This is a genomic window from Flavobacterium sp., from assembly GCF_027531705.1.
Taxonomy (GTDB): Bacteria; Bacteroidota; Bacteroidia; order Flavobacteriales; family Flavobacteriaceae; genus Flavobacterium.
In genome coordinates, this window is sequence record NZ_JAPZSP010000010.1 from 57,672 (window position 1) to 115,342 (window position 57,671).

The window sequence follows — 57,671 nt, forward strand, 5'->3', positions numbered from 1 at the left end:
TTTGTTAATCAATAATTATTCCAATAACAAAGTTTGCTAAAAAAAATCAACAATACAATTATTTTCTAGGATGAAACGTATTCATTATTTGTGTTAAATGCTTTCTGTCAAGATGTACATATATTTCGGTAGTCGTTATAGACTCGTGACCTAGCATTAATTGAATCGAGCGCAAATCAGCCCCATTTTCTAGTAAATGTGTTGCAAATGAATGCCTAAACGTGTGAGGGCTAATACTTTTTTGCAAATTTATCTTTTGAGCTAAGTCTTTTATAATGGTAAAAATCATTGCTCTTGTAAGTTGTTTTCCTCTTCGATTTAAAAATAAAGTATCTTCATGTCCTTTTTGAATAGGCAAATGAACTCTAACAGAATTTTTGTATAATTCAATATATTTTTGAGTCAAATTTCCAACAGGAACAAATCGTTGTTTATTTCCTTTTCCTGTAATTTTGATAAAACCTTCTTCAAAAAATAAATCAGATATTTTAAGATTCACTAATTCAGAAACCCTTAATCCACAACCATAAAGCGTTTCTAACATAGCTCTATTTCGTTCACCTTCGTTTGAAGATAAATCGATGGCAGCAATTAGATTATCAATATCTTGAATAGCTAATGTATCTGGTAATTTTCTACCAATACGTGGTGCTTCTAATAATTCTAGCGGATTATCGTTTCTATAATCTTCAAAAATTAGATAAGAAAAAAAGCTTTTTAAACCTGAAATTATTCGTGCTTGTGATCGTGCATTGACTTCTTTAGAAATATAATAGATGAATTGTTGAACCGTTTCTTCAGAAATATTTATAGGAGAAACTTCAATACCATTTTGATTTAAAAATGAACAAAGTCGTTCTATATCGAAGGAATAATTTTCAATAGTATTTTTAGACAAGCCTCTTTCAAGTTTGAGATACGATTGATAACTTTTTATATAGGACTTCCAATTCATATGACAAAGTAACGTGAAATTTGGGAATAAAAAAACCGTCTGATTAATCAGACGGTTTCTATTAAAAAATCTAAGTTTAGATTAGAATTTATAGTTAACACCAAATGTTACTGCTCTCCAATCTCCACCAAAACCGAAAGAAGAAGATCCTTTGTCTCCTGACACATCAGACTTTGACGAACCAAAACCTAAAACACCAACACCAGCTTCTAAAGAAAAATTACTTGAAACGAAGTAGTTTAAACCAGCTCCAAGATTTACATCCAATCCATTTTGCTTAACTTTTGCTCCTAAATTATTAGTTGAAGAAGTGTAATCAACTTCAAGTCCAGCAAATAAAGAGAATTGAGATGCAGGAGTAAAGTAGTATCTACCTAAAGCACCTAATGTTAATTCAGAAACATCAGAAGTTGTAGTTCCAGCTGTGTCTTCTTTTTTTGAACCATAACCTAATTTTCCTCCAATAGCAATGTTTTCAGTTAAAAAATAACCAACTCTTGGCTCAATTACAAAACCATTTTCTTTTACATCTGCATTTTTATCATTATCAGAGCTAAATCCAACTGCTCCTGATACAAACACATCTCCTTTAGAAAATCCTGCTCCTTCTTGAGCACTAACTACTCCAAATGCAAAAATTGTTGCAACAGTTAAAATAATTTTTTTCATGTTATATTTTGTTTAAAATTAATATGAACAAATATATTGTTAATAAACTATTCAACAAACAAGGAGTTTTTTACAGTTATTAACATAGTTATCAACAATTGTATACCTGATTCTATCACTTCCACTTTCCGCCACCAATGTAAAAACCTAAATTTAATGCTAAAAAGGAATTAGAAACATTAGAAAGTTTAGAACCTGCAATTGTATAAGCTGCTGTTTTAGGCAAAAAATTATATTCTAATCCTAATCGAAATTTTCCTAATTCAAAACCACCTCTTACTAATCCACCAATAACATTAGAATTCGGTATTTTATTTACATTATCTTGATTTCCAATATCAGTTAAAACTACATTGACTATCTGATTATATCCTACACCTCCACCAATATAGGGAACAAAATTATCTCCATTAGGAAAATAATAGTCAAACGTACCAGTATAAGACCCAATACCTTCTAATGAACCCGAAATTGGATTAGAAGAAGTATTGGTGTTTTTTATTATTGCGGTAGATCCCAATCGTAAACCAATATTCATATTCTCTCTAACATTATATTTTGGTTCCAAAATAAATGCTAAACCAAATCCTTTTTTTGCAGGAACTATTCCTAGGTCTAACCCTACTCTAAACTTATTGGCATCTTGTGCATTAGAACTAGTGAAGAAAATAAAAGTAACTACAATTATTGTAATTTTTTTCATGATAAAATTTTGTTTAAAAATTAATGTAAACAAATATATTAATAAGTATTTTATTAAAAATATTGATGTTTTATATTTTTTTAAAAAGATTACAAACAATGTTTAATTACTTTCAATTGAAATTGTAGTCTTTTTACCTTTAGATAGTTTTGTAATCGTTTTAAGTTCATTTTCAGAATCTCTAATTACAACATTTGCAGTATTTGGCGCCATAGTTCCTTCATTAATAGCTTCAACTTCTATCGTTGTAAATTGATTTGTAATAGGTATTTCAATTATTTTAATTTGTTTAACGACAACATAATTATCTAAAATTATTTTTCCGTTTACATAAATATTTATCATATCTCCATCTTCAACACCTTGGTCATTCACTTCAAATTTTATCAATTTATCTTTAGTAAACATTTGCAAATTTTGCTTATCCTTTAAAACATTCATACTCAATGAATCAATGTTTTTTAAAGGATTTACTTTTTCCTTAACGTCTTTATCAATTCTTTTAGATTTTTGAATCTTGTTATTTACTTTAGTGGCAAGTTTAAGTATCTTTTTGGTGCCTACCATTTGTATTGTTCCGCTTATACATTTAGTTTCATTTTTATATAATCCGACAAATTTGTCATCAATTTTTGGGTTAGAAGACTTTAAATTAATTTTCCCTTTAAAATTTACATAACAAAATGAATTTTTTTTAATTGAAGATTTTGTGTAAACAATTTCATCTTCTTTAAAGAAAAGAACATTTTTACTTTTATCGTATTTTCCAATAATCGTGTTCTTTGTCTCATGTTCTCCACCTAAATCAGTTATTGAGTAACCTGTTATTACTCCATTATCTTCTTTTAATGAAATTTTATATGAGATAACTTGCTCATCACTTCCATTTAATTTCAATCCTCCAACAAATTCATAATTATTTTTTGATTGAGAAAATGCTGTTAAACAAATTTGTAAAAAAAGTAATAAAAAAATTTTGATGTTTGCCATGATTCTATATATTTGTGCAAATGTAATATTAATCCTTTAACTATTTTTTTTATGAAAATTAAATTATTTTTCAGCTTAATTGCTTTTTTCATGCTATCATTATCTGCTAGCTACGCATCTTTCCCAGTTGAACAAAGAACAACTACAAACACAACAACTGTTGTTGAACAAAAAGAAGAACTATCATCTCCAGCAGCTGCAAAAGGTGAAAAAAGTCAAATTATTGCTTTAGTTCTTGCTGCTTTAGTGGGTGGAATTGGAATTCACCGTTTTTACTTAGGCTATACTTGGCAAGGAATTGTTCAATTGCTAACTTTAGGTGGTTGTGGCGTTTGGGCATTAATCGACTTGATTAGAATCATCACAGGTGATTTAAAACCAAAAGATGGTAATTACGACAAGACTCTATAATACAATATGTTAAGAAAAATTGTTTTCTATACACGCAATTGGATAACAATAATTGCACCATTTATTCTGTTATTTTTGCCAGCTAATTATTTTGATGAAGGACAAAGCATTTGCCTCTCAAAAATGTTAGCTAACATTGAATGTTATGCTTGTGGTCTTACAAAAGGCGTAATGCATTTTATTCATTTTGAGTTTGAAAAAGCTTGGGAATACAACAAATTAACTTTTATTGTTGTTCCACTTCTTTTTCCATTGTGGTTGAAATCAGTTTACGAAGTTAGAGGAAAACAAATGCCTGGTATTCTGGGCAAATTAACATAAAGTATAAAAACCGTCACAAATTAGTGGCGGTTTTTTTTTTATATTTACAAAAACATTTTACAATGAAAATCATCATTATCAACGGTCCAAATCTTAATTTACTCGGTAAAAGAGAACCAGATGTTTATGGAAACGAAACATTTGAAGATTATTTCAAAAAACTCTTAAATGAATTTCCAGATATAAAATTAGATTACTATCAAAGTAATATTGAAGGTGAACTTATTAATAAACTACAAGAAATTGGTTTTGAATATGATGGAATCATTTTGAATGCCGCAGCTTACACTCATACTTCGATAGGAATTGGTGATGCGGTAAAAGCAATAAAATCTCCTGTTGTTGAAGTTCATATTTCTAATACCTTTTCAAGAGAAACTTTCAGACATCAATCGTATATTTCGCCAAATGCTAAAGGAATAATTATCGGTTTTGGCTTGGAAAGTTACCGACTGGCAATTCAGTCTTTTCTAAAATAAAGTTTTTTGATTTTCTTTTGCAGTAGCATGCAACCTTTTGACAATACTAATCGTCTATAATAAAAATAAAGCCATGAAAAAAATCATTCTGCTCCTATTATTATTGTCAAATCCAATTTATTCTCAAGTAAGAGGAACCGTTACTGATACCAATGGCAATCCAATTTCGTTTGTAAATATCTATCTAAAAGATACCTATACAAGTACAACTTCTAATGATTTAGGGCGTTTTGAAATCAACTTAAAAATTCCTGGAACTTATGTTATTTTATTTCAATATCTTGGTTATAAAACAGAAAAAGTTGTTGTAACTATCGAAAAAATACCTGTAAATATTGATATTCAGCTAAAAGAAGAAGATTTTCAGCTAAATGAAATCGTGGTTTCTAAAAAGGATAATCCTGCAATTGCCATTATGAAAAATGCTATTGCAAGTAGAAAGGAAAATTCAGCTAAAACAGCCAAGTATAAATGTGATTTTTATTCAAGAGGTATTATTAAGGTAAAGGATTTGCCTAAAAAATTTATGGGTCAAGAGATTACCGAATTTGATGATGTGGTTGACTCAACAAGAAGTGGCATTCTTTATTTATCAGAAACTGTTTCTAAAATTATTTTTCAAAAACCCGACAAATTAAACGAAACTATTATTGCTTCAAAAGTTAGTGGTAACAGTCGCGGAGTGAGCTTTAATACAGCTTCTCAAGCCAACTTTGATTTTTATGAAAACTACTTAGATTTTGATACAAAAGTCATTTCACCCATTGCAGACAATGCTTTTAATTATTATAAATTTCAATTTGAAGGCTCTTTTTATGATGAAAATAACCAACAAATCAATAAAATAAAAGTTACTCCAAAACGAGAAAACGAACCAGCCATGGAAGGCTACATCTATATAGTAGAAGATAGTTGGGCTATTTACGCGACTGATTTGACTATAAAAGGTTCCCAAATTCAGAATCCAGTAATCAATACATTGCAGATTAAACAAAATTTCAGTTATAATTCGAATACTAAAATTTGGGTGAAAAACATTCAAACATTAGATTTTAATGCAGGAATTTTTGCCTTCAAATTCAATGGAAGATTTACGCATGGCTATTCTAACTTTGAGTTTCCTGATAAATTTGACAAAAAAACATTTAGCAGAGAAATTCTAAAGTTTGAAGAAAATGCAACTAAAAAAGATGATGCTTTTTGGGCAACCATACGACCAGTTCCTTTGACCGATGAAGAAGCGATTGATTATGTCAAAAAAGAAAAATTACGTATCAAAAAAACTTCACAAGTTTACTTAGATTCTATTGACAAAAAGCATAATAAATTCAAACTATCAAGCCCGATTATGGGTTATAGCTATTCTAATACTTTCAAAAAATGGTCGGCGCAATATGATGGCCCGCTAATGGCAACTTCTTATAATACTGTACAAGGTTTTAATTCAAATGTTGGAATTTACTTTAACAAAAGAGACGAAGAAAAAAACACATTTTCAAGCACTGGCGCACGTTTTACCTATGGATTTGCTGAAGATAAAGTAAGAGTTGTTGCTAGTCATACCCAAAAATTCAACAATACTAACAAAGCAACTTTAACCATTTTTGGAGGAAGTTCAGTTGGTCAATTCAACCAAAATAGACCCATTGCTAACATTGTAAATGCCGTAAGTTCACTTTTCTTCAAAAATAATTTTATGAAATTATATGAGAAAAATTTTGTGACAGCCAATTTTAATAGAGAAGTTCTAAATGGTTTACATATGTCTTTTGGTGCCGAATATGCCGAAAGAAAACCACTTTACAACACAACCGATTATGCTTTTATAAAATCGGATGATTTGTATAGTTCAAACAATCCGTTGTTGCCAAACGATTTTTTAAACCAACCTTTTCAAAAAAATAATTTGGTCAAAACCAATATAAATGCAACTATAAAATTTGGACAGCGTTATTATTCGCGACCAGATGGAAAATATAGTTTTAATAACGGAAAATTTCCAACTATCAATTTAGGTTACGAGAAAACATTTGCGGCAACCAACAAAGACTACGAATATGATCTTGTTACCGCAAAAGTTTCAGATGAATTTTCGATTGGAAATAAAGGAAATTTACAAGTTAATTTAATGGCTGGAAAGTTCTTTAATGCAGAAAATATAGCTTTTACCGATTTTAAACATTTCAACGGAAATCAAACGCATATTAGTCATGGTATGAGTTATTTGAACGAATTTAATCTTTTGCCTTACTATTCATCAAGCACCAATGACAGTTATTTTGAAACACATTTGGAACACAACGACAAAGGTTATTTGATGAATAAACTTCCTTTGCTCAAAAAACTACAATCGCAATTGGTTTTAGGATTTCATAATTTGTCAATTCCAAACAGAACTCCTTACAGAGAATTTACAGTTGGATTAGACAATTTAGGTTTTGGAAAATTTAGATTTTTGAGAATCGATTATATTCGTTCTTATCAAAATGGTTTTCAAGGTGATGGCGTTTTATTTGGAATAAAACTTTTAGAAATGTCTAGAAACTAGTTTTATTTCTTAACATGTTCGAACAACCAATTATATAAAGCATCCGTGTGAAATAATGATTCAACGCTACCATGAGTTCCGCCTGGTATTGTTGTAAAAGTAACATCGGCGTTTTTATCACATTTTTTGATGGCTTTTACAATTTTTTGAGATTCCGAAATAGGAACTGCTTTGTCATTATCACCATGTTGAATCCATAAAGGCAATTTGGCTAGATTACAAGCATCTTTTTCGTTTCCACCACCACAAATAGCAACTGCAGCTGTTATCTTATCTGGATGCTTGCCTGCGATTTCTAGCGTGCCATAACCGCCAAGGCTCATACCGCAAACATAAACACGAGAAGTATCGGTTGTGTATTCTTTTTGAATATATTCTATCAATTCTAAAATTTTGTCAGCATTCCATGGACCACTTGCTAATTGTGGCGCAACGACTATTGCTTTGATTTTTCTACCTTTTTCAATAGCTTTAATAACACCATATCGTTTTACCTTATTGATATCAGTTCCCGAAAGACTTTTACCGTGAAGAAATACTAAAATTGGAAGTTTCTCAGTTTTATCTTCAACTACAGGAACATTTATCCAAAAAGGATAAGCTGTTTTTCCAACAATTGTTTTTAGTTGGGCGTTGGAAACAGATATTACTTGTAAGAATAATAAAATGTATATTTTTTTCATTTTTTAAAATTTGAAGTTATAAAAAAAACCCAATCACATAGTAATTGGGTTTTGTAGCGAGAGGGAGATTTGAACTCCCGACCTCAGGGTTATGAATCCTGCGCTCTAACCGACTGAGCTACCTCGCCATTTTCGGTCAGAAATGTTATTTCATTGCGGGTGCAAATATAAAACTTAAATCAGATGTTGCAAATATAAATCACTAAAAAAAAATTATTTTTGAAAATGCTTTTTTTTTGAATTTTAATTCTATACTTTTCGGGAAATATTTTGCACATAATGGAATCAAAAATACGTTACGAATTAGAATTTCCTATAAATTCATCCCCTCAATTGTTATATCAATATATATCAACACCTTCTGGACTTTCAGAGTGGTTTGCTGACAACGTAAATTCACGTGGTGAATTCTTTACTTTTATTTGGGATGATTCCGAAGAAAACGCCCGATTGGCGTCAAAGAAGACAGGCGAAAAAGTTAAATTCAAATGGGTTGATGAAGATAATAAAGATACCGAATACTTTTTTGAATTAAGAATTTTAGAAGACGAAATAACCAAAGATGTTTCTTTAATGATTGTGGATTTTGCCATTGAAGAAGAAGTTGAAGAAGCTTCTCTGTTATGGGAAAATCAAGTTTCTGAACTAAAACATGTTATTGGCTCTGTGTAAAACACATTATTAAACTTATATTTGTCCCGTCAATTTCTAATAAACTTGACGGGATTTTTTTATGGTAAATTTGAACGGCGAAATTGTTTCCTCAACTACAACATTATCAAACACTAACAGAAGTTTTCTATATGGCGACGGTGTTTTTGAAACAATAAAAATTGTAAACGATAAGGTTTTATTTCTTGAAGAACACTACTTCAGATTGGTTTCTTCTATGCGAATTGTACGAATGGAAATTCCAATGAATTTTACAATGGAATATTTTGAAGAACAAATACTAAATCTCGCAAAAGCAACTAACTGTTCACAATCTTGCAAAGCTAGAATTACTGTTTTTAGAAATGACGGCGGTTTATATTCGCCTGAAACCAATACTGTTTCTTTCATCATTCAAACCAATCCGATTGAAAATCCAAGTTATCAATTGAATCAATCTAGCTACGAAGTTGAATTGTATAAAGATTTTCTTGTAACGAAACAATTGCTTTCGACAATCAAAACAACTAATAAAATAATTAATGTAACTGGTAGCATTTTTGCAAAAGAAAATGATTTTCAAAATTGTCTTTTACTAAATACCGATAAGAATGTTATTGAAGCATTAAATGGAAATATTTTTATGTTAATAGGAGACAAACTTATAACTCCAGCCCTATCTGAAGGTTGTTTGAACGGAATTATGCGTAAGCAAATCCTAAAAATTGCAAAAAAAATTGAAAATATCGAAGTAATTGAAGGTGTAATTTCCCCATTCGATTTACAAAAAGCAGATGAATTATTTATCACAAATGTTATCGTAGGAATACAACCAATAACAAAATACCGCAAAAAAGAGTTTACTTCTACTCTTGCAATTAAATTGAACGAAAAGTTAAATGAATTAATTCAATAAAGGATTTTCAGGTGCATTAGACCAAATAATGTATTCACCACCTAATTCTAGAATTTTTTCTTTCCAAAAATCAGTGGTTGGTTTTCCAATTATTTTATTTTTATACAGATTTTCAACAACAATCCAAGAGTTTGCTTGCATTTCAGATTCTAGTTGTTGAGCATCCCAACCAGTATAACCTAGAAAAAATCTAATATTGTCTTTTTTTACAGAACCATCATTGATTAAATCTCGTGTCAGTTCAAAATCGCCACCCCAATAAATTCCATTAGAGATTTCTACGCTATTAGTAATTAACTCAGGAACATTATGTATAAAATACAAATTGTCTTGCTCGACTGGTCCACCATTATAAATTTTAAAATTAGCTTCAATTTCGGGAACTAAATCTTTGATAGTATATTTTAGAGGCTTATTTATTATAAAACCAACAGAACCTTCATCGCTATGTTCTGCCAATAAAATTACAGACCTATTGAATGATAAATCTCCAATTATCGAGGGTTCAGCAATGAGCAAATGTCCTTTCTGTAGTTTTTCAGATGTCATAAACTTGCAAATTTTTAATAAATATAAGAAAAAAAGGTAAAATTCCAAATTTTTATTAAAAAAAACGCTTCGATAATATCGAAGCGTTTAATTTATATCAAAGTAAAACTAGATTAGTTTACAGAACCTTCTAAGTCCGCTCCAGCTTTAAATTTCACTACATTTTTAGCAGCAATTTTGATAGTTTTTCCTGTTTGAGGATTTCTTCCGTCTCTAGCAGCTCTTTTAGAAACTGACCAAGATCCGAAACCTACTAAAGATACTCTTCCACCTTTTTTCAAAGTACCACCTACGTTTCCTAAAAATGATTCTAAAGCTAATTTAGCTGCAGCTTTTGTAATTCCAGCATCGGCAGCAATAGCGTCGATTAATTCTGATTTGTTCATAATAATAGTTATTAATTGTTGGTTAAACATTTTTTTGTTAATCATAACAAATTTAATAGAAAATATACACCTCGCAAGTGATAAGCCTCATTTTTACTGATTTTGTTAATAAATCATGGCTTTTGTTGATAAATCCAGCTTTTTAAAGTTGCATTTTTCCCATTATCAACAAAATCATGGTCTCACGAAGCTTTAATTGTATTCGAAAATGTCATTCCGTTTAACAATTCAACCGTTTTCATCTTCTTTTTACCAGGAAATTGAAGGCTTAAAACCTCAATAAAGCCATCTTGAACAGCAATTTTCAATTCTTTTTTGGTAGAAATGATTGTTCCAATAGCAAATGAATGATTTTCTGAACTCAATTTTGCTTCATAAATTTTCACGCTCCATTCTTCATCACCATCTTTAAACAAGCACCAAGCAGCAGGATAAGGAGACAAACCACGAATTAAATCATGAATTTGTTTTCCTGAAATATTCCAATCTATTTTGCAATTTTCACGATTGAGTTTATAAGCCGTTTTTATGTCATTTGAATCTTTTTGAATGGTTGTAGTAACATTGCCACTTTCAATTAATGCTAACGTATCTACAACAGCTTCACTTCCTATTTGCATCAATCTATCATGTAATTCGCCAGCATTTTCAGTCTCTGAAATAGGCGTTTCTTTACTCAAAATCATGGCGCCTGTATCAATTTTATCATCAATAAAGAAAGTAGTAACGCCAGTTTTGGTTTCTCCATTAATAATAGCCCAGTTTATTGGGGCAGCTCCACGATAATTGGGTAACAACGATGCGTGAAGATTAAAAGTTCCTAGTTTTGGCATTTTCCAAACAACTTCTGGCAACATTCTGAAAGCTACTACAACTTGTAAATTTGCATCCAAGCTTTTTAATTCAGCTAAAAAAGTTTCGTCTTTTAAATTGGTTGGTTGCAAAAGGTTTAAGTTGTTTTCTAGAGCATATTCTTTGACAGCCGAATATTTTATTTTCTGACCGCGACCTGCTGGCTTATCGGCAGCCGTTATTACTCCAACAACTTCATACTTATTTTTGATTATGGTATCTAAAATGCCAACGGCGAATTCGGGTGTTCCCATAAAAACGATTCTTAGTTTTTCCATTCAGGCTGAATTTAGTTCAGTTTTATTTAAGTGAATATAGATTGTTAGGTTTAACGATGACAATATCTTTTTCCAACAAATCTTGAAGGGCAAAGATAACATCGTCTTTGGGTAATTTGGTCATTTTTTGAATATCTCTCGAATTTAATTCTTGTATTTTCAACAAACCAATAATTTTTTCTGAAATTGACTTTGTGCTTTTCTTTGGGACAGCTTTGGAAATACAATACGAGCAAACACCACAATCTTCTTCTTTAATTTCACCAAAGTAGCGCAACAACAATTTGCTCTTGCAAGTATTTTTCTCCTTTATATAATACAAAACCGATTTTAACTGATGTGTTTTCAATTGATTTTGTGCTTCCAAGTATTTGGAAACACGATTTATGGTTTTTTCGTCTTCGCGAACTTCATTAAAAACAATTGTAGCGTCATTATTTTTGGCAATATATTCGATTATATCTTTTTCTTTCAACTTTTTTAAAACAGCCAAAACTTGATTTTCTGCTGAATTAGATTTTTTGGCAATCAATTGAAGATTGAAAGCTGTCAAGGTTTCATAAATTCCGGGATAAGTTCTTAAAATGGCTAAAATAATTTCTTCATCTTGCGGATTCAAACTCATATATCTAATGACTTCTTTACTTTCGATGATGAATTGCAATGAAATTTTTTCTGAAAACTCTTGCGACAATGAAATAATACCTTGTCTATCCAAAAACTGCATAGCATTATAGACTTTTAAAGTCGGAAAATTATATTTGGTGCAAAATTGGTTCAGGTTAAAACTAAATTGCTCATCAATTCCTTCTCCATATGCGATTTGGAAGAAATTGCACAGTTTTACAAAAACCAAATTCAAGAAAACTTTATCAGGTAAACTTCCTAAAAATTGTTCTTCGGCGTGAATTAAGTCGGATGAATTGGCTAATAAAACACCATAAGCTTTTTCACCATTTCGACCAGCACGACCAGCTTCTTGGTAATAATTTTCTAGATTTTGCGGAAAATGAAGATGTATGACCGTTTTTACATTGGCTTTGTCAATTCCCATTCCGAAAGCGTTTGTTGCCACCATAACTTGCACTTTTTCGTCCATCCAAAGTTGCATATGGTTGTTTTTTTCTTTAGCTGATAAGCCGCCATGATAAAAAGTTGCTGTAAATCCTAACGTTTCAAGTTGCGAAACGGTATCAGAGCAAGCTTTTCTATTGGTAACATATATGATGGATGGTTGTGGATTTTTACGAAGAATTTGCTCAATCATGTAGAGTTTATCTTCGACTTCAAAAACCATGTAGGCTAAATTATCTCGTGCAAATGATTTGGTAAATATTGCAGGATTATTGAGTTGAAGTTGCACAAAAATATCTTCTTGAACGCGTTTGGTCGCCGATGCTGTCAAAGCCAAAAAAGGCACTTTTGGAAAATATTCTTTAAGCTTTACAATTTTGAGATAAGCTGGTCTAAAATCGTGTCCCCATTGTGAAACGCAATGTGCTTCATCAATAGTGATAAGGTTTATTGGTAAGTTTTTAATTCGTTCGACTATCCAATCGTTTTGTAATCTTTCTGGAGAAAGGTAAAGGAATTTGTAATTTCCGTATTGGCAATTGTCGAGCAAATCGATTATTTCATCTTGACGAATTCCGCCTGTTAGTGCGATTGCTTTTATCCCTTTGCTTTGAAGGTTTTGCACTTGGTCTTTCATAAGTGCGACCAAAGGCGAAATGACCAAACAAATTCCGTCCATCATCATGGCTGGAACATGAAAACAAATTGATTTTCCGCCACCAGTTGGCATTAATCCGAATGTGTCTTTTCCGCTTAAGACTGATGAAATTATTTCCTCTTGCGGAGCTCTAAACGCATCGTGTTTCCAGTATTGTTGTAGGATTTCTAATGGTTTAGACATTTTTATTTAGGATTTACGAATTATGGATTTTGGATTTTTTTTCGTAAAAATAATAAAAGTACACTATTATAGTGAATTTAGTATAAAAAGAATGCGTTCTTCTACTGTTCCTTTTGGAACTTCTATCAGATTGTAACCGTAAGTTTGATAGGTTTCTTTGAGATGTTCAAAGATAAGTTTGGCTTGTTCGTAGTTTTCGTAGCGAGCTTCGTCACTTATATAAATTTCTTGCCAAGGTGGCAAAACAAAGACTTTGGTATAAGCATGATCTTTACAAGCTTGGTCAAAAAAAGAAGGATAACTATCGCCGATATAATGCATGTAAGCCAAAATATCTGGAATTCCGCGGTCTAGGAAAACAAAATCGGCTGCGTCTTGTTTGGCGCTTTCAAATTGTTTTTTTCTGCCTTCGAGAAGCAATTCGCTAAAAAGTAATGGTTTTTCGAGAAAAAGTTGTTCGATTCCTTGTTTTTTGGCTTCGAGAGTTATTTGGCGTGAAATCTCAGGAAAACACGAGTAACCTTGTTCGATAAGTCCATCGATTATGGTGGTTTTTCCAGTTCCTGGACCGCCTGTTATAACTACAAGTTCTTTTCTCAATTTTTTTGAAATAAGGCGCAAATTTATTGAAATGTTTTAGATAAAAGAATACGTTTTTGAAATTTTATTTTTTATTCAATGCAAAAACTCACTAGCCCCGATTGCAGCGGCACAAAGTAGAGCGGAAAGCGGGAAAATGGAAACCTAAAATGCCCGAACCATTCGCTCCTAAAATTCCTAAATCATAAAATCGTAAATCCTAAATCTAAAATTGTATATTTGCTTTTATTTTCAAATTTAAGAATGGATAAGAAGACCGAAGAATTTTATGTTAGGTTAAAGGAAGAGCTAAGCTCTACATCTGAATGGCCAAGTGAATATTTGTACAAATTTATTGTGCCAACTGACCCGAAAAAAGTGGAAGAAGTTGAAAATGCTTTTGATAATATGGGTGCGGTTATCAATACGCACCAGTCTAAAACTGGAAAATATACCAGTCTTTCTATAAATGTAACTATGCAAAGTCCTGCTGATGTTGTAGAAAAATACATTGAAGTTTCTAACATTGAAGGGATAATCTCATTATAATGGTACCAAAATATATAAAAGAAAATGCCAACGATACGGTTCAGTATTTAGAATACAATGCCGAGCGTCCGCATTTAATCATTCCGGAATATGGTCGTCATTTGCAAAAATTGATTGATCAAGCTACCGCAATTGAAGACAGAGAATTGCGTAACAAAACGGCAAAATACATTATTTATGTAATGGGTGGATTGAATCCGCATTTGAGAGATGTACCCGATTTTCAGCATAAATTATGGGATCAGTTGTTTATCATGTCTAATTTTAAGATTGATGTAGATTCGCCTTATCCTATTCCGTCAAGAGAAGTTTTGCAATTGAAACCTGAAGTTCTTCAGTATCCGCAGAATTTCCCTAAATACCGTTATTATGGAAACAATATCAAGTATATGATAGATGTTGCCAACAAATGGGAAGAAGGCGAAATGAAAGGCGCATTAATAAAAGTGATTGCCAATCATATGAAAAAATCGTATTTGAGTTGGAATAAAGACACGGTAACAGATGCCGTAATATTTGAACATCTTTACGAATTATCAGGCGGAACAATAAACTTGATTCAAAGTGATGAAGAGTTGTTGAATACCACCGACTTGATGCGAACCAATAAGCGAGTTTCTAACAAAATAATGCCAGCTGGACAGCCAAAAATTCAAAGCAACAAGAAAAAACCATTTGTTAAGAAAAATAATAATCAAAATAAAATTCAATAAGTGTTTTACATAACATTTAATCATAACCAATAATCTATGAGCGTTTTTAAAATAGAAGGTGGAAAATCATTAAAAGGAGAAATTACACCACAAGGAGCCAAAAACGAAGCTTTACAAATTTTATGTGCAGTGCTTTTAACTCCAGAAAAAGTAACCATCAATAACATTCCTGATATTATTGATGTCAATAAACTGATAACCCTTTTGGGAAATTTGGGTGTTAAAATCCAAAAAAACGGAAAAGGATCTATCACTTTTCAGGCAGACGAAGTAAATGTTGGTTATCTTGAAACGGAAGCTTTCAAAAAAGAAGGTGGTTCGCTCAGAGGTTCTATCATGATTGTTGGTCCATTATTAGCACGATTTGGAAAAGGATATATTCCTAAACCAGGTGGTGATAAAATTGGAAGACGACGTTTGGACACACACTTTGAAGGATTTATAAATCTTGGTGCAAAATTTAGATACGAAAGAGAAGACCATTTTTATGGTGTAGAAATGGACGGGCGTTTGAAAGGTGCTTATATGCTACTTGACGAAGCATCAGTTACTGGAACAGCTAATATCGTTATGGCAGCTGTTTTAGCTGAAGGTACAACTTCTATTTATAATGCCGCTTGCGAACCTTACTTACAACAATTATGCAAGATGTTGAACTCAATGGGTGCTAAAATCACTGGTGTTGGTTCTAATTTGTTGGTAATTGAAGGTGTAGAATCACTTGGTGGTTGTGAGCACAGAATTCTTCCAGATATGATTGAAATTGGAAGTTGGATCGGTCTTGCAGCTATGACAAGAAGTGAAATTACAATTAAAAATGTTAGTTGGGATAATTTAGGTGTTATACCAAGTACATTTAGAAAACTAGGAATTACATTAGAACGTCGTGGTGATGATATTTACATTCCAGCTCACAAAGATGGTTATGAAATAAAAACAGATATTGACGGTTCTATCTTGACTGTTGCTGATGCACCTTGGCCAGGATTTACTCCAGATTTATTGAGTATTGTTTTGGTAGTAGCAACACAAGCACGTGGAGATGTTTTGATACACCAAAAAATGTTTGAAAGTCGTTTATTCTTTGTAGATAAATTGATTGATATGGGTGCCAAAATTATGTTGTGTGATCCGCACAGAGCTGTTGTTATGGGACATGATTTCAAATCGCAACTGAAAGCAACCGTAATGAGTTCGCCAGATATTAGAGCGGGAATTTCGTTATTGATAGCCGCACTTTCTGCAAAAGGAACAAGTACGATTCAAAATATTGAACAAATCGATAGAGGTTACGAAAATATTGACGAACGTTTGAGAGCTATTGGTGCTAATATTGTGAGAGCTTAAAACTTAAAATTCCAATAATATAAATTCCAAATTCCAACTGATGTACTACTTGGAATTTGGATTTTTTTTTGAGTTTAAAAACTATTTATGGAAACATATATAATTGTAATTCTTTGTATCGCTTCTTTTTTCGCAGGCTTTGTTGATGCAATTGTTGGCGGTGGCGGATTGATACAAACTCCAGTTGCTTTGATTTTGTTGCCAAATTATGCGGTTTCTTCTATTATTGGATCTTTAAAAATTCCGGCTTTTAGTGGTACTAGTTTTGCTGCCAATCAATATTTGAAAAAAGTAGACATGAATTGGAAACTACTTTTGATAATGGCTATTATTGCTTTTTGCGCTGCTTTTTTGGGTTCCAATTTGCTGACTATGGTTAGTAATGATTTTATGAAGCCTTTATTGCTAGTTGTACTTACTTTAATTGCCATTTATACTTTTACCAAAAAGAATTTTGGACAACATCAAGCCAAAGATTTTTCTACCAACAAACAACTTTTATATGCTATATTAATGAGTGTTTGTATCGGCTTTTATGACGGATTTATTGGTCCAGGAACGGGAAGTTTTCTGGTTTTGGGATTTGTAGCCATTCTTGGGTTTGATTTTCTTCACGCTTCTGCCAATGCTAAAATGGTGAATTTAGCGACCAATTTTGGTTCGATTTGTCTTTTTGTTATTAAAGGAAAAATCATTTGGGCAATAGCAATTCCAATGGCTATTTGCAATGCTCTTGGTGGCTGGATTGGAGCCAAAGTTGCTATAAAAAAAGGAAATGGATTTATTAGAGTTTTCTTTTTGATTATTGTAATCGGAACACTAATTCGATTTGGTTATGATGTGTTTTTTAAATAAAAAAATCCCACTTGCTTAACAAATGGGATTCTATAATTTAATATTAAAACAGTAACTAGTCGTTCATCGAAATCAAAAACTCGTCGTTATTTCTTGTTTTCTTAATTTTATCACTAATAGTATCCATCGCCTCCACTGGATTCATATCGGCTAGATATTTTCTTAAAATCCACATCAACTGTAATGTTTTTGGATCTAACAATAAATCATCACGCCTTGTACTTGACGAAGTTAAATCGATAGCAGGGAAAATTCTACGATTTGCAATTTTTCTATCCAATTGTAACTCCATATTTCCAGTTCCTTTGAATTCCTCAAAGATAACCTCATCCATTTTAGAACCTGTTTCAGTCAATGCTGTTGCGATGATACTTAACGAACCACCGTTTTCAACATTACGAGCTGCACCAAAGAAACGTTTAGGTTTCTGTAACGCATTAGCATCAACACCACCACTCAATACTTTTCCAGAAGCTGGTTGAACCGTATTATATGCTCGCGCTAATCTGGTAATTGAATCTAACAAAATCACAACATCGTGACCACATTCTACCAAACGTTTTGCTTTTTCTAAAACAATGTTCGCAATTTTTACGTGTTCTTGTGGTTCTTTATCAAAAGTCGAAGCGATCACTTCACCACGAACACTACGTTGCATATCGGTAACCTCTTCAGGACGTTCATCTATCAAAAGCACAATCAAATAAACTTCTGGATGATTAGCAGCAATGGCATTGGCAATGTCTTTTAACAACATTGTTTTACCAGTTTTAGGTTGTGCCACAATCATACCACGTTGACCTTTTCCTATTGGAGAAAACAAATCGATAATTCTTGTTGAAACTGAACTTCCTCTTTCGGCAATTTTGAATTTTTCTGTTGGAAAAACGGGCGTTAAATGTTCAAATGAAACTCTATCTCTTACGACTTGTGGATCATGTCCATTTATTTTTAAAACTCTTACTAATGGAAAAAACTTCTCGCCTTCTTTTGGCGGACGAACCACACCTTTGACAGTATCTCCCGTTTTTAAACCAAATAATCTAATTTGAGAAGTTGACAAATAAATATCATCTGGCGAAGCTAAATAATTATAATCGGAAGAACGCAAGAAACCGTAACCATCAGGCATCATTTCTAGAACACCTTCACTTTCTATAATTCCGTCAAACTCAAAATCGGAATCTCTAAAATTATTTTTCTTGTTTTTAAAATTCGGATTTTGGTTCCCGTTTCCGTTGCCATTTTGGTTTACTTCATCAGTTCGCTTTCGCTCGTGTGGATTACCATTACCATTTCCGTTTTGATTCGGGTTTTGGTTCGGATTTTTGTTTTTGTTTTGATTCGGATTGAATTTCTTTTCTTTAGGTTGATTTTCTTCTCCTTCTTTACTTTCTACTGGTGAAGCTACTTCGTCGTTTACTGTTTCGGCAGTTTCAGCTACTACTTGTTCTTCTGTATTTTGATTTGTTTTTTTAGCAATTTTTTTCTCGTAATCCGCTTTTTTGAATTTTGCCACCTTCTTTTCAAAAGGTTTTGGAGCGACTTCTTTTTCTTCTACAATAACTTCTTTTTCAACTAAAATTTCTGGCTCAGAAAATAACGTTACCGATGCTTCTTTCGGTTGAATGTCTTTTTTATCCGAAATAATTCTAGCGCGTTTTTGCTTATTTTCAACGGATTTTTCAGATGATTTTGGAGCTTCTGTCGGTTCATCCAAAGAGTTTTGAGCGGTAAGAATCATATCGATTAATGCTTCTTTTTTTACGCCAGCATATTTTATGGTTTTAGCTAATTTAGCAATGTCTTGAAGCTCAGTAAGCTTCATTACTTTTAATGCAGAAATGTCAAACATAAATGTTTATATAAATTTAAATTTTTCTTGAGAAATTGAATAAGTAGTAAAGTTTGTGGTTTTGGAATCGTCGTAAAATGAAGTATTTACCGATTTATACTGCAATACTACAAATAAAATTTCAATTTGCAATAGTATTTCTAAAAAAGAAAATATATTTTTGCGAAACAAAATTTCACAAATGATTCAAAGGATACAAACTATTTACTTAATTCTGGCACTTGTAGTAACTGGTGTGTTGCCATTTGTTTTTAGTTTATGGACATTAGACACCAAAGTAGCGTATTATTTTATGCAAAATCAAGTGTATTTGGTACTTTTTGCTTTGAGCACCGTTTTATCGGCTGTAAGTATTGTGAGTTATAAAAAGAGACAAAATCAATTTGTAATGGGCAGATTGAATATCATATTAAATTTAATTTTATTAGGATTATTTGTATATCGTTCGCTAAATTTATCTGGAGAAACTCCTGTAGTTTCGGAGAAAGGTATTGGGATGTTTCTACCTATTGTTGCTATCGTGTTATTGGTTTTGGCCAATAAAGCCATCAAGAAGGATGAAGAGCTCGTAAAATCTGTTGATCGATTGAGGTAAACCTATAAACTTAGTTTATTAGTGCGAAGAAAAGTCCGAAATGTATGTTTCGGATTTTTTTTTGTTTTAGGGTTTTTAAGTTGTGATTATTTTTGAAAAAAAATAAAATTTGTACAAAAGTTTGTGATAATTTTCTATTTAAATTATTAAAAAAAAATAGATTTAATTCAATAATTATTTCATTACTATTTGACAAAATTATATCATTATATCTATTTGCTAACCCCTAATTTTACGCTTACAAAATTCGCTTTTATGAAATATTTGTTTCTTTTAATTTCAACAACTCTACTTACTTTTTGCAATGCTCAAAAAACCGAAATAGATTCAACAAAATATTTGTATTCAGGTAGAATTGAAAAACTTGAAAATAATAAATGTATTTTAATAAGTTCCGCTTCTTCAATTTCATTTAATTTTAAAGGAAATAAATGCGATATTTATTTAAAAAGTCTCGATTCTTATGAGCATCATAACTATGTTTCATTAGAATTAGATGGAAACTATATAGGAAGAATAAAAGTAGAAAAAGGTGAAACAAAATCTTATCCAATTTCAATTACAGAAGATTTAAAAGAACATAATCTAACCATCTACAAAGCTACGGAAGCATCAAATGGAGGGGTTTTATTTGAAAGTACTACAGCAAATCTAACAGAAATAAAACATCAGAAAAAAAAGAAAATAGAGTTCATCGGTAATTCTATAACTTGCGGAATGGGAAATGACACCAAAGAAATTCCGTGTGGAACTGGCGAATGGTTTGACCAACACAATGCGTATTGGGCTTATGGTCCTATCATATCAAGAACTTTAAAAGCTGATTTTTTATTGAGCTCGGTTTCTGGTATTGGAATGTATCGCAATTGGAATGATGAACATATTGACGAAGCTATTATGCCAGATGTCTATGAAAATTTGTACTTAAATAAAGACAAATCTAAACCTTATAGCTTTAATTTTCAGCCTGATATAGTTAGCATTTGTCTTGGAACAAACGACTTATCTGATGGAGATGGAAAAAAACTAAGATTGCCATTTAATGAAAAAAAATATATTTCAAATTATATTAATTTCATCAAGACGGTATACAGTCATTCCCCAAATACAAGAATTGTTCTACTAAACAGCCCTATGGTTTCAGGTGATAAAAACACTGTCTTTGTTAACTGTCTAAAAAAAGTAATTGCAGCTTTTAAAAAAGACAAAATGCATAAAAAAATTCAACTTTTTGAATACCAGCCAATGAATCCAAAAGGATGCGGATATCATCCTGACATAGATGACCACAAAAAAATGGCACAACAACTCGAATCTTTTTTTAAAAAACTATTAGATGAAGAATAAGTTATACTTTTTAATCATTATTGTTTCAAATTCAATGATGGCAAACATCACACTTCCTAGTATATTTTCGGATGATATGGTGTTGCAACGCAATTCGGAAATAAAAATTTGGGGTTGGGCAAATCCAAAAGAAGAAGTAAAAATTACCCCGAGTTGGAATAATCAAGAATATAAAATTGTTGCCGATAGCAATGCAAATTGGAGCATTACAATTCCAACTCCAAAAGAAGGAGGACCATATATAATTTCATTAAATGGTTATAACTCAATCATTCTGAAAAATATTATGATTGGTGAAGTATGGCTTTGCTCAGGTCAATCTAATATGGAGATGAATGCAAATTGGGGAATTAAAAATGGTGATGAAGAAGCAACAAAAGCAACAAACACAAACATTCGTTTTTTCTCAGTTGAAAAAGCCTCAGCAGAGACACCTCAAAACAATCTATCAGGAAATTGGACAGAATGTTCTCCTCAAATAATGAAAAAAAATAGCGCTGTTGCTTACTTCTTTGCAAACAGAATTACTGAAGATTTAAGGGATGTTCCTATAGGAATGATTGTTTCTGCATGGGGAGCAACATCAGCCGAAGTTTGGATACCCAAAAAAGAAATTGAAAGTAATCAAGATTTGTTAGAAGCTTCAAAAAAAATAAATCCAAATGAGTATTGTCCAGTTGGGGCTGGTAAAACTTTTAATGCAATGATTAATCCTTTAATTGGATACAAAATTGCGGGAGTTTTGTGGTATCAAGGCGAATCAAATGTTGGATCAACTATTTATGACAAAACATTTTCGGCTTTAATTACTTCATGGCGATCGCTTTGGAAACAAGATTTCCCTTTTTATTTTGTGCAAATTGCTCCGTATAAAAATGGTGACGATCGTTACAGTAGTGTTCTAATAAGGGATTTCCAACGACGCACCTTGCAACTTCCCAATACCGCAATGGTGGTAACGAGTGACATTTCAACAACTGACGATATTCATCCAAAAGATAAAAAATCGGTGGGTGTTCGATTGGCAAATTTAGCTTTATCAAATATTTACAAAACTAATTCTAATGTAGTAAATGGACCGCTTTATAAAGAACAAAAAATAACTAAAAATAAAATTACTGTTTTATTTGATTATGCAGACGGATTATATTTTAAAGACAAAAAAAACAATCAATTTGAAATTGCTGGTTCGGATACTATATTTTATAATGCTAAAGCAGAAATAAAAAACAATGAAATTATATTAACTTCCGATAAAGTAAAAAAACCAACGAAAGTTCGCTTTGCATGGGAAAATGCAGTGCAATCGCAACTTTTTAACAAAGCTAATTTACCAGCATCTTCATTCATCTCTGAATAAAAAAAATATGAAAACAAGAATAACAATAATCTTCTTAACTGCAATCACAATTATGAACGCCCAAAAAAAACCTCATTTAGATAAAACAAAACCTATTGAAGAACGCATTGATTTATTAATGGGTCAAATGACTTTGGAAGAAAAAGTGGGGCAAATGAACCAATACAATGGTTTTTGGGAAGTAACTGGTCCAGCTCCAAAAGGCGGTTATGCTGAAACTAAATATGAACATTTACGTAAGGGTTGGGTAGGCTCTATGTTATCGGTTCGTGGGGTTAAAAATGTAAAAGCCGTTCAAAAAATTGCAGTTGAGAAAACTCGATTAGGAATCCCTTTAATTATTGGTTTTGATGTAATTCATGGATACAAAACTCTAAGTCCAATTCCGTTAGCAGAAGCAGCAAGCTGGGATTTGGAAGCCATAAAAAAATCAGCACAAGTAGCCGCTGACGAAGCATCTGCATCTGGTATAAACTGGACTTTTGGACCAATGATGGATATTGCACGTGATGCACGTTGGGGAAGAGTTATGGAAGGTTCAGGTGAAGATCCATTTTTAGGAAGCAAAATTGCCTATGCCAGAGTAAAAGGTTTTCAAGGTGAAACAATTCAAGATTTATTAAAAGTAAATACAATTGCAGCTTGCGCAAAACATTTTGCAGCCTATGGATTTGCAGAAGCAGGTCGCGATTACAACACAGTTGACATAAGTAATTCAACACTTTATAATATAGTTTTACCACCGTTTAAAGCGGCCAATGATGCAGGTGTTCGCACGTATATGAATTCGTTTAATATTCTAAATGGAGTTCCTGCCACTGGGAGTTCTTTTTTACAAAGAGACATTTTAAAAGGGAAATGGAATTTTAATGGATTTGTGGTTTCTGATTGGGCATCAGTTCGCGAAATGGTAAACCATGGTTTTGCAAAAGATGCCGCTGATGCAACTGCAAAAGCCGTTATTGCTGGTTCTGACATGGATATGGAAGCGCATTATTATGTAGCCGAATTAGTGAATTTAGTAAAATCAGGAAAGGTAAATGAAAGTTTGATAGATGATGCTGTTCGAAGAATACTTCGAGTAAAATTTGAGTTGGGATTATTTGATGATCCATACAAATATTGTGATGAAGTAAGGGAAAAAGCTGCCATTGGTAGCAAAGCCAATAATGATGCAGTTTTAGATATGGCAAAAAAATCGATTGTACTTCTAAAAAATGACAATAACTTACTTCCTTTAAAAAAAACAGGGCAAAAAATTGCCTTGATTGGTTCACTAGCAAATGATAAAACTAGTCCATTAGGAAGTTGGCGAATTGCCTCTGATGATGAAACCGCAGTTTCGGTTTTAGAGGGTATGCAACAATATAAAGGCAATCAACTATCTTATGAAAAAGGAGCTGATTTAACTATTGGCAAAACCACTTTTGTTGACGAGTTAGTCTTTAATACAACCGACAAAAGCGGATTTGAAGCTGCAAAAAAAATTGCCAAAAATGCGAATGTTGTCATAATGGTTTTAGGCGAACATGGCTTTCAAAGTGGTGAAGGCAGAAGCAGAACTGATTTGAATTTGCCTGGAGTTCAACAAGAATTACTGGAGGAAATTTATAAAGTAAATCCAAATATTGTATTGGTTTTAAACAATGGAAGACCTTTGTCAATTCCTTGGGCAGCAGAACATATTCCGGCAATTGTAGAAGCGTGGCAACTTGGAACACAAACTGGAAATGCTGTAGCTCAAGTGCTTTATGGTGATTATAACCCAAGCGGAAAATTGCCTATAAGCTTTCCAAGAAATGTAGGTCAATGTCCTATTTACTATAATAACTATAACACCGGAAGACCTATCAATACTGATAACAATGTTTTTTGGTCACACTATACCGATGTTGAAAAAACGCCTCTATTTCCATTCGGATTCGGATTGAGTTATACTTCATTTGAATACAAAAATCTAAATATTAACCAACCCGAATTCGCTAAAGGTGAAACTGTAAAAATTACTGTTGATGTAACCAATTCTGGAAATTATGACGGAAAAGAAGTTGTTCAATTGTACCTTCATGATGTAGCGGCAAGTTTGGCTCGACCAATAAAAGAGTTGAAAGGATTTGAATTAGTGACTTTAAAAAAAGGAGAAACCAAAACTGTAAATTTCACATTAACAGATGCTGAATTAGGATTTTTTGATAATGACGGGAATTATTTAGTTGAACCTGGCACATTTAAAATTACCGTTGGAGGAAGTTCTGACAAAGGATTGGAAAGTAGTTTTGAAGTAAAATAAATATTGTTTGGTTTAAGTATAGAGGATTGAATTCAATTTCAATCCTTTTTCATTCAAATTATTAAATACATGAAATACAATAGATGTGGTAAGAGTGGCTTATTATTACCACAAATTTCATTAGGATTATGGCATAATTTCGGTTCGGTTGATGATTTCAAAAATGGAGAAGAAATTGTAAAAGTTGCTTTTGATAAAGGAATCACGCATTTTGATTTAGCAAATAATTATGGTCCAATTCCGGGTTCAGCAGAAAGTAATTTTGGTCAAATTCTTAAGAATAATTTTCAAGGAAATTTACGAGATGAACTAGTTATTTCAACAAAAGCTGGTTATAAAATGTGGGATGGTCCCTATGGTGATTGGGGTTCGAGAAAGTATTTACTGTCAAGTTTGGATCAAAGTTTAAAACGAATGAATTTGGATTATGTCGACATTTTTTATTCACATCGATTTGATCCCGAAACTCCTCTTGAAGAAACAATGATGGCATTGGATTATGCTGTTAAAAGCGGAAAAGCCTTGTACATTGGAATATCAAATTATAATGCAGAACAAACTGCGAAAGCAACCGATATTTTAAAACAATTAGGAACACCATGTTTGATCAATCAAACAAAACATTCGATGTTTGTTCGAGATCCTGAGAATGGTTTGTTAGATGTTTTAGAAGAAAAAGGAATTGGTTGTATTGCCTTTTCTCCATTGGCACAAGGACTTTTAACAGATAAATATTTGAACGGAATTCCTGAAAACTCAAGAGCTTTCAATCCGAATGGGCATTTACAGACAAATGCAATTACCGATGTTCTTCAAAATAAAATCTACCACCTTAATGAATTGGCTAAAGAGCGAAGTCAATCTTTAGCCCAGATGGCATTAGCTTGGTTGTTAAAAGACAATAGAGTAACTTCTGTTTTGGTCGGAGCCAGTTCGGTAGCACAATTGATGGACAGTTTACAAAGTTTGAAGAAATGCAGTTTCTCAACCTATGAATTGATAGAAATTGAAAAGATATTAGACTGCTAAAAAAATAATTTTATTTACTATTGACTTCAATTATTTTTAAATTATACTTTCTAATCAAATCTAGAGTACTTATTTCATCAGAAAAAACGGAGTTCAATCCTTGAGGTTCTTGTGGTGGATCGGTTGTAAAATCTACACCAATTTTCCATTTGCCATCTTTTGGATTATTTTTTGCAATTCCGGCATAACCCCAGAAGTTCAATGCTACAAATGGTTCGTTATTTGAGATTGCCTTTTCTAAACGTTCAAAAATAGCTTTGTAAAATTGATTTCTATATTCAACGGAAGCATTTCTATCTAAACTTTCTTGACTTCTTGGATAACCGAACTCTTCTAAAACTATAGGTTTTTGCAATATTTTGGCAACTTTAATATGCTCATCGATGTAGGCAATTGTCTTTTCTATAGCTACTGGTGTTGAACCTTTTTCATCTTCTATTTTATACCAACCCCAATTTTTTGGCCAAATATGCATAGTTAAATAATCGATATTTTTATTGGAGTGTGTTCTTTCAAAAGTATCAATATCATCATTTGAACCTGCTTTTCCTTCAGAGCCAGTTGTTATCAAATGATTACTATCCAAACGATTAATTTCGTCAACCGTTTCATTCAACCATTTTGTAAAAGCTGCTTCATTTTCTTTAGTAAAAACACGAGGTTCATTGGCAACTTCCCAAGCCATAATAGCTGTATCCTCAATATATTTTTTTCCTGTAATCGAATTTGTTCTACCAATAATAAATTGCATATGCTTTTTAAAATCGTCTTTACAAGGTTCACAAGAATGAAATTGAGAAGTAAAATTCATAAATTGAGGCCAAGTATTCGGGGCAATATTAGGGTTTGGAACTTTTCCGTAACCATTCCATTCCAAATATTTAGCCATACCTCCACTCCATTCCCAATTATTGTTAAGATATAAAATAGCATTTAAATTACGTTTTCCCATTTCGGCTAAAACAAAATCCAAACCTTCCAATAATTCTTGATTGTATTTTCCTTTTTCTGTTTGTAAAGCTGGTGTAACCGTAAAATCTTGATCACCACCTTCGGCGCCAACTAAAATTCGTAGGTTAGTAATTCTATTGGCTTTTAATTCATCTAATTCTTTTAAAAGTCGAGTTCTATCTCCGTTTTTTGCGCCAATCATTGCACCATACCAATAGTTTGTTCCAATAAAATTATATGGCTTTCCATCTTTTATGAATTCAGAATCTTTGACAGATATGAATTTTTTGGAACTGCATGATGCTAATAAAACTAAAGTTAATAGTGAAAGAATTGAGTTTTTCATTTTAAAAAAATTAATTTGGTAGAACGTACATATTTGGTAATGTATTTTGCAAAACTGATTTTGGTTTACTAGCAAAACTATTAAAATCAGAGGCATTAGAAGCGGTTGGTGTTGGAACATAATAGCCGCCGTTTCCGTTATTCCAAAACATAACAAATGCGAGTTGCACATTGTTTTTGGTCATTGCGTCATACAAATAAGTTGAAAACCAATTTGGAATAGCAGGAGTTGTACTAGTTACATGATAGCCCGTTTCAGTTAGTGCTGCAATTTTCTTTTTTTCAATTGCTAAGTCCGATAAGTATTTCAATTTGCTGTTTGCAGTATTGGAACCATTAACACCTTGATTATTGAAATCGCCATAATTATCCATACCCAAAACATCTACATAACCATCACCAGGATAACGAGATAAATAAGCACTAGTTGTTGTATAGGTATTATCTGGTGAAAACGAGTATAAAATATTATGAACGTTTTTAGTGTTTTTCAAATAATCAACTGTAAACTGAAAGACAGTTTTGTATTCTTGAGGTGAACAATAATTAGCACCCCACCAAAACCAATTTCCATCAAATTCATGAAAAGGTCTAAAAATCACTGGAATTAATTTATTATTGTTATCTTTTAAATTAGAAATTACCGAAGCAACTTTGTCCAATTTCAATTTGTACCAATCATGTTTTGATCCGCCAGGCAAAATACTTCTAAAAGCAGTGTTTTTTTGTTCAGGCGTCATATCCGAAGCATAAAAACTGTCTTCGTTGTTTGGTTCGCGCAAATGCCAGCAAAAAACATTAATCATCCCTTTAGAATAGGCTTCTTTTACATCATCTGTAATTATTATCTCTTGTTGATAAAACCAATTATTTGACAATCCGTTGTTGCTTTTATCGGTAATAAACATAAAATCAGAACCTAAAAGTGCTGGATCATTTCCTGTGGTTTTTCTTATATCAGAATTGCCACTTACACCATAAAAAGCATTGAAAGCATCTTGCTGACCGATAGCAAATTTAGATTGAGAGAGCTTTCTTAGATTATAAAATAAAGCAACCGTTTCATCAGTTGCATAAGGATCGATCATAAAAGTCCTGACATTTTGAGGCGTTACAGGATCTGGAATTGTAACTACTGGAGGTGATGGAGTTGGAACAACATCATTTTCTTTACTACACGATATCAGTATAGTTGTAACTACTATTAAAAAAGAAATCATTTCTTTCATTTTACTAATTTCTATAATCTTTTAAATAACTCTAAACAGGCTCTAACGTTATGATAAGGACATTTCCAAAACCCAGCTTTATCTTTCTCTATTTTGGAATAGTCTTCATAAATTCCCCATATCCATTCTCCTTTATTCCCATCAACAATAAATTTTTGAACGAAATAAAAATTAGCTTTCGCAATCTTTATAAACTCTTCATCACCTGTCAATTGCCAAGCGTTTACCATTCCAATCCATAATTCTGCTTGTGGCCACCAATGTTTTTCAGTAATCATTTCATTTTTTCGTGGATCATATTCATACCATAATCCGCCATCAATGTCTATCCCCTCTTTTGTAGCTTTAGCAAGTTCAACAGCATATTTTTGGTACTTGTTTATCAATTCTTTATCTTCAATAACTTCTGCACACCATTGCAACAACCAAGACGCCTCAATATCATGACCATATGAAATTACATCTGGTTTTTCTATCCAATTCTCATCAAAAAATAATTTTAGGTGCCACGTTTTTTTATCGATAAAATAGACACTTATCACATTAAGAAGTTTTTTTATTTTGGCTTTCAAATCGAAATCAGGCCATACTTGATATAAATTTGCATAAGCTTCAACTATGTGCAAATGTGTGTTCATGGTCTTTTTTTCATTGGCATCTTTATCACTTAATCGCAAATCTTCAATTGGAAGCCAGTCGCGAGTAAACGCTTCAAAATAACCTTCTTTATCTTTATCATAACTATATTTTTCAATCTTGTTATATAAATTAATTGCTAATTGAAGGGCTTCGTCTTTTTGAGAAATTTTATAATATTCTGATAAACCATATATCGTAAATGCTAGAGAATATATTTGATTTTTTGTATCTTTTGGAGTTCCATCATAATTTAGTGACCAAAAAATTCCTCCAAATTCAGTATCATAAAAATAGTTATCAATATAATTGAAAGCTCTTTCTGCAATAGACAAATGATTTTTATTTTTTGTTACTTGATAAGCTGCTGAAAATGTCCATAGAATTCTTGCATTTAACACTGATCCTTTGTCTGCAAATTCATTTTTAGTATTGTCAAAATCAATTTGTCCCCAAAAACCTCCATTCTTATTATCGAGAGCATTCTTTTCCCAAAAACTCAAAATTGACTCGAACTCATTTACAACATCTAAAAAAAACTGACTTATAGTATCATTTGATGTATTTGTATTTAATATCATTTTAATAATTAATTTTCTGTATTATCAATTCTCCTTTTTCATCATACTGTTTAAGATATTCTCTTGCTTGCTTTCCAGAGTCTTTCAAATCGTTTTCCTTCCAATTTCCAGATGTCGAAGCTGATTTTTTTAATACTGAACAAGTTTCATCTTTATCAGAAACCGACCAAGTAACCCAACTTAGTTTTCTGTCATTCATCCAATCAATATAAAGTTGCCATTCTTTATAATCAATTGCACTATCTCCCGTTGCTTCCATACCTGCACATTCTGACACAAAAACTGCAATACCTTTTTTTATTGCTGCATCTGTCCTGTCTCTTAACCATTGTTTGTGAGTTCCTGCATAAAAATGCATTGTGTACATAATATTTGTAAAATCTTTAATTGGGTTTTCAGCAGGTAGATTAATATCTTGATCCCAATGTGGGCAACCAACTAGAATGATGTTATCTGGATCATTTTTTCTAATTGTTGCAATAATTTCCTCCGAATAATTTTTTACATCTTGCCAAGATTCTTCATCGGGTTCATTCACTATTTCATAAATGACATTAGGATGTTTTCCATACTTTTTTGACATTTTATCAAAAAAAGCATTTGCTTCTTTAAGTTGTAAATTATGACTATGCCAATCTATAATTACATAAATATTGTTCTTAATTGCAGCATCTACAACAGAGGTAACTAATTTTTCTGATTCTCTAGGATTCTGTAAATATCCATTTTCAGGTTCAATTCCCATTGCTGCTCTTAATACAGTACAATTCCAATCTTCTTTGAGCCATTTCACCACTTTTTTAGTATAAAATTTTGGATGATAACAACTCCATCCAAAACTCATTCCGTGAAGAGCAATAGGGTTACCTTTTTGATTACATAATTGAGTTCCTATAACTTGAAGACTTCCATTATTTGAAACCACTTGAGCACTTGCAAATGAGCTTATAAAAAAGAAAATGAATAGTCTTTTCATGAATAACATTTAATAAGAACTTTTATTTTTCTCTATTAGATTGATTATTGTGTTTACAGAACCTGCAGATGTAAAAGTATCTTCAGGAGTATTTGTAACATAATCAACCAATTTTTCTATTGTTGTAGCAGCTACATGCATCAAAGTATCTGACGAAGCATAATAAATAAAAACTTTACCGTCGTTATCTGCAATCCAACCATTAGAAAATAATACATTTGAAACATCACCCACACGTTCTTCATTTTCTGGAGCCATGAAATAACCAGCAGGCACATGTGTTACTTTGGTAATATCTTCTAATGAAGTCATAAACATGTATAATGTATATCTTAGCCCTGCAGCTGTATTTCTAACGCCATGTGCTAAATGCAACCAGCCTTTATCTGTTTTTATAGGCGCTGGTCCAAGTCCATTTTTAAGCTCATAAATAGTATGATAAACTTTACCAAAAATGATTGTTTCGTTTTTAACTTCAGGATTTGACATATCATCTATAAATCCCAATCCGATTCCGCCACCATTACCAACATCTATAAATCCATCTTGAGGTCTGGTATAAATTACATATTTATTATTTACAAATTCAGGATGAATGACAACATTTCTTTGCTGACCAGAGTTTGATATTAAATCTGGAAGTCTTTCCCAGTTTACAAGATCTTTTGTTCGAACAATTCCTGCATTTGCTATTGCTGAACTTGTATCACCTTTTGGAGCATTTGAATCTTTTCTTTCTGTACAAAATATACCATAAATCCATCCATCTTCATGCTCTACTAAACGCATATCATATGCATTTGTATCTGGATTTCCTTTCAATTGTGGAATTACACATGGTTTTTCCCAAAAAACAAAATTGTCTATTCCATTTGGACTTTCTGCTATTGCAAAAAATGATTTTCTATCATTTCCTTCAACACGAACACAAATGATATATTTATTGTTAAACTTAATTGCTCCAGCATTAAAAGTTGCATTGAAACCAATCCTTTCTTGTAAAAATGGATTTGCATCTTCATTAAAATCATATCGCCAATTCAAAGGAATATGTGCCGGCGTAACTATAGGATTTATAAAACGATCGTATATACCATTTCCTGCACTATCTTTTGGTTTATTTATTTTTACTACTAATGTATTATATTCTTTTTCAAGTATAACTTTTCTTTGTTCAAAAATGGAAGATATTGATATTGTATTCATAAATTTAAAATATTCTATTAAAAAAATTTAATTATTATTCCTTTTGTATTCAAGGTCTTTTTCAATTATCTCTAACTTTTTTTCACTTAATGGGTAAAATACTATAAAAGCGACTGAAATAACTGCTGCAATTGCAGGTAGAATACTTAACATAAGCTGTATTCCATTTTGAGTTAGAGCGGATTGTTCTACATTAGCCTGAAAACCATAATACCCTAAAAGCCAACCAGTAGCGGCTCCACCTATAGTCCAGCCAAATTTTTGAGACATTGATGATGCAGAAAAGACAAGACCAGTGGCCCTTCTACCTTGTTTCCATTCTGAATAATCTGCGCTATCAGCATACATTGACCATATCAAAGGAAAAATAGATCCTGCACAGATACTTATTAAAACTTGGAAAAGCATAATTAGTATGCTGTCATTCTTACCAAAGAAATAGAAAACAACACTCAATATTGCAGCCAATGCCATAGCTCCAAAAAAAGTATTCTTTTTGCCAATTCTATTAGCAATAGGAGTTGCAATTATAACTCCAATGATGTTTGCTGCTTGGCCGAGAACTAGATACAGTGAAGTTGGTGTCATTGCAAAATCTTCACCAAAAATTGCTATCGTATAATTCACAGACGAGGTCATGTAATATTTAAAATAATATATAGCGGCTCCATCTCTAATCGAATTAAAAATTAATGCACCTACTCCAGCTCCAAGTAGTATCCACCATGGTTTATTTTTTAAAAGATCTTTTAAATCTTCTTTTAAAACTGTTTTTTCATCTGAAATTGGTTTTACTCTTTCTTTAGTAAAAAAGAAACATCCCCAGAAAAAAATGGTTGTTATAATTCCAAATATTCCAATTGTAAGCAACCACCCTTTTTCAGAATTCAAATTTCCTCCAAAATAAAGAACTAAAGGTTCTATAAGCCACAATGCAAGCAAGCTCCCACCAAAAGCGAAAACCATTCTATAAGAAGAAAGAGTAGTTCTTTCTTTTCTATCAGATGAAATAACTCCTAAAAGTGAAGCATATGGAACATTAATTAAGGAATAAACCATCATCATTAAAGAATAAGTAACATAGGCGTAAATAATTTTTCCTTTTTCATCAAAATTGGGCGTGTAAAATGTAAGAATTCCAACTACTGCAAAGGGAATCGCTACCCATAATAAGTAAGGTCTAAATTTCCCCCATTTACTGACTGTTCTATCGGCTAAAACACCAACTATTGGATCAAAACATGAATCCCAAATCCTTGTTATAAGAAACATAGTACCAACCACAGCAGGAGCAAGACCAAAAACATCTGTATAAAAAAACATCAAATACATACTGAAAATCTTCCAAAACATTGATGATGCAGCATCTCCTAAACCATAACCGACTTTTTCCTTGAGACTAATTTTATCTTGCATGTTATTTTTTATTTTTATAAACATTTCTTTTTACTACTTCTTTTTCAAAAAATGTATTTTTAAGATTATAATAATCTACAAAATCTTTTTCATTTGAATGCCCCTTAAACGGAACGTAATAATGCATTTTCTTTTCATTTTCCTGCCAACCATGATTTCTCCACGCTAAAACATATGAGACTTTATATTTCCCCATTGACTCTACAAGTGTTTTAGTCCAGAATTTGTCATACGGAATCGTTTCATATCCTGTCTCTGCAAAGGCAATTAATTTATTTTGCTCTTTAGCTATTTCATCCATGATCCCGAATAACTTCAAATTGTTTTCTACAAAAGAGTTGTCTTTAGTTGGATTGTTGTATTCGTAATTATCAAAACTCAAAATATCGACATAAGCTTCACCAGGATAATATTCAAGAAATTCTTCACGCGATTTTACCATTGAAGTATTATAAACATAAATTAGATTATGAACTCCTTTAGACTTATAATAATCGACTGTAAATTTCCAAACCTCTACAAATTGCTCAGGTGTGGCATTATTTTTACACCACCAAAACCAATTTCCTGTAAGTTCATGAAAAGGCCTATATAGAATTGGAATTGATTTTCCATCACTCCCTTTTAAGGATAAGAAAAATGCACATGAGTTATCAAGCCATGATTTATAAAGTTCATGTTTACTTCCATTTGGCAATATAGATGCAAATGAATTGGGAGTAGTATCCCATGAATCTCCACCTGTATATGGATTGTCCATATGCCAACTTATAGTATTTATCCCTCCACGATCATAGATTTCTCTAATCCACTGTTTCATCTTAGCAAAAGGAACTCCATCAATATCGTTTTCCAACTTATACTCTGTATTTCCAATATCCCAACCATACAATCCTGGATAGTCACCGCAAACCTCTTTTACATCACTCCTTCCCTCTTCATACTTCCAATTTACTCCATAAGCAAGATCATGCTGATGCCCAAAAATAACACCGTCTTCTTTGAGCAAATTCAAATTATACAAAAGATTTACAGTTTCACCGGTGGCGTTTTTATCTGAAACTTGAGAATAACCTAACTTGACTAAACTACAAGAGGTTACAAATAATAAAAATAATAAATATTTTTTTGAAAGCATTTTTTTATTTATTGGCATGTTTATTAAATTTTTTTGAACATTCTCAATTATCGGCAATATTTTTATGTTTTTAATCAAAAAATGTCTTTAAATTTTCATAAACGTCAAAGATACTTTTCAATATTTACATTAGATAATATTATTTTATCATTTTTATATCATATAATTGCAAAAAAAATAAACAATATGTCTGAAATAAATAAATTTCATCGTGAAATCACTCCTTTATCTAAGGACGATAGCTTTCTTGTTTTCGATAGAGTTAAAGATAATTTTGATTTCCCAATCCACTATCATCCTGAATATGAAATAAATTTCATAAAAAATGGTAAGGGTGTAAAAAGAGTGGTTGGTGATCATATTGAAGAAATTGATGAAATAGAATTAGTCTTGGTAGGACCTAACTTATATCACGGATGGGAGTTACATAATTGCAAAAGCAAGAAAATTCATGAAATAACAATTCAATTCCACAACAATCTATTTGACAACTCGCTCTTATCTAAGAGAATAATGGGCTCAATAAAGGAAATGTTTAATCGATCCATTCATGGGATTTTGTTTTCAAAAAAAACAGCAAATGAGCTAACAAACAGAATTTGCCAGTTATCAAAATTAGACGGAATGGATTATTTTTTAGAAATAATATCAATTCTTCAAGATATGGCCAACTCAAGAAATCAAAAACTTCTATCAACTTACACTGTTGATTATGATGTATTTGAAGACGATGACAAAATGAAATTGGTTTATGAATATGTGCAAAAATATTTTTCAGACAAAATTACTTTAGACGATGCATCTGAAATAGCAATGATGAGTCCAGCATCTTTTAATAGGTTTATTAAAAAGAGAACAGGAAAGACTTTTGTTAATTATTTAAATGACATAAGAGTTGGATATGCTGCAAGATGGCTTGTAGAAAAAGACTTAAGCATTTCTGAAATCGCATTCAAATCTGGATTCAATAACATGGCAAATTTTAATAGAATTTTTAAAAGCATAAAAAACAATACCCCAAGCCAATACAGAGAAGAATTTCATGGCATAAAACGATTCCTATAGCATAAAAAGAATATAATATTATATCGTCAAAAAATTGAATAATATTTACGAAATCGATAGAGGAAATAATAGAATGAAATGATAAAATAATATTAACGTTAGATTCATAAGTCTCATAAATTTGTTTTTTAATAATAAACCGCTTAAATAATTGTTTATAACATATTTTTATTAAGCCTTTATTTATATATTATTAATATTAACTAACTAACAAAATTATGAGGGATTATTTATTTTACTTCAAACGATGTTTCAATATGAAGAACAAAATTCTGTTCTTTTTACTATTTGGAACATTTAATTTATTAAACGCACAAACAAAAGTATCTGGAACTGTTACAGATTCAAACGGGGTAACGCTTCCTGGTGTCAACATCTCTTCAAAAAATTCAACGATAAACGTATCTACAGATATCAATGGAAAATATCTAATAAGCGTTTCCGAAAATTCAACACTTGTTTTTTCTTTCATTGGATTTAGCACTCAAGAAATTAAAGTTTCTGGAAAAACAGTTATCAATGTTAAACTAGTTGAAAGTTCTCAAAAACTCGATGAAATTGTAGTAATTGGTTATGGTACACAAAAGAAAAAAGACGTTAACTCATCTGTGTCCTCTATAGGTTCAAAAGACATAGCCAACCTAAAGCAAGTCTCAGTAGATCAAATGCTTCAAGGAAAGCTTGCCGGAGTAAGCGTTACTAACTCAAGTGGGCAACCAGGTGCAGCAGCTTCAGTAAAAGTTAGGGGAGCGACTTCTATTAATGGTACTAATGAACCTCTTTACATTATAGATGGTGTACCTATTTCAGGAGATGCAACTGGAAGTTCTACAAGCGGACGACCTATTGCAGGTAATGACTTCTCTTCAACAGGTGGTTCTGGGAGTGTAGCAGTTTCAGCAATATCTTTTCTAAACCCAAATGATATCGAAACTATAGATGTATTAAAAGATGCTTCAGCTACAGCTATTTATGGTTCGAGAGGTGCAAATGGTGTTATCATTATCACAACAAAATCAGGAAAAAAAGGAACTGGAAAAATTTCTTATGAAGGAACAACTTCTGTTTCAAGTATATATAAATATTTGGACGTTTTAGATTTACAACAGTATGCAGTATATCAAAACAACTTATCAGCATTATTTGGTGCACAACCAAGAGCAGAATTTGCACATCCTGAATTACTTGGAAAAGGGACTGACTGGCAAAAAGAAGTATATCAAACAGCTTTATCTCACTCTCACCAAATTTCATTCTCAGGAAGTAATGACAATACAAACTACTATTTATCAACAAATTTTCTAAATCAAGAAGGTATAATCTTGAATACAGGATTAAAAAGATACACATTAAGAGTGAATCTTGATAGTAAAATTAAATCTTGGTTAAAGGTTGGTACAAACATTACAAGTGGTATTTCAAATGAAAAATACACTGTAAATCAAAGTTTTCAAGGACTTATTGGTAATACATTGTTACAGTCTCCTGATATGCCAGTAAGAAATTTAGATGGTAGCTTTGCCGCACCACCTTCTTCTGATCAAAATGTTAATTACTTCAATCCGGTTGCTGAAGCATTAACAAAAAAACATAACCTAGTAAGAAAAAACTTTTTAGGAAATGTTTTTGCTGAAGTTGATCTTTTCAAAGGTCTTAAATATAGAGTTGAAATTGCAGCAAATACAGAGTTTTCTGAAAATACAGAATTCAACCCACAATATGATAGAGGTACACAAAGCAATGCTACAGCTGATCTTTTTGAAAGAAGACAGAATTGGTACTCTATTAATGCAAAAAACTTGTTGACTTACGACTTTGGCTTTAGCAAACATAAGTTTACTATCTTATTAGGACAAGAAGCTTTAGACTCACATTGGGAAGGTATATTAGGAGAAGGACATGGATTTAAAACCAATGATACTTTTGGACTTAACTTAGCAGATGATACAAGTGTTACAAGTTACAAAGGTAGTAGCTCTATCAATTCTTACTTTGGTCGTTTATTATATGATTTTGATGGAAGATATAGTTTGTCAGCTTCGATAAGAAGAGATCAATCATCAAAATTTGATCCTAAAGGAAATTCTCAAACAGGGTATTTTCCTTCAATAGCTGCTTCTTGGAAAGTTAGCAATGAAAAATTTATGGATTGGCTACCTGAGAGCATTAGCAACTTAAAATTCCGAGCTGGTTATGGAGAAACTGGAAATCAACAAATTCCTAATAACAGATATTCATCACTTTTAACAGTTTATAATTTACCTGCTAACATGAATAACCCAGAATTAAAATGGGAAGCAATGCAACAAACAAACTTTGGAGTAGATTTAACCTTATTTAATAAATTCAATCTAGCTTTTGATTGGTATAATAAAAAATCTAAAGACTTCTTGTTCAAAAAACCCTTATCAACAATATTAACCGGTCAACACGGAAATGATGATGCTTCTCAATACGGTGGTATTGATTCTCCTTGGTCTAATCTAGGATCTATGCAAAATAGAGGATTTGATATTGCTGTATCTTACGATAGTAAAACAGAAATTGTAAACTGGACTTCTAATTTAGTTTTCTCACATTACGCAAATGAACTATTAAGTTTGGCTGATGGTCTATCAAACATTACAAGAGACGCTAACTTAAATGGCTATCAGCCATTTACAGTAACCAACACAGTAATTGGACAACCAATAGGTGCATTTTATGGTTATAAAACAAATGGTTTATATAGAACACCTCAAGATTTAGTTGGTGCTCCGACATTTAACGGTGATGTTGTTCAATTAGGTGATGTTAGATATATAGATATGAATGGTGATGGTAACATTACTGATGCAGATAGAACTTCTATTGGAAACGCCAACCCTAAATTTACATATGGTTTTACAAACACCTTTAAATATAAAAATGTTGATCTTTCTATCTTTATCCAAGGTTCAGTTGGAAATGACATTCTTAATCTTACTCGAAGAAATGGTGTTGAAAACGCATCTTTATACAAAAATGCTCTTGTAGAAGCTATGGATTATTGGACACCATCTAATCCGGATGCAGTAAATCCACGCCCAATATTTGGAACCAGTAATTATAACATTGAAATTTCAGATAGATTTGTTGAAAAAGGTGATTATGCAAGATTACAAAATATTACTATTGGCTATTCAATTCCTTCAAGTCTTGCTTCAAAAATGAAACTTTCTAGATTTAGAGTCTATTTGAGCGCTCAAAATATTTACACATTAACTGATTACTCTGGTTATGACCCAGAAATTGGCTCTTTTAATCAAGATGTTTTACTTTCTGGTATTGATAATGGTAGATATCCTACCCCAAAAGTATTTTCCTTTGGTGTTAATTTAGATTTTTAAAAATGAAAAAAATGAAAAATACAAAAAATTTAAAAACAAGTGGGTTGTTAGTATGCTTACTAATAGCTTTCAATAGTATATTATCATGTAGTAATGATTTTACCGATAGGCCGTCAGAGGACAGCATCGGAGTTGATAACTATTACAAAAATGATGATCAAGTAATCTCTGCAACAAATGCAATGTATTACAAAACATGGTTTCAATTTGGTAATAAATTTTTCTATGCTATTGGTGAAGTTGGCTCAGGAAATATGTATTCTGGTTCTGCTGATGTTGCCGCTATGAGAAATTTTTCAATAACATCTTCTGATCCAGAGCTATACAGTGCATGGTCTTCTTTATGGGCAAATATAGCTCAATCCAATTTTTTAATTAACAATCTTCAAACTAGAGCTGGTGAAGCAGTTAGCCAAAGTGTTATAGATAATGCTATCGGTGAAGCCTATTTCATGAGAGCTACATCCTATTTTTATCTTGTTAGATTGTGGGGACCAGTCCCAATTATTGAAAACAGTTTAAACTATATTAACAGTCCAAATATATACACTAACAGAACTGAGGATGTATATGAACTTATCACAAGAGATTATACAAAAGCTATTGATTTATTAAATTCAAAAGTCAGAACAGCTAATTATTCTAATAATAGTAAAGTTTCAAAAGGTTCGGCTAAAGCAATGTTAGCAAAAGTTTATCTTTATAATAAAAACTATGTAAAAGCAAAAGAACTAGCTGAAGATGTTATAAATAGTGGAGAATTTAAACTACTTGGTGGAAACTCTCAATTTTCACTTTCTTCAAAATCATTTGCAGATTTGTTTACTTATCAAAATAATAACAACGAAGAATCAATTTTCGCTATTCAATGGAAAGGAGATATAAACTACGGTTCTGCGAATAATGCAAATACACAATTTGGAATTAGTAATGGTAACCTTTCTACTTCGAATGCTTCATATGGAGGTGTTTTTGCTCCTTCTCAAGATATTTTATCTCTATACGAGTCGAATGATTTAAGAAAAAATGAAACCATAATGTTTCCTGGCAACACCTACCCAACAATGAAAGTTAAGGTTGGTACCGCATACCAAACAGGATTTACAGTTCCTGCCGCTGATCAAATCGGTGGACAAAATGCAGGAGCCGCAATAAAAAAATATTGTGTGGGTATTGTAAATGGACCTGTTACAGGACCAATAGATGGTTGGGCTATGATGGACAACAATACTTACATAATGAGATATGCAGAATTGTTATTAATTCATGCTGAAGCAATTTTGGCTGGTGCAAGCTCAACTTCAGATGCCTCAGCACTAAACTCATATAACGCTGTAAGAAATAGAGCGGGATTAGCTTCTGTAAGTTCTTTCACATTTGATGACCTTTTTACTGAAAGAAGAAAAGAACTTGCTTTTGAGGGGGACTATTGGTACGATTTAGGAAGAATCCCTAGATCAAAAGCAATAACAATAATATCAGCTCAAAATAGAGGAAATCGTATTACTGCAGAAACATATACTCCTCAAGAAAAAGATTTTATTTTACCATATCCAGCAAGCGATGTGGCTAAAAACCCAAAATTATTAGAAGATCCAATACCTTATAACTTTAACTAGTAAAACATGAAAAATATGAAAAAAATCATTAATCTTTTAGGATGTTTATCTTTTCTATTAGCCACTTTCGTTGCCACATCATGTAGTAATGATGACAATGCTAATAGTAGCTCTAATCCTCCTACAATTACATCTGTTAGTGCTTCTGCAGATGAAGAAGGTCAACCTTTAGCGCTAACACCAACTTCGGTAGGTTATGCTAACAATGTTTACATTATCAATGGTAGTGGATTCTCTTCTTTACAACATGTGTATTTTAACGATTTTGAATCTTACTTCAATCCAAATTTCGTTACTGATAATACCATTTTTGTTACAATTAACACTAATACACCATATGCTAATGGTAGTAACAAACTAAAAGTAGTTACCAAAAATGGGACTGCCGAATTTGATTTTGTTATCGCACCTCCTTCTCCTATAGTAACAGGTTACAACTCTATTAATGCTGCCAATGGAGATCAAATTAAAATTAAAGGAAATTACTTTGTAAACCCTGTAGTTAAAATTGGTAACAATCAAGCAACAATAGTAAGTAGTACATTAACTGAAATTATTGCTACTTTACCTAATAATTCTCAAGGAAATACTGTTTCTGTTTCTACTCTATCTGGAACCGCAACTTACTACACTCAAATAGGAACAGCTTTTTATGACGATATTCTTTACGGTTCTACAGTCAACTCTGGTTGGGGAGAAACTCACGACACGGGATATTCTGAAGATGCTAGCAATGTTAAACAAGGTGATAAATCTATAAAATTAGACATAAGTGCATGGTCGGGATTTCAGTTTGATAATGCTCCTGCATTTGCTTCTACTGCAAATGGTATTAGATTTTTTGCAAAAGCAAAAACTTCAGGCACTCAGAATATGCAAGTTATGATAAATTACAATTGGAATGATAGAGCAACTATTGATATTACTAATGAATTTAAAGAATTTAGAATTCCTTGGTCAACTTTTGGATTATCATCTGCTCCAACTGGTTCATCAAGCAACATCATCTTCTTTAACCAAGGTACAGCAAATATTTATTATATAGATGATTTGGGATATTATAACTAATATGAATAAGTAATATACTTATTTTATACTAAATAATTAAGTTGAATTGGTTTTGTTTTAGTTTTTAACCCTGATAAACATTGTTTGTCAGGGTTTTGCATTTCTATACAAAAACCTACCATAGAAAAACATTTCATAAAAAATCATCTCTTAAAATACTGAAAAAATTATCATATATTTTTTCTAGTAATCTAAAAACCTATCTCTTCCCCAACTCAATAACCTCCAAATCTTTTATTTTATCAGCTTCTATTACAAATCGCAACATGGTTCGCACTTCATGAAAACCACTTTTGCCACAAGCACCGGGATTCATGTGTAGCAAATTATTTTTCTTATCAAAAATCACTTTCAAAATATGGGAATGTCCGCAAATGAACAACTTTGGTGGATTTCTCTGTAATTCTTCTCTTACCGACGGATTGTATTTTCCAGGATAACCGCCAATATGTGTAATCCAAACATCGACACCTTCACACCAAAAACGATTGTGCAACGGAAACTCCATTCGCGCCTTGTCACCATCAATATTTCCATAAACAGCTCGCAAAGGCTTTACTTTTTTCAGTGTATCGGTTACAACCAAATCTCCAATATCACCCGCATGCCAAACCTCATCAGCTTGTTGTACGTATTTCAAAATCACATCATCCATATGACCATGCGTATCCGATAAAAGTAAAATTTTCTTCATGTTTTTTTTAGAAGCTAATCCAGCTATCCACTCTATCTTTCCTTGTCTAAAGAAGACAAGCAAAGGATGCCGTTGCTATCTGGGCTAGGGCATTCGGTAAAAATAGACATTCTTCTCTAAATTAAAAATTCACAAACACACATTCTACCAAAATATATATTAAGTATCTTTGCACCTGCAAACTGCGACTGAACACTGATTACTTTAAAATGCGCTATTTCATTCAAATTTCTTACAACGGAACAAACTATCACGGTTGGCAACAACAACCTAACGCTAGTTCTGTACAAGAAACACTAAACAAATCCTTGTCAACTGTTTTGAATTGCAAAATCGATTGCATGGGCGCAGGTCGCACCGATACAGGTGTACACGCAACACAAATGTACGCTCACTTTGATTGTGACGAATTGCAAAATACAACTTCAATCATTCACAAACTCAATTCTTTTTTGCCTCAAGATATTGTTGTGCATGATTTAATTCAAGTTCACGAAGATGCTCATGCGCGCTTTGATGCAACTAAAAGAACTTACGAATACCATATTCATTCGTTCAAAAATGCTTTTTTTCAAAACAAAAGCTGGTATTTTCATCAAAAACTAAATGTTGACTTAATGAATCAAGCTTGCAAAATCCTTTTCAATCATACCGATTTTCAATGTTTTTCTAAAGTTCATACCGATGTTAACACTTTTGATTGCAAAATTTATGAAGCTTTTTGGAAACAAGAAAATGCAAATCTTATCTTTACCATTTCGGCAGATAGATTCTTGCGGAATATGGTAAGAGCCATTGTCGGCACAATGGTAAACGTAGGTTTAGAAAAAATAACATTAGAAGAATTTCAAACTATTATAGAAAGCAAAGACCGCAACAAAGCAGGTTTTTCAGTTCCAGCACACGGATTATATTTAACTGAAATAAAGTACGATTATTTAAAATAGAGAATAAATCTAATATTAATGAAAGCGAAAGCATTCGACACTAACATATTCAAACGAATTCTTAAATACACCAAACCCTTTCAATGGCGTTTTAATGGTGTGATTATTTTTGCCGTGTCGTTGTCTATTTTTGCAGCACTTCGCCCCTATTTACTCAAGCAAACTGTTGATGGTTATATCAAAACGCACGATCAGCAAGGATTACTTTTCTATATAATCCTGATGATACTTGTTCTTATGGCAGAAGTTTTTTCTCAATTTTATTTTGTTTATTGGGCCAACTGGTTAGGGCAAGATATTGTAAAAGACATTCGCATAAAACTTTTCAAACACATGTTGAGTTTTAGAATGAAATATTATGACAATGCGCCTGTTGGTCAACTAGTAACCCGTTCGGTTTCTGATATTGAAGCGATTGCAAAAATATTCAGTCAAGGCCTTTTTATGATTATAAGTGACTTGATGAAAATGTTGGTTGTTCTCCTTTTTATGTTCTACATGAACTGGCGATTAACTTGGATTGTTATTGTTGCCATGCCGATTTTGGTTTATTTCACCCGAATATTTCAAAAGAAAATGCAAGTAGCTTTTGAAGAAGTACGTACCCAAATTGCCAACCTCAACACGTTTGTACAAGAACGCGTAACAGGTATGAAAATCGTTCAACTTTTTAACCGTGAAACTATTGAAGCCGAAAAGTTTAGCGAAATCAATCAAAAGCACAACAAAGCATGGATAAAAACAATTTTATATAACTCTATATTTTTTCCAATTGCCGATATTATTTCGTCGCTAACATTAGGTTTTGTAGTGCTTTATGGCGGCATTAAGATTTTGAATGGCGATCACTTTACCACTTTTGGCGATTTGTTTTCCTATACTATGTTTATCGGAATGTTGTTTAATCCATTGCGACAAATTGCAGATAAATTCAACGAGATGCAAATGGGAATGATTGCTGCTAACAGAGTTTTTGATATTCTAGATACCGACGACCAAATTCAAGATACAGGAACGGTTGAAGCACCAGTTTTTAAAGGTTCAATTGAATTTAAAGATGTTCATTTTGGTTATTTGGCCAATGAAGAAGTGATAAAAGGAATAAGTTTCAAAGTAAATCCTGGCGAAACAATTGCAATTGTAGGTGCTACTGGCGCAGGAAAATCAACCATTATCAATCTTTTGAATCGTTTTTACGAAATTAATAGTGGCTCGATTTTCATTGATAATCACAATGTTAAAGAGTACTCTCTGAGTTCTATTAGAAAACAAATTGCGGTGGTTTTGCAAGACGTTTTTCTTTTTGCTGATACTATTTTGAATAACATAACACTCAATCATCCCGAAATTTCACGTGAGCAAGTTGTTGAAGCTGCTAAGAAAATTGGTGTTCACGATTTCATTATGAGTTTGCCAGACAACTACGATTATAACGTGAAAGAACGCGGAATTATGCTATCATCAGGACAACGACAATTAATTGCTTTTTTGAGAGCTTATGTCAGCAATCCGAGTATTTTAATTTTGGATGAAGCCACATCTTCTATCGATACTTACAGCGAAGAATTGATTCAGAGAGCAACCGAAACCATCACTAAAGACAGAACTTCAATAGTAATTGCACACCGATTGGCAACTATTATGAATGCAGACACTATTATTGTTATGGACAAAGGTTTAATTGTTGAACAAGGAACGCATCAAGAACTAATTACTAGAACCGACGGCTATTATAAAAAACTATACGATTCACAGTTTTCTGTAGCAATCGCTAACTAAATTCAAAATAAAATATGGCATTTACAATTGCAATTTCAGAGGAAAGAATTCCACTAAAGAAAAATAATTGGCTTAAATTATTCATCGTTGTTTTTCTAATCAATTGGGCAAATTCCTATATCGGAAATACTGATACTGCCAACTGGATTCTCGAAAACACTTTGGTTTTTCTTTTCTTAGGATTTTTGGGTTTTAGCTACAAAAAATTTCAATTTAGCGACTTGAGTTATTTGCTAGTTTGCGTTTATTTGTGTCTTCATGTTTATGGTTCCAAATATACTTATGCCGAAAATCCGTTTGGCTATTGGTTGAAAGATGCTTTGGATTTATCCCGAAATCATTATGATAGAATTGTACATTTCAGTTTTGGCTTTTTATTAGCTTATCCAATGCGCGAAATGTTCTTGAAATGGTTAAAATTCCCAAGTTGGGTTGCATGGACATTGCCTATTGAAATCACATTATCGGTTAGTGGATTTTATGAATTGATAGAATGGGCAGTTGCCGATGTTTTCTTCAAAGCGCAAGGCGATGCCTATTTAGGAACGCAAGGCGATATTTGGGATGCCCAAAAAGATATTTTTTTAGCATTTATAGGTTCAATCATTGCTACTACAATAGTTTCTGTAGTAAAAAAGTTAGCTCGTAAGTAGGAATTTTATGGAATTCAAAAAAATAAAAAATAAAATAGACATCTTTCATTCTGAAGGAAGAACGATAGATGCAACTTTATGGCTTTTGAAGAAATTCAATTTAGAAACTCCCAATCTCAAAAGAATTGAATTACGAGAAGTTGCCAAACCCGATTTTATTTTGATGACTACCGAAGGAAATTTTGGAGAACCTCAAATTTTGAGAGTACCCGAAAACACCTTTGAATTTCCTTTACCCTTAATGCTATGCTTACTAACACACGAAATGGTTCATGTACGTCAAAAAACGGTTAAACCTTATGTTGAAGATAAAAATGAAAGAGAATGGCAAGCCTATTACGAAATGAATTTTCACAAAGAATTTCCTGAAACACTTGAAATCTCGACTTTTCACAAACTATTTTTTGCCAAAAAAGGATTAGAATATTATGCTCGAATGGGAGAAGATTCAGAATTGCAACTCAAATATGCCGAACAAAAAAAAGAAGTGGAATTGTTGATTGATGAGTTGGAAGTTAGACGCTTTTAAACTCATAAACTTTTAAACCTTTAAACTCTTAAACTTTTAAACTTTTTTACTAATTTTGCAATCTCAATTAATTTAGAAAATCATACAAGAAATGAAATACGATATTATAGTTTTAGGAAGTGGACCAGGCGGATATGTTACTGCTATTCGTGCCTCACAATTAGGCTTTAAAGTAGCTGTTGTAGAAAAAGAAAATCTTGGTGGCGTTTGTTTAAATTGGGGTTGTATCCCAACAAAAGCGTTGTTAAAATCTGCTCAAGTTTTTGACTATTTAAAACATGCTTCCGATTATGGATTAACTGTTTCTTCGTATGATAAAGATTTTGGAGCTGTTGTTGGAAGAAGCCGAAGTGTTGCAGATGGAATGAGTAAAGGTGTTCAATTTTTGATGAAAAAAAATAAAATTGACGTTATCGAAGGTTTCGGAAAACTAAAACCTGGAAAAAAAGTTGATGTAACTGCTGCTGACGGAAAAGTAACTGAATATTCAGCTGACCACATTATCATTGCAACTGGTGCTCGCTCAAGAGAATTGCCTAACTTGCCTCAAGATGGTGTAAAAGTTATTGGTTACAGACAAGCAATGACGTTGCCAACTCAACCAAAATCGATGATTATTGTTGGTTCTGGAGCTATTGGTGTTGAGTTTGCTCATTTTTATAACTCAATGGGAACAAATGTTACTATTGTAGAATTTATGCCAAATATCGTTCCTGTTGAAGATGAAGATATTTCTAAACAAATGGAACGTTCAATGAAAAAAGCGGGTGTTTCAATCATGACAAGTTCGTCTGTTGAACGCATTGATACTTCTGGTGCTGGTGTAAAAGCTTATGTAAAAACAGCAAAAGGTGAAGAAGTTTTAGAAGCAGATATTTTACTTTCGGCAGTTGGAATTAAAACAAACATAGAAAACATTGGTCTTGAAGAAGTTGGAATTGCAACTGATAAAGATAAAATTTTGGTAAATGCTTATAACCAAACTAATGTTCCTGGTTATTATGCGATTGGTGATGTAACTCCTGGGCAAGCATTGGCTCACGTTGCTTCTGCTGAAGGAATTAACTGTGTTGAAAAAATCGCAGGCTTACACGTAGAACCAATTGATTACGGAAACGTTCCTGGTTGTACTTATGCAACTCCAGAAATTGCTTCAGTAGGTTTGACCGAAAAACAAGCTAAAGAAAAAGGATACGAATTGAAAATTGGAAAATTCCCATTCTCAGCATCTGGAAAAGCAAAAGCAGCAGGTGCTTCTGATGGTTTTGTAAAAGTAATTTTTGATGCCAAATACGGCGAATGGTTAGGTTGTCACATGATTGGTGCTGGTGTTACCGACATGATTGCAGAAGCAGTTGTAGCAAGAAAACTAGAAACAACTGGACACGAAATCCTAAAAGCAATACATCCACACCCAACTATGAGTGAAGCGGTTATGGAAGCTGTTGCTGATGCTTATGGAGAAGTAATTCACTTGTAGAAATACTAAGTTTAAATAGCAAAAATCCGTTTAGGTTTCTAAACGGATTTTTTTTGTGGCAACAATAAATAAAAAAGCCTTTCCAAAAATGAAAAGGCTTTTCCAAAATATATAGTTTGTTTTAGTTTATTACTTTTTTATTAATCACAACATCATCTATTGTAGTTATTTGTACGATCACAACTTGATTAGTTGCTTTTGTAGACACTTTAGTAGTTGAAGCATTTATATTTTTTTCTTCCAACAAAAGTCTTCCATTAATGTCGTATACTCTAACTTTATTCATTTTCACTTTTCCAGTGTTTATAACAATGTACTGATCTTGTTTGTAAACTATCACATTATTTGCATCTAAAACCTGTGTTTGTGTTGCTAAAGTAGATTGGTAAATAATTTCAAATCTTGTATTAAAAACACCTACTTCTGAAGCAAATGAATAAGAACCATTTGAGAAATTATGAATAGTATTTGTTAAATTATCTTTTAGGAAAATCTCTTGTCCTTCGGCAAACAAACCATCTATATTATCAATGCTTATTGTAAACTCACCTGCTGTTTGTGCTTTAAATCCTAATAAGACTACATCAGAAGCATTAAAAGTTGGTCTTCCTTGCACAGAGAATTCTTCACCATTTATAATTGAAGTCAAAGCTGTTTGGCTATCATTAAAATAATGACCATCAATAGCAGTGTCAATTCCTAAAGTGGCAGTTGGCATATAAGCAATCATTGTTTGGCTAAACAATCCAGCAGCATTTGTAAGGTTTAACCAAATTCTACTTTTATTGTTAGCGGCTGTTCTAAAAAATTGATTACCATTATCAGCCACTCTCATATTGTTAGTAAATGAAATTGTTGAAGATGTTGCTTTTACAATAAACCCTTGCCCTACTTGTAGTGTTCCATTTGGCACTAAACCTAGTGGATCACCAGCATTTGATTTTGTTCTAGTTCCACCCGCTAAAGTATAAGTTGCATAAGATGTATTAGCATCATTATTGGTTTTTCTCCATAAATAAATTGCTTCTGTTATATTATTTTGGACTATAAAAGTATCAGTATCTATTGTTGAAGGATATGGATTTCCAATTGCATTATAAGTTCCGCTAGTTACAGGAATTGTTACAGTACCATTATTTGGAACACCAGTAAAAGTACCTTGCCAAATCGTTGGTGTTGTAGGATGCCAATTAGACATTCTTATTAAATATCCTTTTCCAGTAGTAAAATTGGTTGCAGATGGTGAAGCAACAACTTCATATAAATTTGTTGATGGGCTATAAGTGTAAAATCTGTTAGCAACAGTACCAGTTGAAAAAGATTGCAATTGTTGTCCCACAACAGGTGCTGACCACAAAACATAATCTAAACGCATTAACGGTTCTGTTTTTCTTTTAATACTGATAGCTCCGGTATTTTGAGCATTTGTTGTTTGAACAAGATTTGCATTGCTCTCAAAAGTCAATGTTCCTCCGTTTACGGCAACACTTCCACCTACTGTCATGTTATGACCTGAGTTGATGACTACGTTTCCGCTATTGACAGTACAACTACAACCTGAAATAGATGCTGTTGAATTAAAATTGTCATTAAAAACCAAACTTGAATATCCAGTTGGTTCTACATTCCAGCTTGTTCCATTCCAAACTGAGGTTCCTCCAACAGTGATTGTTACATAACTTGAAATTGCATTAGAACAACTTCCACTTTGGATAACAGCTCTAAAATAAGTTGTTACATTAAGAAACCCTATACTTTCACCTGATAAAACTGTAGTATTATTTCCAATATCAACTGGTAAAGTAAATGAACTATTAGTAGCTTTTTGCCATTTTACAACAGCTCCAACATTTCCCGACAGTACCAAATCATCTGGTAATTTATTAGAACAAATTGTTTGATTATTTGAAACCGTTCCTCCTATAGCTGTTGGAGTAACCGTGATTCTTACAACATTTGAATTTAACGATGTACATCCGCCAGTTACTACCGCTCTAAAATATTTTGTAACAGAAAGATTTCCAATTGTTGCTGCTGCTAATGTTGCAGTTGTAGCTCCAGTAATGTTGGAGAAAGTGGCATTATCAAGCGATGATTGCCATTGGATTGTTCCTGTATTACCAGACAATGTAATGGATGCTGGCAGAGCACCTGCGCAAATTGTTTGATTAGCCGAAACAGTTCCTACTGTAGGTAAAGTTGTTACAGTAACCGCTAGAGTTCTAGTTCCACTTGTACCACAACCATTAATTGCTCTAACCGTTATATTTCCGTTTTGTCCTATTGTTCCTGCTGTAACAGTTATTGTGTTAGTTGTATTTCCTGAAGTAATTGTCCATCCTGTTGGCACTGTCCATGCATAAGAAGTTGCATTCGTCACATTTGCAACACTGTATGTCTGATTTGTTGCAGACGGACATTGAATAGTTACTCCTGAAATAACACTTGGTGTTGCAGGATTTCCGGTTGGACTTGTTATTATTGTAATTACGTTACTTGTAGAAAAACAACTATTTGCATTTGTTCCAACTGCACTAACAATTCTTCTGTAATATCTCACTGCATTTGTACCAGTCGCCGTAATAGCTATTGGTGTATAATCTTCAGTAGTTGCTCCAGAAATATTTGTAAAAGTGCTATTATTAGTTGAAATTTGCCATTGAAAAGAGATTGATGGATTGGTTGTATTTCCATTATAAACATACGAAGTTCCATTAATCAAGCCTGGCGAATTACCTGAACAAACAGCAGTATTTGTTGCTACAAGTGTATTCGAATCTATAACAAAAGGCGTCAAACTAAAGTTGACAATATTATTTCCTCCATTTTCATAATAATCAAAAACGATATCACTATTTCCATTTAAATAAAGTAAAACGTTACCATAAGAAGTTGGTGCTTGTTCTTTCCATTCATCAAATACTTTTACACCATTAACATATACTCTAACACCATCATCTCCGCTAAAGTTAGCCATATAGCATCCAGTTTTAGTTGAATGCATTCTATATCTAACGGCATATTGTTGTGTATAAATACTTGTTCTTACAGCTCCATTTGAATATATTGGGAAACAAACGAAGTCGCCTGTAAAATTTTCGGTAATAGTTTCGGTTGGAATAGTATAATATCCAGCATAATTTGCATCTATAAATGGCGTTACAGAAGCTGGTGTAGTTGGATTTGTAGCAGCTGGAGAAGTTCCTGTCCAATTATAAACATGCCCAACCCAATTATCATTTCCAAAAGCCAATTGCGAATCCTGTGTGTTCCCAATACTATTTAAAACTAACGTAATCATTCCTCCAGCAGAGTTATTATTTACGCATCCACCTTTGCTTAGAAGCAACTTTATTTGTCCTGAAAATATTGCTGTCCAGGTTAAAGATGTCCCATTTAATCCATACGAAAATGCCGTAGAACCAATATTTAAGTTTGTTGCAGCATCTATAACTGTCAAAGTTTCTACATCAGAAGGAAAGACATTACCAACTGAAAAAGTATAAGTAAAACCTTTTACAATATCGATTAGTAAATATTGTCCAGCATTAACCGTTGGTGAATAAATTGTATTTGAACTATCTATACAAAAAGTATTTAATGCTCCTACTTGTGTCATTGTGTTTGAATAAGAACATGGCTCAAATGCAATTGTATTTATAACAACAACATTGCTTATATAAACACATGATTGTGAAGCAGCAGAAGCAGTTACTAATCGTCTGTAACTAGTGGCAACAGTAGTTGAATTTGTTATTGCAAGTGGTGTATAATCTTTGGAAGTTGCACCACTAATATTTGTAAAGGTAACACCATTTGTAGAAGATTGCCATTGATAGGAGATTGTTGGATTTACGACAGTACCAGAATAAACATAATTTGTTCCTGTGATTATTCCAGGTGCAGAACCGCTATTTACAGAAGTTACTGTAGATGATATAGAATTAGAACTTGGATCGAAAGGAGCAAGACTAAAATTTACCACATTTCCTCCTCCATTTTCATAATAATCAAAAACAATTTCACTGTTTCCAGTTAAATATAGCATAACATTTCCATAAGCCGATACACCTTGTTCTTTCCATTCATCAAATATTCTTACTCCATCCACATAAACACGAATTCCGTCGTCTCCGCTGAAAGTAGCCATATAGCAACCAACTTTGGTAGACCTCATTCTGTATCTAACGGCAAATTGTTCGGTATAAATATTTGTTACATTATTTCCATTTGAATTTAGAGGAAAACAAGCTCCATTACCTCCAAAAGTTTCTGCAATTGTTTCAGAATTGATTGCATAATTTCCGGCATAGTTAGCACCAACAAAAGGAGTTGTAGCTGATATAGTTGTTGGTGAAGTTCCTCCCGGCGGTGCATTTCCTGTCCAGTTGTAAACATGTCCAATCCATTGATTAACACCAAAAGCTGCTTGCGAATCTTGTGTGTTTCCAATTGAATTTAACTTCAAGGTTAGAGCGCCACCAGCAGAATTGTCATTAACACAATTCCCTTTTGACACTAAAATTTTAATTGAGCCTGATAAACTTGCTGTCCAAGTTATTGACGCTCCTGAGAAAGAAGAGGCAAAAGCGCCAAGACTAGCATTAGTCGAAGCATTAAGAATTGTCAAATTCTCATTTTCAAAAAAGAAAGCATTTCCAATAGAAAAGGTATAATTAAATCCTTTTACAACATTAACAACAACATATTGTCCTGCGCGAACACTAGACGTTGTAATTGTGGTTGTATTATCAATGCAAAATATATTTGTTGTACCAACTTGAGTTAAGGGTGTTCCAGTATAATTACATTGTGAAAAACCTACTAAACCCAACATAAAAAAACCTAAACTTGCAAAAAACTTCATTTTCAAAATAAATTTTTTAAAATTAACAACTTCTTATGCCAGTTGTGCTTGCAAAAAAGTGGCAAAATTATTCCAAAAATATTTCAATTGAATAAAAAATCGATGAAATGCATTTTTTTGATTTAAAAATAAGAATATACGTGCGAACAAAAAATAAGTAAACACAGATTTAAAAAAATATTCCAATTTTTTGGATGAAAATAAGCAAAAAATAAAGCCTCTTTATTGCTAAAGAGGCTTTTATAAAAAATTTAGTAAATTTTTAGAACAATACTTTCTTAGTAACTACTGAAGAATCTTTAGCTGTTACTTTAACAATCAATACTTGATTAGTTGAACTAATAGCCAATTTAGCTGTTGCAGCATTAACGTCTTTTTGTTCTACTAACAATCTTCCTTGTATGTCGTAAACTTTTACGTCTTTCATTTGAATAGCACCTGTGTTTACTACTAAATTTTGGTTTTGTTTGTAAACAGCAACCATGTTTTCATTTAAAACAGGGTTTTGAGTTGCCAATGTAGATTGGTAAACAATTTCAAATCTTGTATTTGCTGTACCAGCAGGAGCAGTAAAGTTATACGGTTCATTAGTTAAATTATGAACTGCATTAGTTACATTATCTTTTAAGAAAACTTCTTGTCCATTAGCAAACAATCCATCTACATGGTCAATTGCTATTGTGTAGTTGCCTTCCGTTTGTGTTTTGAATCCTAAAGCAACTACATCTGAAGCTGTAAATACTGGTTTTCCTTGTACTGCAAATTCTTCTCCGTTGATTAATGAGCTCAATTGAGTTGGAATATTATTTTCTAAGAAACGACCGTCTATTGCAGCATCGATTCCTGTTGTAGCAGATGGCATATAAGCAACTAGTGCTTGGTTAACAAAACCATTATTATCAGACAAGTTTAACCACACTCTACTTCTTTCTATCGAACTAGTTCTAAAGAATTGTGTGCTCAATTCACCATTTCTCATTGCATTTGTAAAATTCAATGATGTTGAAGTAGCTTTAGCAATAAATCCTTGTCCAACTTGTATAATTCCATTTGGAACTACAGAAGATCCTCCTGCAGTATTAGCAGCTGTACCAACTCCACCAGCTAAAGTATAGGTAGCATAAGATGGACTAGTAGAACTATTTTTCTTTCTCCAGAAATATAAAGCCTCCGTTAAATTATTAGCTGTAATAAATTCATCCGCATTTATTGTTGATGGGTAAGGATTTCCAACTGCATTATACGTACCACTAGCAACAGATAAGCTCACATTCCCATTATTTGGTACACCTGTAAAAGTTCCCATCCAATTAACTTCTGGAGCTGGTGCATTAGCGAACCAATTAGAAGCACGAATTAAATATCCATTCCCTTCAGCAAATGGTGTACTTAATGGTGTAGGAACTACTTGAAAAGCTCCTTGACCTGCACTACCTCCAATAGGAGTTGATGTAGGGTTGAAGAAATAAAAACGATCTGAAACTGTACCTGGTGAAAATGCTTTTAGCATTTGTCCATCAACTGGAGAAGACCATAATGTATAATCTAATCTATTAATTGGTGCACTTTCGCGTTTAACAATAATACTTCCTGAGTTATTTACATCAGCATTTTGAATAAGGTTTGCGTTATTTTCTAGGGTAAAAGTTCCTGAACTTACAGTCAAAGCACCCTCTAAACTAACATTTCTTAAAGATGGAATTGACACGATAGCATTATTATTTACCGTTAAGTTACATGCATTTACATCAGCAACTTCAGAATAATTTGCAGCAATAACAGCTGTATCTATACTTGTTGGAGTGCCATTATCCCAAAAATTAGGAGAACCTGCCGTCCAAGTTGTTACTTTACCAACTACAACCGAAACAGTTTTACCACTAAAAGTTGTTGTACAACCAGTCGCAGTAACAGTACCGCTGGTAATAGTGATAATAGCTCCGTTGGCAACAGCTGGAAGGTTTGGAGTAACAAAACTAAAATTACCACTAGCATCAGAAGTTCCTGAAACAACAGTAACTAAAGGTCCAGTCATAGAATTAGTATAAGTAAATGAACCTGCAGTATTTGGTAACAATCCTGTCATTGTAACAGTTGATGGAGTGTTTATACAAGCAGCAGTAGCTGTAATTGAATCTAAAGTTGGAAGAGGATTAACAGTAACTACTGCATTTCCTGTCATTGTTAAATTAATACTACATGCAACATTTGTTGCTTCTACTGTATATGTTCCAGCTACTGTTTGATTTCCGAATGCAAGAGCTGTTCCAGTTCCTGCTACTAAACTACCTACATTAGAACCATCTCTTTTTAACTGATAGCTAACTCCTAATTGAGAATTAGATAGCCCAACAGCAACTCCTGCACCACCAGCACATAAAGACCCAGTACCTGTAACAGTGTAAGCAACTGGATCAACACAAACGATAGTACCATTAAAAGCTAGACCATTTGTTCCTGATGATGGAGAATTAAATCCCCAACCTCCTGTTGTTGTTTGACCTGATGCGTAATATCTAAAAGTAACTGTTGTTCCTGAAGGAAGATTTTGTAATGCTGTAACTCCTGATAAATCAATTGCTAAAGTAGCTGGAGTTCCAATCGTTACTGTTGGCGAACCAATTAATGTAAAAGTTGTACCATCTAAACTATAAGCAAATTGACTCGAAACTCCAGGAGAATTAGCAAATGATGCAGTACCCGAAAAATTAGCTCCAATGTTTGATAAATTTAATGAATATCCTAAATCTGTTTTTAAAGTGGTTTGGAAATAATCAGTATTTGCGGTTGAAATTCCATTATTTTGAAAACCTTGTGTTCTGAAACTATTACCTGCTGTACTCCAAGCAGCCCCAGCACCTCTTGTAACATTACTTAAAGTTGTCGAATTGTCTAAATTGTTATTGAAAGTTGTTGCAGCTAATGATGCAATTGTTGTAGTACCAACACCTGTAAAATCCCATCCCGCAATTACAGGATAAGTTACAACTAAGTTTTGATTAACGACAGTTGCTGGATTATAGTTGGTATCACCTGCTTGAGAAGCTGTTATAGTAGTAGTTCCTGGAGCTACAATTGTAACTGTATTTCCAGAAATTGTTGCTACAGCTGTATTTGAACTTGCATAAGTTACTGTTAATCCAGACGATGCTGTTCCAGTTAATGCAAAAGGAGCTGTTGCCGTTGTAGCCGAAGCTAGTGCACCAAAAGTTATTGTTTGATTTGCTTTTGCAATTGTAAATGAAAGAGTTGCAGGTAAACTAGTTCCTCCACCATTTGTAGCAGTTACATCTACAGAAAAAGAACCAGCGGCTGTTGGTGTACCAGTAATTTCACCAGTAGTAGTATTAAGTGATAAACCAGTTGGCAATGTTCCTGAACTTATTGCATATGATGTTGGAGCATTAGTAGCAACAATATTGTAACTAAACACAACATTGTATGTACCTGATGGCGTAGCTGTAGTAACTACAGGAATAGCTTGATTAACAGTTAAAGTACCATTATCGTTATTCCAAACACCAGCTGTTCCTCCATAAACATATTGAGAACTTCCCGTTTTTTGAAATCTTGAAGCATAATAATATACCCCAGGTGTTAAACTTGAACCAATATTTGCAACATATTCATCATCATTTCCTTGATCAGCATTAAAAGTTGCTGGTACCCATGTCCAAGAGCCTGAGTTAGGGTTAATATTAGATGAGCTATATCCAATCCAAGCTGTGATTCCAGAACCAGGACTTCCTGTGTTTGTAACACCTGGCTCATATACTTTGGCATAAACATTAAAATTATCACCTTGTGTTATTGTACCCGAAGTTGGGAATTGCACATTGGCAAAATCAACCACGTTAGAAGTAACAGTCATTACTGCTGAATCAGCTGTTGATGACCATATATTGTTATTTACACCACCGTAAACAAATGTCCCTCCATTAATACTGAATCTTGAAACAACATAATAAGTTCCAGGTGTTAATCCTGAACCTATTGTAGTTGAATATTCATCATTATTAGAACCATCATCTCCAAAATAAGGAGCAGCTACCCAAGTCCATGTATTATCAGGTGTTCCGTTAGTTGGGCTGTATCCTATCCAAGCATCAATTGCAGTTCCTTCACCAGCAGCATTAGTAATACCTCCTTCATAAACTCTTGCATAAACAAGTGTACTTCCTCCTTCAGGGAAAGTATTAGTAACTAAAGGTTGGATATTACACCAATCAACCGTTTGAACGGCTAAAGTAGTTCCAGAAGCTGTTGCTCCAAAAGCCGTTTCAGCATTTGCACCATTACGAGCTTTAGTTTGAAATGTATAAGTTGTATTTCCCGTTAAACCTATTACAGTTTTAGTTGCCCATGTTGCAGCAGTTTGCCAAACAGCAGAAGCACCAAGACTACCGTTAGCTTGAACATATAATGAACCTGTTGTTTCTTGAATAGCATATTCAGTTGAAGTAGGATTTCCATCGGTAGTAGCTATTGTAACATCTAATGTTGAAGTTTGCGGATTTGCAACAGTTACAGCATTTGGAGTATTAGCAGATGTGTAAAAACTTGATTCTGTTCCATAAGCTGTATTTACACTATTTGTTGCATAAGCACGATAAAAATATTGTGTGTTTGGCGATAAGCTAGTCAATGAACTTGTAAATGTTCCTGTACCGCTTCCATTTGAAGTTCCTGTTGTTGGATTGGCTGAAGTTCCAAAAGCAACTCCTCTCGCTGAAACAGTAGCACCACCGTCAGCAGTAACATCTCCTCCTGAAGAAGCTGAAGTTGTGGTTATTGCAGAAACTGAAGTTGTAGTTACAGTTGGAGCACTTATAGAAGCATTTGCAGTAATACTAATATCATCAACCCCTAAAGCTTGAGCGTTACTTGTAGTTGCACCTGATGTCACAGAATACCTCCATGCAAAATACACAACTCCATTTTGAGCAATTGCAACTGATGGAGTATATGTTTTAGAAGTTACTGCAACTGTAGAACCTGGAGATGTTGCAAAACCATTATTATTAGCATCAGCAGCAAAACTTGTTGTAAAATCTGCTCCACAAGATGTCCAAAAAGTACCATTTGTTGAATAAAATAACTCTATAGAAAAACCTGCAGCATTTGAACCATTTCTGAATTTTTCCACATTATATGAAATTGTAAAATTTCCAATAGCAGTTGCCGCATTATTTCTTAAACGCGTATATAATGTAACTGTTTTATTGGCACTACCAGAAGACAAGCCTCCAATTGCAGACTCCGATGTAACATTATTAGCATTGTATCTATATATACCCGC

At 32.7% G+C, this 57,671-nt stretch carries 45 protein-coding genes and 1 tRNA gene (1 of these 46 only partly in view); 24 read left to right on the forward strand and 22 right to left on the reverse strand.

Annotated features, from left to right (window positions below; genetic code table 11):
* Positions 1–58 precede the first annotated feature (58 nt).
* The 4 genes from xerD to O9267_RS04745 all read right to left on the reverse strand — a co-directional run bounded on the left by xerD (position 59) and on the right by O9267_RS04745 (position 3,317).
* Positions 59–955: a site-specific tyrosine recombinase XerD gene (gene xerD / locus O9267_RS04730; RefSeq protein ID WP_298176621.1), complete on the reverse strand. Its 897-nt coding sequence runs from the start codon at positions 953–955 to the stop codon at positions 59–61.
* Between the two features lie 81 nt (positions 956–1,036).
* The gene (locus O9267_RS04735; RefSeq protein ID WP_298176623.1) at positions 1,037–1,624 is read right to left on the reverse strand and encodes an outer membrane beta-barrel protein; all 588 of its coding nucleotides are present in this window, start codon (positions 1,622–1,624) and stop codon (positions 1,037–1,039) included.
* A gap of 115 nt (positions 1,625–1,739) precedes the next feature.
* Positions 1,740–2,327: a hypothetical protein gene (locus O9267_RS04740; RefSeq protein ID WP_298176625.1), complete on the reverse strand. Its 588-nt coding sequence runs from the start codon at positions 2,325–2,327 to the stop codon at positions 1,740–1,742.
* Positions 2,328–2,429: 102 nt separating this feature from the next.
* Positions 2,430–3,317, reverse strand: a complete 888-nt coding sequence (locus tag O9267_RS04745; RefSeq protein ID WP_298176628.1) for a hypothetical protein — start codon at positions 3,315–3,317, stop codon at positions 2,430–2,432.
* A 51-nt stretch (positions 3,318–3,368) separates the two neighbouring features.
* Here O9267_RS04745 and O9267_RS04750 point away from each other — a divergent pair, with 51 nt between their 5' ends.
* The 4 genes from O9267_RS04750 (at position 3,369) to O9267_RS04765 (ending at position 7,076) form a co-directional block, all read left to right on the forward strand.
* Positions 3,369–3,728 carry a TM2 domain-containing protein gene (locus tag O9267_RS04750; protein WP_298176631.1) on the forward strand — a complete coding sequence of 120 codons (360 nt, stop codon included), beginning with the start codon at positions 3,369–3,371 and terminating at the stop codon, positions 3,726–3,728.
* A 6-nt stretch (positions 3,729–3,734) separates the two neighbouring features.
* On the forward strand, positions 3,735–4,049 hold the full coding sequence (locus O9267_RS04755) for a DUF2752 domain-containing protein (RefSeq protein ID WP_298176634.1): 315 nt from the start codon (positions 3,735–3,737) through the stop codon (positions 4,047–4,049).
* 62 nt (positions 4,050–4,111) lie between these two features.
* Complete coding sequence (gene aroQ / locus O9267_RS04760) at positions 4,112–4,528, forward strand: type II 3-dehydroquinate dehydratase (protein ID WP_298176636.1); 417 nt, start codon at positions 4,112–4,114, stop codon at positions 4,526–4,528.
* Positions 4,529–4,601: 73 nt separating this feature from the next.
* On the forward strand, positions 4,602–7,076 hold the full coding sequence (locus tag O9267_RS04765; RefSeq protein WP_298176639.1) for a DUF5686 and carboxypeptidase regulatory-like domain-containing protein: 2,475 nt from the start codon (positions 4,602–4,604) through the stop codon (positions 7,074–7,076).
* A 2-nt stretch (positions 7,077–7,078) separates the two neighbouring features.
* Here the strand turns inward: O9267_RS04765 and O9267_RS04770 are convergent, their stop codons facing one another.
* Positions 7,079–7,759, reverse strand: a complete 681-nt coding sequence (locus O9267_RS04770; RefSeq protein ID WP_298176641.1) for a prolyl oligopeptidase family serine peptidase — start codon at positions 7,757–7,759, stop codon at positions 7,079–7,081.
* Between the two features lie 54 nt (positions 7,760–7,813).
* Positions 7,814–7,887: transfer RNA gene (locus tag O9267_RS04775), tRNA-Met, on the reverse strand.
* 151 nt (positions 7,888–8,038) lie between these two features.
* On the opposite strand from O9267_RS04775, the gene O9267_RS04780 reads away from it, so the two are divergent.
* Positions 8,039–8,431, forward strand: a complete 393-nt coding sequence (locus O9267_RS04780; RefSeq protein WP_298176643.1) for an START-like domain-containing protein — start codon at positions 8,039–8,041, stop codon at positions 8,429–8,431.
* Between the two features lie 61 nt (positions 8,432–8,492).
* Positions 8,493–9,326, forward strand: a complete 834-nt coding sequence (locus tag O9267_RS04785) for an aminotransferase class IV (protein WP_298176645.1) — start codon at positions 8,493–8,495, stop codon at positions 9,324–9,326.
* On the opposite strand, the gene O9267_RS04790 is transcribed toward O9267_RS04785, so the two are convergent.
* The 5 genes from O9267_RS04790 to O9267_RS04810 all read right to left on the reverse strand — a co-directional run bounded on the left by O9267_RS04790 (position 9,315) and on the right by O9267_RS04810 (position 13,906).
* Positions 9,315–9,875 carry a YqgE/AlgH family protein gene (locus O9267_RS04790; RefSeq protein ID WP_298176648.1) on the reverse strand — a complete coding sequence of 187 codons (561 nt, stop codon included), beginning with the start codon at positions 9,873–9,875 and terminating at the stop codon, positions 9,315–9,317. The genes O9267_RS04785 and O9267_RS04790 overlap by 12 nt on opposite strands.
* 113 nt (positions 9,876–9,988) lie before the next feature.
* Positions 9,989–10,261 (reverse strand): HU family DNA-binding protein, encoded by a 273-nt coding sequence (locus O9267_RS04795; RefSeq protein ID WP_298176651.1) that lies wholly within the window; start codon positions 10,259–10,261, stop codon positions 9,989–9,991.
* Positions 10,262–10,443: 182 nt separating this feature from the next.
* On the reverse strand, positions 10,444–11,391 hold the full coding sequence (gene fmt, locus O9267_RS04800) for a methionyl-tRNA formyltransferase (RefSeq protein WP_298176653.1): 948 nt from the start codon (positions 11,389–11,391) through the stop codon (positions 10,444–10,446).
* Positions 11,392–11,413: 22 nt separating this feature from the next.
* The gene (locus O9267_RS04805) at positions 11,414–13,306 is read right to left on the reverse strand and encodes an ATP-dependent DNA helicase RecQ (protein ID WP_298176655.1); all 1,893 of its coding nucleotides are present in this window, start codon (positions 13,304–13,306) and stop codon (positions 11,414–11,416) included.
* Positions 13,307–13,372: 66 nt separating this feature from the next.
* Positions 13,373–13,906 (reverse strand): ATP-binding protein, encoded by a 534-nt coding sequence (locus O9267_RS04810; RefSeq protein ID WP_298176657.1) that lies wholly within the window; start codon positions 13,904–13,906, stop codon positions 13,373–13,375.
* Positions 13,907–14,149: 243 nt separating this feature from the next.
* On the opposite strand from O9267_RS04810, the gene O9267_RS04815 reads away from it, so the two are divergent.
* The 4 genes from O9267_RS04815 (at position 14,150) to O9267_RS04830 (ending at position 17,349) form a co-directional block, all read left to right on the forward strand.
* Positions 14,150–14,434 (forward strand): DUF493 family protein, encoded by a 285-nt coding sequence (locus O9267_RS04815; RefSeq protein WP_298176659.1) that lies wholly within the window; start codon positions 14,150–14,152, stop codon positions 14,432–14,434.
* Positions 14,434–15,147, forward strand: coding sequence for a DUF4290 domain-containing protein (locus O9267_RS04820; protein WP_298176661.1), 714 nt, complete (start codon positions 14,434–14,436; stop codon positions 15,145–15,147). Before O9267_RS04815 ends, O9267_RS04820 begins: the two co-directional genes overlap by 1 nt.
* 36 nt (positions 15,148–15,183) lie before the next feature.
* A complete protein-coding gene (gene murA, locus O9267_RS04825; protein WP_298176663.1) occupies positions 15,184–16,494 on the forward strand; it encodes a UDP-N-acetylglucosamine 1-carboxyvinyltransferase in 1,311 nt (436 codons plus the stop codon).
* 87 nt (positions 16,495–16,581) lie between these two features.
* The gene (locus O9267_RS04830; RefSeq protein ID WP_298176666.1) at positions 16,582–17,349 is read left to right on the forward strand and encodes a TSUP family transporter; all 768 of its coding nucleotides are present in this window, start codon (positions 16,582–16,584) and stop codon (positions 17,347–17,349) included.
* 55 nt (positions 17,350–17,404) lie between these two features.
* Here the strand turns inward: O9267_RS04830 and rho are convergent, their stop codons facing one another.
* On the reverse strand, positions 17,405–19,204 hold the full coding sequence (gene rho / locus O9267_RS04835) for a transcription termination factor Rho (RefSeq protein WP_298176668.1): 1,800 nt from the start codon (positions 19,202–19,204) through the stop codon (positions 17,405–17,407).
* 181 nt (positions 19,205–19,385) lie between these two features.
* Between rho and O9267_RS04840 the strand changes: the two genes are divergently transcribed.
* The 5 genes from O9267_RS04840 (at position 19,386) to O9267_RS04860 (ending at position 25,825) form a co-directional block, all read left to right on the forward strand.
* The gene (locus tag O9267_RS04840) at positions 19,386–19,799 is read left to right on the forward strand and encodes a DUF4293 domain-containing protein (protein WP_298176671.1); all 414 of its coding nucleotides are present in this window, start codon (positions 19,386–19,388) and stop codon (positions 19,797–19,799) included.
* Positions 19,800–20,054: 255 nt separating this feature from the next.
* Positions 20,055–21,146 (forward strand): SGNH/GDSL hydrolase family protein, encoded by a 1,092-nt coding sequence (locus tag O9267_RS04845; protein WP_298176673.1) that lies wholly within the window; start codon positions 20,055–20,057, stop codon positions 21,144–21,146.
* Positions 21,136–22,506, forward strand: coding sequence for a sialate O-acetylesterase (locus tag O9267_RS04850; protein ID WP_298176675.1), 1,371 nt, complete (start codon positions 21,136–21,138; stop codon positions 22,504–22,506). Before O9267_RS04845 ends, O9267_RS04850 begins: the two co-directional genes overlap by 11 nt.
* 7 nt (positions 22,507–22,513) lie before the next feature.
* Positions 22,514–24,796, forward strand: a complete 2,283-nt coding sequence (bglX, locus tag O9267_RS04855) for a beta-glucosidase BglX (protein WP_298176678.1) — start codon at positions 22,514–22,516, stop codon at positions 24,794–24,796.
* 69 nt (positions 24,797–24,865) lie between these two features.
* A complete protein-coding gene (locus O9267_RS04860; RefSeq protein ID WP_298176681.1) occupies positions 24,866–25,825 on the forward strand; it encodes an aldo/keto reductase in 960 nt (319 codons plus the stop codon).
* 10 nt (positions 25,826–25,835) lie between these two features.
* Here the strand turns inward: O9267_RS04860 and O9267_RS04865 are convergent, their stop codons facing one another.
* From O9267_RS04865 to O9267_RS04895, 7 genes are read right to left on the reverse strand one after another with little or no spacing between them, the layout of a single operon-like run.
* Positions 25,836–27,122, reverse strand: a complete 1,287-nt coding sequence (locus tag O9267_RS04865) for a cellulase family glycosylhydrolase (RefSeq protein WP_298176684.1) — start codon at positions 27,120–27,122, stop codon at positions 25,836–25,838.
* Positions 27,123–27,132: 10 nt separating this feature from the next.
* Entirely contained in the window at positions 27,133–28,350 is a 1,218-nt protein-coding gene (locus tag O9267_RS04870) for a glycosyl hydrolase (RefSeq protein WP_298176687.1), read from the reverse strand.
* Between the two features lie 11 nt (positions 28,351–28,361).
* On the reverse strand, positions 28,362–29,567 hold the full coding sequence (locus O9267_RS04875) for an AGE family epimerase/isomerase (protein ID WP_298176691.1): 1,206 nt from the start codon (positions 29,565–29,567) through the stop codon (positions 28,362–28,364).
* Between the two features lies 1 nt (position 29,568).
* Positions 29,569–30,543, reverse strand: coding sequence for a glycoside hydrolase family 5 protein (locus O9267_RS04880; protein ID WP_298176693.1), 975 nt, complete (start codon positions 30,541–30,543; stop codon positions 29,569–29,571).
* A 9-nt stretch (positions 30,544–30,552) separates the two neighbouring features.
* Positions 30,553–31,749 (reverse strand): glycosidase, encoded by a 1,197-nt coding sequence (locus O9267_RS04885; protein ID WP_298176695.1) that lies wholly within the window; start codon positions 31,747–31,749, stop codon positions 30,553–30,555.
* Between the two features lie 27 nt (positions 31,750–31,776).
* Positions 31,777–33,165 (reverse strand): MFS transporter, encoded by a 1,389-nt coding sequence (locus O9267_RS04890; RefSeq protein WP_298176698.1) that lies wholly within the window; start codon positions 33,163–33,165, stop codon positions 31,777–31,779.
* A 1-nt stretch (position 33,166) separates the two neighbouring features.
* Complete coding sequence (locus tag O9267_RS04895; protein WP_298176700.1) at positions 33,167–34,303, reverse strand: glycosyl hydrolase; 1,137 nt, start codon at positions 34,301–34,303, stop codon at positions 33,167–33,169.
* Between the two features lie 186 nt (positions 34,304–34,489).
* Here O9267_RS04895 and O9267_RS04900 point away from each other — a divergent pair, with 186 nt between their 5' ends.
* From O9267_RS04900 to O9267_RS04915, 4 genes are all read left to right on the forward strand, one after another.
* Positions 34,490–35,368, forward strand: a complete 879-nt coding sequence (locus O9267_RS04900; RefSeq protein ID WP_298176702.1) for an AraC family transcriptional regulator — start codon at positions 34,490–34,492, stop codon at positions 35,366–35,368.
* Positions 35,369–35,625: 257 nt separating this feature from the next.
* Positions 35,626–38,736 (forward strand): TonB-dependent receptor, encoded by a 3,111-nt coding sequence (locus O9267_RS04905; protein WP_298176705.1) that lies wholly within the window; start codon positions 35,626–35,628, stop codon positions 38,734–38,736.
* Between the two features lie 11 nt (positions 38,737–38,747).
* The gene (locus O9267_RS04910) at positions 38,748–40,355 is read left to right on the forward strand and encodes a RagB/SusD family nutrient uptake outer membrane protein (protein WP_298176708.1); all 1,608 of its coding nucleotides are present in this window, start codon (positions 38,748–38,750) and stop codon (positions 40,353–40,355) included.
* A 15-nt stretch (positions 40,356–40,370) separates the two neighbouring features.
* The gene (locus O9267_RS04915; protein WP_298176733.1) at positions 40,371–41,423 is read left to right on the forward strand and encodes an IPT/TIG domain-containing protein; all 1,053 of its coding nucleotides are present in this window, start codon (positions 40,371–40,373) and stop codon (positions 41,421–41,423) included.
* A gap of 199 nt (positions 41,424–41,622) precedes the next feature.
* Here O9267_RS04915 and O9267_RS04920 read toward each other — a convergent pair whose 3' ends face one another.
* The gene (locus tag O9267_RS04920) at positions 41,623–42,117 is read right to left on the reverse strand and encodes a metallophosphoesterase family protein (protein WP_298176736.1); all 495 of its coding nucleotides are present in this window, start codon (positions 42,115–42,117) and stop codon (positions 41,623–41,625) included.
* A gap of 209 nt (positions 42,118–42,326) precedes the next feature.
* Between O9267_RS04920 and truA the strand changes: the two genes are divergently transcribed.
* From truA to lpdA, 5 genes are all read left to right on the forward strand, one after another.
* Entirely contained in the window at positions 42,327–43,064 is a 738-nt protein-coding gene (gene truA, locus O9267_RS04925) for a tRNA pseudouridine(38-40) synthase TruA (RefSeq protein ID WP_298176738.1), read from the forward strand.
* Between the two features lie 18 nt (positions 43,065–43,082).
* On the forward strand, positions 43,083–44,843 hold the full coding sequence (locus tag O9267_RS04930) for an ABC transporter ATP-binding protein (protein WP_298176741.1): 1,761 nt from the start codon (positions 43,083–43,085) through the stop codon (positions 44,841–44,843).
* Between the two features lie 14 nt (positions 44,844–44,857).
* The gene (locus O9267_RS04935) at positions 44,858–45,496 is read left to right on the forward strand and encodes a DUF2238 domain-containing protein (RefSeq protein WP_298176744.1); all 639 of its coding nucleotides are present in this window, start codon (positions 44,858–44,860) and stop codon (positions 45,494–45,496) included.
* Between the two features lie 7 nt (positions 45,497–45,503).
* Positions 45,504–46,025: a hypothetical protein gene (locus O9267_RS04940; protein WP_298176746.1), complete on the forward strand. Its 522-nt coding sequence runs from the start codon at positions 45,504–45,506 to the stop codon at positions 46,023–46,025.
* A gap of 91 nt (positions 46,026–46,116) precedes the next feature.
* Positions 46,117–47,505, forward strand: a complete 1,389-nt coding sequence (gene lpdA, locus O9267_RS04945) for a dihydrolipoyl dehydrogenase (RefSeq protein WP_298176748.1) — start codon at positions 46,117–46,119, stop codon at positions 47,503–47,505.
* A 121-nt stretch (positions 47,506–47,626) separates the two neighbouring features.
* Here lpdA and O9267_RS04950 read toward each other — a convergent pair whose 3' ends face one another.
* Positions 47,627–52,372 carry a PA14 domain-containing protein gene (locus tag O9267_RS04950; RefSeq protein WP_298176749.1) on the reverse strand — a complete coding sequence of 1,582 codons (4,746 nt, stop codon included), beginning with the start codon at positions 52,370–52,372 and terminating at the stop codon, positions 47,627–47,629.
* Positions 52,373–52,634: 262 nt separating this feature from the next.
* Positions 52,635–57,671 carry the 3' portion of a T9SS sorting signal type C domain-containing protein gene (locus O9267_RS04955; RefSeq protein WP_298176750.1) on the reverse strand. 291 nt of this gene lie beyond the right edge of the window, so only the last 5,037 of its 5,328 coding nucleotides appear in the window; its start codon lies off the right edge, out of view — the gene reads right to left on this strand; its stop codon occupies positions 52,635–52,637.

What these genes read in the sequence shown, in the direction of transcription:
- O9267_RS04790 (WP_298176648.1), bottom strand. Translation starts at nt 9,875, where the DNA reads ATGACATCTGAAAAACTACAGAAAGGACATTTGCTCATTGCTGAACCC.
- O9267_RS04935 (WP_298176744.1), top strand. Translation starts at nt 44,858, where the DNA reads ATGGCATTTACAATTGCAATTTCAGAGGAAAGAATTCCACTAAAGAAA.
- O9267_RS04815 (WP_298176659.1), top strand. Translation starts at nt 14,150, where the DNA reads ATGGATAAGAAGACCGAAGAATTTTATGTTAGGTTAAAGGAAGAGCTA.
- O9267_RS04745 (WP_298176628.1), bottom strand. Translation starts at nt 3,317, where the DNA reads ATGGCAAACATCAAAATTTTTTTATTACTTTTTTTACAAATTTGTTTA.
- O9267_RS04845 (WP_298176673.1), top strand. Translation starts at nt 20,055, where the DNA reads ATGAAATATTTGTTTCTTTTAATTTCAACAACTCTACTTACTTTTTGC.
- O9267_RS04915 (WP_298176733.1), top strand. Translation starts at nt 40,371, where the DNA reads ATGAAAAAAATCATTAATCTTTTAGGATGTTTATCTTTTCTATTAGCC.
- O9267_RS04890 (WP_298176698.1), bottom strand. Translation starts at nt 33,165, where the DNA reads ATGCAAGATAAAATTAGTCTCAAGGAAAAAGTCGGTTATGGTTTAGGA.
- O9267_RS04850 (WP_298176675.1), top strand. Translation starts at nt 21,136, where the DNA reads ATGAAGAATAAGTTATACTTTTTAATCATTATTGTTTCAAATTCAATG.
- xerD (WP_298176621.1), bottom strand. Translation starts at nt 955, where the DNA reads ATGAATTGGAAGTCCTATATAAAAAGTTATCAATCGTATCTCAAACTT.
- O9267_RS04830 (WP_298176666.1), top strand. Translation starts at nt 16,582, where the DNA reads ATGGAAACATATATAATTGTAATTCTTTGTATCGCTTCTTTTTTCGCA.
- O9267_RS04755 (WP_298176634.1), top strand. Translation starts at nt 3,735, where the DNA reads ATGTTAAGAAAAATTGTTTTCTATACACGCAATTGGATAACAATAATT.
- truA (WP_298176738.1), top strand. Translation starts at nt 42,327, where the DNA reads ATGCGCTATTTCATTCAAATTTCTTACAACGGAACAAACTATCACGGT.
- O9267_RS04795 (WP_298176651.1), bottom strand. Translation starts at nt 10,261, where the DNA reads ATGAACAAATCAGAATTAATCGACGCTATTGCTGCCGATGCTGGAATT.
- O9267_RS04780 (WP_298176643.1), top strand. Translation starts at nt 8,039, where the DNA reads ATGGAATCAAAAATACGTTACGAATTAGAATTTCCTATAAATTCATCC.
- O9267_RS04740 (WP_298176625.1), bottom strand. Translation starts at nt 2,327, where the DNA reads ATGAAAAAAATTACAATAATTGTAGTTACTTTTATTTTCTTCACTAGT.
- O9267_RS04905 (WP_298176705.1), top strand. Translation starts at nt 35,626, where the DNA reads ATGAAGAACAAAATTCTGTTCTTTTTACTATTTGGAACATTTAATTTA.
- O9267_RS04875 (WP_298176691.1), bottom strand. Translation starts at nt 29,567, where the DNA reads ATGATATTAAATACAAATACATCAAATGATACTATAAGTCAGTTTTTT.
- O9267_RS04770 (WP_298176641.1), bottom strand. Translation starts at nt 7,759, where the DNA reads ATGAAAAAAATATACATTTTATTATTCTTACAAGTAATATCTGTTTCC.
- O9267_RS04765 (WP_298176639.1), top strand. Translation starts at nt 4,602, where the DNA reads ATGAAAAAAATCATTCTGCTCCTATTATTATTGTCAAATCCAATTTAT.
- O9267_RS04735 (WP_298176623.1), bottom strand. Translation starts at nt 1,624, where the DNA reads ATGAAAAAAATTATTTTAACTGTTGCAACAATTTTTGCATTTGGAGTA.
- O9267_RS04885 (WP_298176695.1), bottom strand. Translation starts at nt 31,749, where the DNA reads ATGAATACAATATCAATATCTTCCATTTTTGAACAAAGAAAAGTTATA.
- O9267_RS04805 (WP_298176655.1), bottom strand. Translation starts at nt 13,306, where the DNA reads ATGTCTAAACCATTAGAAATCCTACAACAATACTGGAAACACGATGCG.
- O9267_RS04860 (WP_298176681.1), top strand. Translation starts at nt 24,866, where the DNA reads ATGAAATACAATAGATGTGGTAAGAGTGGCTTATTATTACCACAAATT.
- murA (WP_298176663.1), top strand. Translation starts at nt 15,184, where the DNA reads ATGAGCGTTTTTAAAATAGAAGGTGGAAAATCATTAAAAGGAGAAATT.
- rho (WP_298176668.1), bottom strand. Translation starts at nt 19,204, where the DNA reads ATGTTTGACATTTCTGCATTAAAAGTAATGAAGCTTACTGAGCTTCAA.
- O9267_RS04750 (WP_298176631.1), top strand. Translation starts at nt 3,369, where the DNA reads ATGAAAATTAAATTATTTTTCAGCTTAATTGCTTTTTTCATGCTATCA.
- lpdA (WP_298176748.1), top strand. Translation starts at nt 46,117, where the DNA reads ATGAAATACGATATTATAGTTTTAGGAAGTGGACCAGGCGGATATGTT.
- O9267_RS04900 (WP_298176702.1), top strand. Translation starts at nt 34,490, where the DNA reads ATGTCTGAAATAAATAAATTTCATCGTGAAATCACTCCTTTATCTAAG.
- O9267_RS04820 (WP_298176661.1), top strand. Translation starts at nt 14,434, where the DNA reads ATGGTACCAAAATATATAAAAGAAAATGCCAACGATACGGTTCAGTAT.
- O9267_RS04950 (WP_298176749.1), bottom strand. Translation starts at nt 52,372, where the DNA reads ATGAAGTTTTTTGCAAGTTTAGGTTTTTTTATGTTGGGTTTAGTAGGT.
- O9267_RS04910 (WP_298176708.1), top strand. Translation starts at nt 38,748, where the DNA reads ATGAAAAATACAAAAAATTTAAAAACAAGTGGGTTGTTAGTATGCTTA.
- O9267_RS04895 (WP_298176700.1), bottom strand. Translation starts at nt 34,303, where the DNA reads ATGCTTTCAAAAAAATATTTATTATTTTTATTATTTGTAACCTCTTGT.
- fmt (WP_298176653.1), bottom strand. Translation starts at nt 11,391, where the DNA reads ATGGAAAAACTAAGAATCGTTTTTATGGGAACACCCGAATTCGCCGTT.
- O9267_RS04870 (WP_298176687.1), bottom strand. Translation starts at nt 28,350, where the DNA reads ATGAAAGAAATGATTTCTTTTTTAATAGTAGTTACAACTATACTGATA.
- O9267_RS04920 (WP_298176736.1), bottom strand. Translation starts at nt 42,117, where the DNA reads ATGAAGAAAATTTTACTTTTATCGGATACGCATGGTCATATGGATGAT.
- O9267_RS04865 (WP_298176684.1), bottom strand. Translation starts at nt 27,122, where the DNA reads ATGAAAAACTCAATTCTTTCACTATTAACTTTAGTTTTATTAGCATCA.
- bglX (WP_298176678.1), top strand. Translation starts at nt 22,514, where the DNA reads ATGAAAACAAGAATAACAATAATCTTCTTAACTGCAATCACAATTATG.
- O9267_RS04940 (WP_298176746.1), top strand. Translation starts at nt 45,504, where the DNA reads ATGGAATTCAAAAAAATAAAAAATAAAATAGACATCTTTCATTCTGAA.
- O9267_RS04840 (WP_298176671.1), top strand. Translation starts at nt 19,386, where the DNA reads ATGATTCAAAGGATACAAACTATTTACTTAATTCTGGCACTTGTAGTA.
- O9267_RS04880 (WP_298176693.1), bottom strand. Translation starts at nt 30,543, where the DNA reads ATGAAAAGACTATTCATTTTCTTTTTTATAAGCTCATTTGCAAGTGCT.
- O9267_RS04930 (WP_298176741.1), top strand. Translation starts at nt 43,083, where the DNA reads ATGAAAGCGAAAGCATTCGACACTAACATATTCAAACGAATTCTTAAA.
- O9267_RS04785 (WP_298176645.1), top strand. Translation starts at nt 8,493, where the DNA reads ATGGTAAATTTGAACGGCGAAATTGTTTCCTCAACTACAACATTATCA.
- aroQ (WP_298176636.1), top strand. Translation starts at nt 4,112, where the DNA reads ATGAAAATCATCATTATCAACGGTCCAAATCTTAATTTACTCGGTAAA.